The organism is Martelella limonii (genome assembly GCF_013344475.1).
Classification (GTDB): domain Bacteria; phylum Pseudomonadota; class Alphaproteobacteria; order Rhizobiales; family Rhizobiaceae; genus Martelella; species Martelella limonii.
The window spans coordinates 230,687-285,151 of the sequence record NZ_JABUOU010000001.1 but is presented as its reverse complement, the minus strand read 5'-3'; the positions used below and the strand labels follow the sequence as shown (position 1 = coordinate 285,151).

General features: G+C 62.1%; 62 protein-coding genes and 1 tRNA gene (1 of these 63 running past the window's edge). 47 read left to right on the top strand and 16 right to left on the bottom strand.

Annotation, left to right across the window (positions count from 1 at the left end):
- Positions 1 to 131: 131 nt before the first annotated feature.
- From HPQ62_RS01345 to HPQ62_RS01125, 45 genes are all read left to right on the top strand, one after another.
- Positions 132 to 419, top strand: coding sequence for a helix-turn-helix domain-containing protein (locus HPQ62_RS01345; protein WP_174800711.1), 288 nt, complete (start codon positions 132 to 134; stop codon positions 417 to 419).
- A 212-nt stretch (positions 420 to 631) separates the two neighbouring features.
- Positions 632 to 985 carry a hypothetical protein gene (locus HPQ62_RS01340; RefSeq protein WP_174800710.1) on the top strand — a complete coding sequence of 118 codons (354 nt, stop codon included), beginning with the start codon at positions 632 to 634 and terminating at the stop codon, positions 983 to 985.
- Positions 985 to 1,794 carry a ParB/RepB/Spo0J family partition protein gene (locus HPQ62_RS01335; RefSeq protein ID WP_174800709.1) on the top strand — a complete coding sequence of 270 codons (810 nt, stop codon included), beginning with the start codon at positions 985 to 987 and terminating at the stop codon, positions 1,792 to 1,794. The genes HPQ62_RS01340 and HPQ62_RS01335 overlap by 1 nt, the downstream gene beginning before the upstream one ends.
- Positions 1,791 to 2,249, top strand: coding sequence for a hypothetical protein (locus HPQ62_RS01330; RefSeq protein ID WP_174800708.1), 459 nt, complete (start codon positions 1,791 to 1,793; stop codon positions 2,247 to 2,249). Before HPQ62_RS01335 ends, HPQ62_RS01330 begins: the two co-directional genes overlap by 4 nt.
- Positions 2,246 to 4,204 carry a transposase domain-containing protein gene (locus HPQ62_RS01325; protein ID WP_174800707.1) on the top strand — a complete coding sequence of 653 codons (1,959 nt, stop codon included), beginning with the start codon at positions 2,246 to 2,248 and terminating at the stop codon, positions 4,202 to 4,204. The genes HPQ62_RS01330 and HPQ62_RS01325 overlap by 4 nt, the downstream gene beginning before the upstream one ends.
- A gap of 94 nt (positions 4,205 to 4,298) precedes the next feature.
- The gene (locus HPQ62_RS01320) at positions 4,299 to 5,327 is read left to right on the top strand and encodes an AAA family ATPase (protein WP_174800706.1); all 1,029 of its coding nucleotides are present in this window, start codon (positions 4,299 to 4,301) and stop codon (positions 5,325 to 5,327) included.
- Positions 5,327 to 5,629, top strand: coding sequence for a hypothetical protein (locus HPQ62_RS01315; protein WP_174800705.1), 303 nt, complete (start codon positions 5,327 to 5,329; stop codon positions 5,627 to 5,629). The genes HPQ62_RS01320 and HPQ62_RS01315 overlap by 1 nt, the downstream gene beginning before the upstream one ends.
- Entirely contained in the window at positions 5,626 to 5,859 is a 234-nt protein-coding gene (locus HPQ62_RS01310; RefSeq protein WP_174800704.1) for a hypothetical protein, read from the top strand. Before HPQ62_RS01315 ends, HPQ62_RS01310 begins: the two co-directional genes overlap by 4 nt.
- 173 nt (positions 5,860 to 6,032) lie before the next feature.
- Entirely contained in the window at positions 6,033 to 6,623 is a 591-nt protein-coding gene (locus HPQ62_RS01305; protein ID WP_206678046.1) for a DUF3164 family protein, read from the top strand.
- A 1-nt stretch (position 6,624) separates the two neighbouring features.
- Entirely contained in the window at positions 6,625 to 7,248 is a 624-nt protein-coding gene (locus HPQ62_RS01300) for a regulatory protein GemA (protein ID WP_174800703.1), read from the top strand.
- Positions 7,245 to 7,517 carry a hypothetical protein gene (locus HPQ62_RS01295; protein ID WP_174800702.1) on the top strand — a complete coding sequence of 91 codons (273 nt, stop codon included), beginning with the start codon at positions 7,245 to 7,247 and terminating at the stop codon, positions 7,515 to 7,517. The genes HPQ62_RS01300 and HPQ62_RS01295 overlap by 4 nt, the downstream gene beginning before the upstream one ends.
- Complete coding sequence (locus tag HPQ62_RS01290; RefSeq protein ID WP_174800701.1) at positions 7,510 to 7,869, top strand: hypothetical protein; 360 nt, start codon at positions 7,510 to 7,512, stop codon at positions 7,867 to 7,869. The genes HPQ62_RS01295 and HPQ62_RS01290 overlap by 8 nt, the downstream gene beginning before the upstream one ends.
- Before the next feature lie 99 nt (positions 7,870 to 7,968).
- Positions 7,969 to 8,670: a peptidoglycan recognition protein family protein gene (locus HPQ62_RS01285; RefSeq protein ID WP_174800700.1), complete on the top strand. Its 702-nt coding sequence runs from the start codon at positions 7,969 to 7,971 to the stop codon at positions 8,668 to 8,670.
- 11 nt (positions 8,671 to 8,681) lie between these two features.
- A complete protein-coding gene (locus HPQ62_RS01280) occupies positions 8,682 to 8,927 on the top strand; it encodes an NAD(P)+ transhydrogenase beta chain (RefSeq protein WP_174800699.1) in 246 nt (81 codons plus the stop codon).
- Entirely contained in the window at positions 8,927 to 9,301 is a 375-nt protein-coding gene (locus HPQ62_RS01275; protein ID WP_174800698.1) for a hypothetical protein, read from the top strand. Before HPQ62_RS01280 ends, HPQ62_RS01275 begins: the two co-directional genes overlap by 1 nt.
- Entirely contained in the window at positions 9,249 to 9,551 is a 303-nt protein-coding gene (locus HPQ62_RS01270) for a hypothetical protein (protein WP_174800697.1), read from the top strand. Before HPQ62_RS01275 ends, HPQ62_RS01270 begins: the two co-directional genes overlap by 53 nt.
- Positions 9,541 to 9,759: a TraR/DksA C4-type zinc finger protein gene (locus HPQ62_RS01265; RefSeq protein WP_174800696.1), complete on the top strand. Its 219-nt coding sequence runs from the start codon at positions 9,541 to 9,543 to the stop codon at positions 9,757 to 9,759. The genes HPQ62_RS01270 and HPQ62_RS01265 overlap by 11 nt, the downstream gene beginning before the upstream one ends.
- Positions 9,756 to 10,085 carry a DUF2730 family protein gene (locus HPQ62_RS01260; RefSeq protein WP_174800695.1) on the top strand — a complete coding sequence of 110 codons (330 nt, stop codon included), beginning with the start codon at positions 9,756 to 9,758 and terminating at the stop codon, positions 10,083 to 10,085. The genes HPQ62_RS01265 and HPQ62_RS01260 overlap by 4 nt, the downstream gene beginning before the upstream one ends.
- Before the next feature lies 1 nt (position 10,086).
- Positions 10,087 to 10,386, top strand: a complete 300-nt coding sequence (locus HPQ62_RS01255) for a VpaChn25_0724 family phage protein (RefSeq protein WP_174800694.1) — start codon at positions 10,087 to 10,089, stop codon at positions 10,384 to 10,386.
- 3 nt (positions 10,387 to 10,389) lie between these two features.
- On the top strand, positions 10,390 to 10,974 hold the full coding sequence (locus HPQ62_RS01250) for a DUF3486 family protein (RefSeq protein ID WP_174800693.1): 585 nt from the start codon (positions 10,390 to 10,392) through the stop codon (positions 10,972 to 10,974).
- Entirely contained in the window at positions 10,971 to 12,590 is a 1,620-nt protein-coding gene (locus HPQ62_RS01245; RefSeq protein WP_174800692.1) for a hypothetical protein, read from the top strand. The genes HPQ62_RS01250 and HPQ62_RS01245 overlap by 4 nt, the downstream gene beginning before the upstream one ends.
- Before the next feature lies 1 nt (position 12,591).
- Positions 12,592 to 14,070, top strand: coding sequence for a DUF935 domain-containing protein (locus tag HPQ62_RS01240; RefSeq protein ID WP_174800691.1), 1,479 nt, complete (start codon positions 12,592 to 12,594; stop codon positions 14,068 to 14,070).
- Positions 14,063 to 15,301, top strand: coding sequence for a PBECR2 nuclease fold domain-containing protein (locus tag HPQ62_RS01235; RefSeq protein ID WP_174800690.1), 1,239 nt, complete (start codon positions 14,063 to 14,065; stop codon positions 15,299 to 15,301). Before HPQ62_RS01240 ends, HPQ62_RS01235 begins: the two co-directional genes overlap by 8 nt.
- Before the next feature lie 211 nt (positions 15,302 to 15,512).
- Positions 15,513 to 16,016 (top strand): phage virion morphogenesis protein, encoded by a 504-nt coding sequence (locus HPQ62_RS01230; RefSeq protein WP_174800689.1) that lies wholly within the window; start codon positions 15,513 to 15,515, stop codon positions 16,014 to 16,016.
- Between the two features lie 236 nt (positions 16,017 to 16,252).
- Positions 16,253 to 17,359, top strand: coding sequence for a peptidase (locus tag HPQ62_RS01225; protein WP_174800688.1), 1,107 nt, complete (start codon positions 16,253 to 16,255; stop codon positions 17,357 to 17,359).
- A 10-nt stretch (positions 17,360 to 17,369) separates the two neighbouring features.
- Positions 17,370 to 17,750 carry a hypothetical protein gene (locus HPQ62_RS01220; protein WP_174800687.1) on the top strand — a complete coding sequence of 127 codons (381 nt, stop codon included), beginning with the start codon at positions 17,370 to 17,372 and terminating at the stop codon, positions 17,748 to 17,750.
- A 24-nt stretch (positions 17,751 to 17,774) separates the two neighbouring features.
- Positions 17,775 to 18,707, top strand: coding sequence for a major capsid protein (locus HPQ62_RS01215; protein WP_174800686.1), 933 nt, complete (start codon positions 17,775 to 17,777; stop codon positions 18,705 to 18,707).
- 66 nt (positions 18,708 to 18,773) lie between these two features.
- Positions 18,774 to 19,259, top strand: a complete 486-nt coding sequence (locus HPQ62_RS01210; protein WP_174800685.1) for a hypothetical protein — start codon at positions 18,774 to 18,776, stop codon at positions 19,257 to 19,259.
- Between the two features lie 2 nt (positions 19,260 to 19,261).
- Entirely contained in the window at positions 19,262 to 19,687 is a 426-nt protein-coding gene (locus tag HPQ62_RS01205; RefSeq protein ID WP_174800684.1) for a gp436 family protein, read from the top strand.
- Positions 19,684 to 20,109 (top strand): phage tail terminator protein, encoded by a 426-nt coding sequence (locus HPQ62_RS01200; protein WP_174800683.1) that lies wholly within the window; start codon positions 19,684 to 19,686, stop codon positions 20,107 to 20,109. The genes HPQ62_RS01205 and HPQ62_RS01200 overlap by 4 nt, the downstream gene beginning before the upstream one ends.
- Positions 20,106 to 20,249, top strand: a complete 144-nt coding sequence (locus HPQ62_RS01195) for a hypothetical protein (protein WP_174800682.1) — start codon at positions 20,106 to 20,108, stop codon at positions 20,247 to 20,249. Before HPQ62_RS01200 ends, HPQ62_RS01195 begins: the two co-directional genes overlap by 4 nt.
- A 2-nt stretch (positions 20,250 to 20,251) precedes the next feature.
- A complete protein-coding gene (locus tag HPQ62_RS01190; RefSeq protein WP_174800681.1) occupies positions 20,252 to 21,181 on the top strand; it encodes a phage tail tube protein in 930 nt (309 codons plus the stop codon).
- Positions 21,182 to 21,241: 60 nt separating this feature from the next.
- Positions 21,242 to 21,616 (top strand): hypothetical protein, encoded by a 375-nt coding sequence (locus tag HPQ62_RS01185; protein ID WP_174800680.1) that lies wholly within the window; start codon positions 21,242 to 21,244, stop codon positions 21,614 to 21,616.
- Positions 21,617 to 21,669: 53 nt separating this feature from the next.
- Positions 21,670 to 21,981, top strand: coding sequence for a DUF1799 domain-containing protein (locus tag HPQ62_RS01180; RefSeq protein ID WP_206678026.1), 312 nt, complete (start codon positions 21,670 to 21,672; stop codon positions 21,979 to 21,981).
- On the top strand, positions 21,981 to 26,705 hold the full coding sequence (locus HPQ62_RS01175) for a phage tail length tape measure family protein (protein ID WP_174800679.1): 4,725 nt from the start codon (positions 21,981 to 21,983) through the stop codon (positions 26,703 to 26,705). Before HPQ62_RS01180 ends, HPQ62_RS01175 begins: the two co-directional genes overlap by 1 nt.
- Positions 26,705 to 27,343, top strand: coding sequence for a hypothetical protein (locus HPQ62_RS01170; RefSeq protein WP_174800678.1), 639 nt, complete (start codon positions 26,705 to 26,707; stop codon positions 27,341 to 27,343). The genes HPQ62_RS01175 and HPQ62_RS01170 overlap by 1 nt, the downstream gene beginning before the upstream one ends.
- Positions 27,340 to 27,969, top strand: coding sequence for a hypothetical protein (locus HPQ62_RS01165; RefSeq protein WP_174800677.1), 630 nt, complete (start codon positions 27,340 to 27,342; stop codon positions 27,967 to 27,969). Before HPQ62_RS01170 ends, HPQ62_RS01165 begins: the two co-directional genes overlap by 4 nt.
- Before the next feature lie 2 nt (positions 27,970 to 27,971).
- Entirely contained in the window at positions 27,972 to 28,397 is a 426-nt protein-coding gene (locus tag HPQ62_RS01160) for a DUF6950 family protein (protein WP_174800676.1), read from the top strand.
- A complete protein-coding gene (locus tag HPQ62_RS01155) occupies positions 28,397 to 31,027 on the top strand; it encodes a phage tail protein (protein ID WP_174800675.1) in 2,631 nt (876 codons plus the stop codon). The genes HPQ62_RS01160 and HPQ62_RS01155 overlap by 1 nt, the downstream gene beginning before the upstream one ends.
- The gene (locus tag HPQ62_RS01150; RefSeq protein ID WP_174800674.1) at positions 31,024 to 32,523 is read left to right on the top strand and encodes a hypothetical protein; all 1,500 of its coding nucleotides are present in this window, start codon (positions 31,024 to 31,026) and stop codon (positions 32,521 to 32,523) included. The genes HPQ62_RS01155 and HPQ62_RS01150 overlap by 4 nt, the downstream gene beginning before the upstream one ends.
- Positions 32,520 to 33,725 (top strand): hypothetical protein, encoded by a 1,206-nt coding sequence (locus HPQ62_RS01145; protein WP_174800673.1) that lies wholly within the window; start codon positions 32,520 to 32,522, stop codon positions 33,723 to 33,725. The genes HPQ62_RS01150 and HPQ62_RS01145 overlap by 4 nt, the downstream gene beginning before the upstream one ends.
- 153 nt (positions 33,726 to 33,878) lie before the next feature.
- Complete coding sequence (locus HPQ62_RS01140) at positions 33,879 to 34,700, top strand: DNA adenine methylase (protein WP_174800672.1); 822 nt, start codon at positions 33,879 to 33,881, stop codon at positions 34,698 to 34,700.
- 107 nt (positions 34,701 to 34,807) lie between these two features.
- Positions 34,808 to 35,026 (top strand): hypothetical protein, encoded by a 219-nt coding sequence (locus HPQ62_RS01135; RefSeq protein ID WP_018066983.1) that lies wholly within the window; start codon positions 34,808 to 34,810, stop codon positions 35,024 to 35,026.
- A gap of 503 nt (positions 35,027 to 35,529) precedes the next feature.
- A complete protein-coding gene (locus HPQ62_RS01130; RefSeq protein WP_174800671.1) occupies positions 35,530 to 35,727 on the top strand; it encodes a hypothetical protein in 198 nt (65 codons plus the stop codon).
- Between the two features lie 232 nt (positions 35,728 to 35,959).
- Entirely contained in the window at positions 35,960 to 36,139 is a 180-nt protein-coding gene (locus HPQ62_RS01125; protein ID WP_174800670.1) for a hypothetical protein, read from the top strand.
- A gap of 227 nt (positions 36,140 to 36,366) precedes the next feature.
- On the opposite strand, the gene HPQ62_RS01120 is transcribed toward HPQ62_RS01125, so the two are convergent.
- From HPQ62_RS01120 to proS, 5 genes are all read right to left on the bottom strand, one after another.
- A tRNA-Leu gene (locus HPQ62_RS01120) sits at positions 36,367 to 36,451 on the bottom strand.
- A gap of 252 nt (positions 36,452 to 36,703) precedes the next feature.
- Positions 36,704 to 36,967, bottom strand: a complete 264-nt coding sequence (locus HPQ62_RS01115) for a hypothetical protein (protein ID WP_174800669.1) — start codon at positions 36,965 to 36,967, stop codon at positions 36,704 to 36,706.
- A gap of 609 nt (positions 36,968 to 37,576) precedes the next feature.
- Positions 37,577 to 38,263 carry an ABC transporter ATP-binding protein gene (locus HPQ62_RS01110; RefSeq protein WP_174800668.1) on the bottom strand — a complete coding sequence of 229 codons (687 nt, stop codon included), beginning with the start codon at positions 38,261 to 38,263 and terminating at the stop codon, positions 37,577 to 37,579.
- Between the two features lie 9 nt (positions 38,264 to 38,272).
- The gene (locus HPQ62_RS01105) at positions 38,273 to 39,568 is read right to left on the bottom strand and encodes a lipoprotein-releasing ABC transporter permease subunit (protein WP_174800667.1); all 1,296 of its coding nucleotides are present in this window, start codon (positions 39,566 to 39,568) and stop codon (positions 38,273 to 38,275) included.
- A gap of 13 nt (positions 39,569 to 39,581) precedes the next feature.
- Positions 39,582 to 40,910, bottom strand: coding sequence for a proline--tRNA ligase (gene proS / locus HPQ62_RS01100; protein ID WP_174800666.1), 1,329 nt, complete (start codon positions 40,908 to 40,910; stop codon positions 39,582 to 39,584).
- Positions 40,911 to 41,463: 553 nt separating this feature from the next.
- On the opposite strand from proS, the gene HPQ62_RS01095 reads away from it, so the two are divergent.
- Positions 41,464 to 42,063 carry a hypothetical protein gene (locus HPQ62_RS01095; RefSeq protein WP_174800665.1) on the top strand — a complete coding sequence of 200 codons (600 nt, stop codon included), beginning with the start codon at positions 41,464 to 41,466 and terminating at the stop codon, positions 42,061 to 42,063.
- A gap of 36 nt (positions 42,064 to 42,099) precedes the next feature.
- On the opposite strand, the gene HPQ62_RS01090 is transcribed toward HPQ62_RS01095, so the two are convergent.
- From HPQ62_RS01090 to HPQ62_RS01045, 10 genes are all read right to left on the bottom strand, one after another.
- A complete protein-coding gene (locus tag HPQ62_RS01090) occupies positions 42,100 to 42,366 on the bottom strand; it encodes a DUF1467 family protein (RefSeq protein ID WP_174800664.1) in 267 nt (88 codons plus the stop codon).
- A 431-nt stretch (positions 42,367 to 42,797) separates the two neighbouring features.
- Positions 42,798 to 43,943, bottom strand: a complete 1,146-nt coding sequence (locus HPQ62_RS01085; RefSeq protein WP_174800663.1) for an iron-containing alcohol dehydrogenase — start codon at positions 43,941 to 43,943, stop codon at positions 42,798 to 42,800.
- On the bottom strand, positions 43,940 to 45,325 hold the full coding sequence (locus HPQ62_RS01080; RefSeq protein ID WP_174800662.1) for an aldehyde dehydrogenase family protein: 1,386 nt from the start codon (positions 45,323 to 45,325) through the stop codon (positions 43,940 to 43,942). Before HPQ62_RS01080 ends, HPQ62_RS01085 begins: the two co-directional genes overlap by 4 nt.
- 14 nt (positions 45,326 to 45,339) lie before the next feature.
- Complete coding sequence (locus HPQ62_RS01075; RefSeq protein WP_174800661.1) at positions 45,340 to 45,750, bottom strand: type II toxin-antitoxin system VapC family toxin; 411 nt, start codon at positions 45,748 to 45,750, stop codon at positions 45,340 to 45,342.
- Positions 45,740 to 46,141, bottom strand: a complete 402-nt coding sequence (locus HPQ62_RS01070) for a helix-turn-helix domain-containing protein (RefSeq protein WP_174800660.1) — start codon at positions 46,139 to 46,141, stop codon at positions 45,740 to 45,742. The genes HPQ62_RS01075 and HPQ62_RS01070 overlap by 11 nt, the downstream gene beginning before the upstream one ends.
- Positions 46,142 to 46,193: 52 nt before the next feature.
- Positions 46,194 to 47,567 carry a glutamine synthetase family protein gene (locus tag HPQ62_RS01065; protein ID WP_174801397.1) on the bottom strand — a complete coding sequence of 458 codons (1,374 nt, stop codon included), beginning with the start codon at positions 47,565 to 47,567 and terminating at the stop codon, positions 46,194 to 46,196.
- A gap of 243 nt (positions 47,568 to 47,810) precedes the next feature.
- Entirely contained in the window at positions 47,811 to 48,857 is a 1,047-nt protein-coding gene (locus tag HPQ62_RS01060; protein WP_174800659.1) for a TRAP transporter substrate-binding protein, read from the bottom strand.
- 93 nt (positions 48,858 to 48,950) lie between these two features.
- Positions 48,951 to 50,279, bottom strand: a complete 1,329-nt coding sequence (locus HPQ62_RS01055; RefSeq protein ID WP_174800658.1) for a TRAP transporter large permease — start codon at positions 50,277 to 50,279, stop codon at positions 48,951 to 48,953.
- Positions 50,276 to 50,785, bottom strand: coding sequence for a TRAP transporter small permease subunit (locus tag HPQ62_RS01050; protein ID WP_174800657.1), 510 nt, complete (start codon positions 50,783 to 50,785; stop codon positions 50,276 to 50,278). The genes HPQ62_RS01055 and HPQ62_RS01050 overlap by 4 nt, the downstream gene beginning before the upstream one ends.
- The gene (locus tag HPQ62_RS01045; RefSeq protein ID WP_174801396.1) at positions 50,785 to 51,543 is read right to left on the bottom strand and encodes an N-formylglutamate amidohydrolase; all 759 of its coding nucleotides are present in this window, start codon (positions 51,541 to 51,543) and stop codon (positions 50,785 to 50,787) included. The genes HPQ62_RS01050 and HPQ62_RS01045 overlap by 1 nt, the downstream gene beginning before the upstream one ends.
- 167 nt (positions 51,544 to 51,710) lie before the next feature.
- Here HPQ62_RS01045 and HPQ62_RS01040 point away from each other — a divergent pair, with 167 nt between their 5' ends.
- Positions 51,711 to 52,583, top strand: a complete 873-nt coding sequence (locus tag HPQ62_RS01040; protein ID WP_174800656.1) for a MurR/RpiR family transcriptional regulator — start codon at positions 51,711 to 51,713, stop codon at positions 52,581 to 52,583.
- Positions 52,584 to 53,496: 913 nt separating this feature from the next.
- Here the strand turns inward: HPQ62_RS01040 and HPQ62_RS01035 are convergent.
- Positions 53,497 to 54,465, bottom strand: partial view of a ribonuclease J gene (locus HPQ62_RS01035; RefSeq protein WP_174800655.1) — the 3' portion only. Its footprint extends 705 nt past the window's final position; the window shows 969 of its 1,674 coding nt (coding positions 706–1,674); its start codon lies beyond the right edge, outside the window; the stop codon is at positions 53,497 to 53,499.

The following is a 54,465-nucleotide window of genomic DNA, read 5'->3' as shown; positions in this document are numbered from 1 at the left end:
AAAACACACTTTGGGGTTTACAAATCCCATTTTGTGTTTATTAATTTCTGTAGCGCACTCGCTGACGGCAAATGCGCGTTGTTTGACCAAAAATAAGGGCTGCGCGAACAGCCCCCTGACCGGAGAGACAGATGCCGGATAAACCCAGAACGTGGGATCAGTTCGCGATCAAGGCGGAGCTTCATCGTCGCGGCATGACGCTGACGAAGCTCGCTGAGATCAACAAACTCAACCCCGGAACCTTCCGCGCCGTATGGAAGCGGCCGAATGAGAAAGTGGAGCGTGCCATCGCCCGCTTTCTCAAGGTTCCCGTCGAACTGCTTTTCCCCGGCCGCTATCCCAAACGGTCGAACACCATTCTGTCGCGCGAATACGCGGCAGAGTCCACAGGCGAGAAGACCACGAAGGACGCCGCCTGATGAACGTGGAGCGGGAGGGTCAGACGGTTCTGGCCAGTTCTCCGGTATTTGGGAGAGGCCCGTCTCTATCGAGACCTCGAGCCCCCGGCCGACGCGCGCTGTCCTTCCGCTCCACGAGTCACATTTTTTCCGTTTTCCGCCGCAACCACAAGTCTAATCGTCTCGGCGAATTAGACATCAAGCATTGCGGCCTCGACATGCCGGAGCGACGCATGACCTTCAATCCTTACAGCGCCCAGGAACGCGAACACGCGCTCTACCATGCCTGCGTGATGGCGGTGCGGGAAGGGTTTCCCTATCTGACGATCGGCGAGATCATCGACCCTCCCCACGAGATGTTTGATGCGGCGCTGGCGCGCCAGATTGCGCTGCACATGCTGATCCGCAAGTTCAACGTGCCGAAACGGCGCGTGGCGCGAATGCAGGAAAGATCCCGCGAGTCCGTCTATCGGGCGCTGCGTATCATCGACGAGCGCTGCGGAAATCCGGTGTTTCTGGCCTACTACGCCGCCATGGCAGAACGCGCCGACGCGGCGCTGACCTCCATCTACGAGGAGGCAGCGTGATGGCTGTTTCCAAGACGATCCCGATTGCCAAAATCCATGTACCTGAGCGGCTCCGCGCGGTTGAGGAAGACCATGCGCTGGCTATTTCGGCCTCCATTGTCGAGCACGGGCTTTTGAACCCGGTGACCGTTCGTGCGACACCCGCCGCGAAGGGCGGTGCTTATACGCTGGTGGCCGGAGCGCACCGCCTGCGCGCCATGGAGCTGCTCGACGAGACGGAGATCGATGCGGTCGTCGTCGATGCCGATCAGCAGGAAGCAGTGCTTCTGGAGATCACTGAGAACCTTTTCCGCAATGAGCTTTCGGTGATTGATAGAGCCGTTTTCGTTCAGACGTATCGCGATGTCTGGGAAGACAAGTATGGAAAGATCGTATCGGGACCAAAGGCAATTAGGGGCAACTTGCCCCTAATTATCGGTGACGAAGCCAAAGCCGGCTTTTCGAAGCATGTCGCCGACAGAATGGGTGTCTCCCCCGACGCGATTAAACGACTGAACCGCATAGCTCAGCGTCTGCATTCCGATCTACGCGCCGCCCTGCGCGGCACGCCGGTGGCCGATAATCAGGCGGCGCTCCTGAAGCTTGCCAAGATGGAGCCGCAGGAGCAGCGGCGCGCGGCCATTGCCCTTCGCGCCGAGAACGGCGACCTGAAGAAGGCGCTCGGCCATGTGAAGGCCGTCCGGCCCTCGGAAAAGCCAGAAGCGAAGCGCGACGGCATGCTGAAGGCCCTGTTGGAGATATGGTCGAACGCCGATGATGCCACGCGCAAGGCGTTTCTGGCTGAAATCGGTCTGGAGGATGCGGCATGAAGCCCGATCCCGATCAGCTCGATTTCTTTGCCGCACCGCTTTTTCCGGTGCGCGAGGCCGCACAATCCATCGACCTGGAGCGTTTCCGGGCACGGGTGAAGCGTGCCATGGCGCGGGCGATCCGCGAATGCCCTTACGACCGGCCCACGATCGCGGCGCGGATGGCGCTTTATCTCGGCCTTTCGACCATCTCCAAGGCGACGCTCGATGCCTACACGGCGGAAAGCAAGAACGGCCACGATATCAGCCTCGCGCGCTTCAAGGCGTTCGTTCGAGCAACCGGCGCGGTTTGGCTTTGGGACGAGATCGTTTCCGATGACGGCCTTTTGCTGCTGGAGGGCGACGAGGCGCGCCTTGGAGAGATCGCTCGGCTTGAACAGGAGCGCCGCAGGCTGACTGCCGAGCTGAAGACGCTGACGGCGCGGCCGGTGAACATTCGGCGGGGGCGGTCATGAAGGAGTGGTTTACCTCTGCAGAACTCGCCGACGCAAAGCTTCCGGACATGCCGGGTACGCGGCGCGGCATCGAGCAATTTGGCGAACGCCAGGGCTGGCGTGCGAGCGGCCATGTCCGCAAGCGCGCCGGGCGCGGCGGCGGGTTTGAATACCATATCTCGCTCCTGCCCAATGCCGCGCAGGCAAGGCTGCATGTCGGCCATCTGGAAGCCGAGAACAAGCGGGACCGGGAAACCGCCACCGCCAGAAAAGCGCTCTGGGCGAAATATGAAGCCCTTTCGAAGGCCCATAAGCTAGCCTGTGAAAGGCGTTTGAAGGCGCTTTTGAAGGTCCGTGAAATGATCGAGGCGGGCGTGACCGCGCGGACAGCCTTCGAGGTTGTCTCGAAAATGGAAGGCGTCAGTCAGCGCGTGCTCTATTACTGGCAGTCGCTTGCCGACAAGGCCCCGCGCGCCGACTGGCTCGCCGCACTCGCACCCTCATTTTCATCCGCGACACGGGCGGCTGAATGCAATGAGGAAGCATGGCAGTTTCTTGTTTCCGACTATCTTCGCCCGGAGCGCCCGGCGTTTTCGGCCTGCTATCGGAGGATGATCAAGGTTGCCAAACGCGAAGGATGGACGCCCGTTCCCGGCGAACGTTCGCTGCGTCGCCGGCTGGAGGCGGAAGTCCCGCGCGCCGAACAGGTAATCGCCCGCGACGGCAAGGAAAAGGCGAAGGCGCTCTACCCGGCGCAGCGCCGCAGCCGGGCGGGTCTCCACGCGATGCAGGTCGTGAACATGGACGGCCACAAGGTCGATGTCTTCATATCCGTCCCCTGGGCGAAAGAGCCGACCCGCATGTATCTGATCGCCATTCAGGACGTCTATTCCGGCAAGATCGTCGCGTGGCGGCTTTCGGAAGCGGAGACCTGGACGGCGGTGCGTCTCGTTATCGGCGACATGGTCGAGCAATTCGGCATTCCCGATGACATGGTGCTGGACAACGGGCGCGCCTTTGCCAGCAAGTGGATTTCAGGCCAGACGCCGACGCGCTTCCGCAACAAGGTTCGCGAGGAAGATCCGCGCGGGCTGGTGACGACGCTCGGGATCAATCTGCACTGGTCCCTGCCCTATTCCGGCCAATCGAAGCCAATCGAGCGCGCCTGGCGTGATCTGGCCGAGGCGATCGGCAAGCATCCCTTCTGCTCGGGCGCCTATACCGGCAACAAGCCAGATGCCAAGCCCGAGAACTATCGCGAGCGCGCGATCCCGCTCGATCAGTTCAAAGCTCATGTGGCCGCCCAGATCGCCGAACACAACGCCCAGACAGGACGCCGGGCGGAGACCTGCCGGGGCCGCAGCTTCGACGAGACGTTCGAGGAAAGCCTAGCCAGCCCGACAAGCATCGTTCGCTGGCCGACCACAGCGCAGCGCTCGCTCTGGCTGCTCGCCTCCGAGGGCATCAAGGCCGCCAAGGGCAATGGCATGATCCATTTCCAGAAGAACCGCTACTGGTCGGCGGAGCTCACCCAATTTGCGGGCAAGAAGGTCACGATCCGGTTCGATCCGGACAACCTGCACCAGTCCGTAAGGATCTACGATCTGGAGGACAGGCTGATCTGCGAAGCAGACTGCATCGACGATGCGGGCTTCCTCAACCTTGGCGAAGCCAGGGAGCACAACAAGACCCGCCGCGAATTCGCGCGCGCCCAGAAGGCAGAACTCGCAGCCAAACAGAAACTCACCGCGCGCGAGCTCGGCGAGATCATCTATCGCGGCGAAAAGCCTGCAGCCCCCTCACCTGTCGAGCCTCAGCGCCCGGTCATCACGCGCATTGCAACCGTGCCGCAGATGAAGCCGCGGCAGCAGGAAGATGAGATCGACTTCGAAGAGAGTTTCTCCCGCGCCATGTCCATGATCCGGGGCGATGGCGGGGTGATCAAGTTCCCGAAAGGGAAGGCGTCGGACGCCTAGTCATGTCCGGCGGACAACCGAAATGTAGTGCGTACGGTTCCAAAAAAACGGGCGGGGTCACCCCCGCCCAACAGTTAAAGCAAAGGAACCATAAATGAACATCTATTCCGGCACAAGCCAAACCAAGACCCTCTGGGAACGCCCCGTCGCGGGACCGGAGCTTTCCGCAAACCGCAGCCAGGACGACATCGACCAGTGGTGGTCGTTGATCGACCGCACGATCGAGGTGGCCAACGCCAACGGTTGGACAAAGGCCGAGGTGGCGCGCCGCTGCGGCATGGCCGACGGCACATTCTCGCAATGGGTCTCCGGCAAATATAACGGCCGTCTGGACAAGCAGAACCAGACGGTGCGCCAATGGCTCGACGATGTCGAGGATCAGGCGGCATTCGCGGCAAAAGTCCCGCAATCGCCGACCTTCCTCAAAACCCGCACCGCGAATGAGGTGCTGGAAACGCTCAATTGGGCGCAGGTCACCTCCGACTTCGTGATCATCACGCTCGCCGCAGGCATGGGCAAGACCGTGGCCTGCAGGCATTACTGCGCCACCCGGCCCCATGCCTATCTCGCGACGGTGAGCCCTCACACCAAGAATGTGCATGCGATGCTGATCGAGCTTGCGGCGGAGCTCAATGTGCAGGAGCACAATCCGGCCAAGCTGACGCGGGCAATCGGCAAGAAGCTGGAGCGGATCGGCGGCGGCACGCTGCTGATCATCGACGAAGCGCAGAACCTCGTCGATGATGCGATCAACCAGCTCCGGCACTTCGTCGATATCTATGGCTGCGGCGTGGCGCTCGTCGGAAATGACGAGGTCTATGGCCGCTTCGCCAGCAAGTCCGACGGGCGTTCCTATGCCCAGCTTCGCCGCCGCATCGGCAAACGGCTCAACCGCCGCCAGCCGCTCCGGCAGGACCTTGAAGCCTTTATCGACGCCTGGGGCGTGACCGATCCGGTTGCGGTCAAGACGCTGATCGGCATGGGGCTGAAGGGCGGCGCGCTCGGCCAGATCGACAAGACGCTGAAGCTTGCGGCCATGCTTGCCATGGCGAATGACGAGCCGATCAGCGTCCGCCATGTCGAAACCGCCTGGAAGAACCGCGACGTGGAGGACATCGCCTGATGCGCCACCTCGACACGACGCTCAGCGATACGCTGGCGCATTACGCCCTCCAGTTCGAGGATTGCTCGCACACCGGCTGCTCACTGTCGGCGGAGGAAACCATCAAATTCGTCAGGCAGCTGAAGGGCATGCGCAGGCTTGCCCGCGCAATGGAAGAAGAGGTCGCGATCCACCGGATCACCGAGGCAAGCAATGCGCAGAGAAGCGTGCTTGAGCAGGAAGCAGGCCGCAAGCTCGCGCAGATCATCACCGATCCGGAGGGCAAGGTCGTCCGGCCCGATTTCACGGGAGGGCGGCGATGAATGTGCAGGCATCCGACTATCTCGGCGGCGTGCGCGACGAGATGCGGCTGTTCATCCGCGCCCAGAAGCGCCCGACGGTCAACGAGCTTGAGGGCATGCTCACCCGGCTCAACACCGGCATCGCACTCACCGAGGAGCTGGAGGCGGAATACCGCCTCCTCTCAGACACGCGGCTCCCGCCGCTGAAACTGACCCTTACCGAAGAAACACGCAAAGGCGACGCAAAATGAACGCGATGGAAGCATGCATTCTCGAAGACCAGGAGCGGCAGGTCCGCGTGGCCGAGATCGGCGGCGAACGCTATCTCGAAGATGTGCGCGGCCGGTTCGTGCCGGAGGCGCTTTACCGGGCGCAGGTCCGCGAGATCGGCACCGGCGTCACACTCGTGAACGGCCGGGACTTCATGGCCGACGCCAGCGCGCGCCTCGTCCCGCTCGATCTCGTCAAGCCACAGCACAAGCTGGAGGATGAGGTGGTGCGCAAGGTCATAGCCTTCGCCTTCGACCTTTCCGCCCAGATCGGCCGGTTCCTCGAACACACCATGATCGACCTCGACGGTTTCGACGAGCTGCTCGCGCAGGAATACGAGGTCACCAAGGGCGGCAAGAAGGGGAACCGGACCTATCAGTCCTATGACGGGCTCTTGAAGGTTCAGGTGCAAGTCGCCGAGCGGATCGATTTCGGCCCTGAGCTGCAGATCGCCAAGGGTCTGATCGACGAATGCCTCAACGAGTGGTCGGCGGAAAGCCGTCCGGAGATCCAGGCGATTGTCACCCGCGCCTTCAACACCGACAAGGAAGGCCAGATCAACCGCGCCGAAATCTTCGGCCTGCTCCGCCACAATATCGAGGACGCACGCTGGCAGCGCGCCATGAGCGCAATCCGCGACGCTATGCGGGTGACGGGCTCGAAGCAGTATGTCCGCTTCTATCACCGGCGCTCGGTCGAGGACCGGTGGCAGGCGATCACGATCGATCTGGCGAGGGCGGGCTGAGATGAGCGCTCATCGAACCATTCACGCAATCTGCGGCAAGCTTGGTCTCGATGATGAGGCTCGCCGGGCCGTCTATCAGCGGATCACTGGCAAGCCTTCGCTCACCTTGATGACCGACCCCGAAAAGGAAGCGGTCGCCGAAGAGTTTCGGCGGCTTGGCGGTGACCGGCGCCCGGACGGCAGAAAGAAGCTCGCCGGTCCGTTTGCGCCGAAACTCCAGGCGCTCTGGATCGGCGCGTGGAACCTCGGGATTGTCGGGAACCGCGACGACAAGGCGTTGCTCGCCTTCGTCAAGCGCCAGACCGGGATCGATCACACGCGGTTCCTCTACTATGCCGATGATGCCGCCAAGGCTATCGAGGCGCTGAAGGCATGGATGGCGCGCGAGGCAGGCGTCGACTGGCGCGTTCACCGCTTGATGCCGCTCTGGCGTCAGGCGGAGGGCTACAAGATCGCCGTTGCGCAATTGGCTTTGCTGCAGCAGGACCAGAACGATTTCTGGACCGTGGTGCCGATGCTGTGCGGCGGAAATCCGGGCGATCGGGATCTGACACGCGCCGAGTGGATCAGGGTAATGAATACCCTTGGCGAACGGGTCCGCACAATGGAGGCGGAGGCGAAATGAGCAAGCGTCAATCTATGCCGGAAACCGGCTTCCTCATTCCGATCGTCACCGACCGCGCGGTGCTGCGCTTTGTCGAGCGGTTCCACGGCATCGATGTCGAGACCATGCGGCTGATGATCCAGAACCGCTGCGTGGATGGCGTCCGCTTCGGCGCATCCGCCGTGATCTCCGACGGCGCAAAATTCATCCTGCGCGGCGACACCGTGGTGTCGTGCTATCCGAAGCACTGGCCTTCGCGGGATTTCCGCGAGGGAGGCACGGATGGGTGATCCGATCCCGGCAAACCTTGAACCTTATGTAGAGGTGCTTGGCGAGGAGCTCGCCATCACCTTCTTTCTGAATTTCGGGGGCGCGCCCGCCTACCTTTCGGAGAACCCACGATCGGGCTCGGACCTTTCCAAGGTCATTGGCCCGGAAAAGGTCAAGGCTCTTGCCGAAGCGCTCGGCGTGGGGCAACTATATCGCGTGCCAATCAACAAGACATGGATCGCGCAGCGCCTCAAAGCGCGCGGCTGGTCGGTTCTCGCGATCGCGCGTGAACTGCATGTTTCGGACGTCACGGTCCGGTCCTATCTGAGGACCGAAGACCGCCGTCAGCTGTCCCTCTTCGAGAAAAACTAGCCGGGTTCGCAAGCGTTTGCGACCTGTAATCGGCGCCTGAAAGTTCAGACTACTCGCAACACTGTGTGACCTGTTTTCACGAAGATTGCGAAGTTTCCGATGCGCCCCATCAACGAAATCATCATTCATTGCACCGATACGCCTGCAGGCCGGCCGGTTACTGTCGCCGAGATCAACCAGTGGCATCTTGCGCGCGGCTGGTCGGGCATCGGCTATCACCGCGTCGTCCATCTCAACGGTGCGCGCGAGGCCGGACGGCCGATCGAGCGGATCGGCGCCCATGTCGCCGGCCACAACACCGGCACCGTCGGCATCGTCTATGTCGGCGGCAGGTCTGCCGACATGACGCACACCGCCGACACCCGCACGCCTGAACAGAAACACGCGCTCGTCGCGGAAATTATCGCCCTTCGCGAACGCTTCGAGATCGGTGGGATCAGCGGCCATCGCGACTATGACAAGGGCAAGGCCTGCCCGTGCTTCGATGCGCATGTCGAATATGCCCACCTCCTGAAGGGCGCGAGCGATTTTGTGCCGCTTAAGGACGTCATGCTTGCTCGCGGCGATCACGGGCCGGCGGTCCTCGCCTGGGTCCAGGACCTTGCAAAGTGTCGTCAGATGACAAGGCATCCGTGGCCGGTCCAGCCGACCGATGCCTTCGATCACACGGTCGAACTGGTGACGATCTGGTTTCAGAAGGAGCGCGGCATCGTCGCCGACGGCATTGTAGGCCCGCAGACGCGTGACGAGATGGAGCGCGCGCTTTCCGGCAAGCCGCCCATGATGGCGCTTGCGGCATGAGGCGCGGGACCATGCAGAAGCCACACTACCGGACATCCAAGCGCTACATGCTGGTCTCGCAGATCGCGGCATGGATCGTGATCTTCACGGTCGTGATTGCGGGCTGCCTCAACTCCGCAGGCGCGCTTTCGCTCTCCTCGACGGTGATCCCGATCATGGCCGGTCTGGTTGCCGCCATGCTCGGCATTCACCGGGTTACCGGCTCGAAGGATATGCAGACACTTGCGAAGCAGGAGACCGAAGGGAGGCGCGACTAGTGCTTGCCTGGCTCTCCTCTCGCCTTTCGAAACCGGCGGCAATCCTGCTCCTCGTCGCAGCGCTTCTGGCAGTCGCCGGCGTCTCGGCGCTTTCCGCGATCGGCAAGGCTTCGGACCTGATCGAGGAACGCGTCGCCTCCGCGCGCGCCGAGCGCGATGCCTTTTGGCGTTCCGAGGTGGCGGAAGCCAATGCCGCGCTTTCGGGCGCCGTTGCCGAGCTCGCCCGCCAGGCGATGCGCGCCGATGGCGAAATCCGGGCAGCGGAAGCTGCAGCCCATGATCAGCTCAAACAGATGGAGGAAGACAATGCGGCATTGCCTGATGGCGATGGTTGCGGGCTTGGCGCTCGCCGCCTGCAGCTCCTCCCCCGATGAATCGCAACCTGCGCTCAAGCTGGTGCAGACGCCAGTCGAGGTGCCTGAAAGCGCGCGGCTTTCCTGCACGTCCATGCTTTCCGGCCTGCCGGATGATGGCGGACTTTCCGAACGGCAGGTCGTCGACAAATGGGGAAACGACCGCATGGCGGTGAAGATTTGCGACCGGCGCCGGGCCGGCGCAGTCGCGGCGATCGATGCGGCAAATGCCACCCTGAAGAATGTGGACGAGAGACAGTATGAACCGTGAAGACAGGCTGGAGGCGGTTACCGAAGACCATGACGCCGCGCGCCAGCGCAGGATCGAGAGCGCCCGCCAGGCGCTGAATGCCGCAGGCACCAAGGACTGCTCCGATTGCGGCAGGGCTATCCCGGAGGCGCGCCGGATGGCAGCGCCCTTCGCCAGGCGTTGTGCGGCCTGCCAGTCGGAACGCGAACGGGAGTTTTATTGCCGATGATCGTTGACCCGCTCCTGCCGTGGCTCACAGCCATCAACAGTCTGATCGCGCTCGGCTCCTTCATCTACGCCTGGCTGACGGCGCGGGCGAAAGACAACAGCGAGAAGCTCACCGCAATCGAGAAGATCGCCATTGAGCATGAGCGCCGCATTCAGGCGATCGAGGGCGAGCTCAGGCATCTGCCGGACAAGGACAGCGTGGTCGAGCTCAAGATTTCCATGGCGAAGGTGGAAGGCGCGATTGCCGCTCTTACCGAAAGGCTCGGCACATTCGGCGCAACGGTGACGCGCATTGACGACTACCTCAGAAGCAACGGGGACCACTGACATGGTTTCGTTTGAAGAATATTCCGCCCGCGATGCGCGCCTGATCATCCTGCGCGGCTTGGCGATCGAGACCGACGGCACGCTGAACGAGACGCTGCTGACCATGCTTTTGCGCACCTTCGGCCATAACCGCAGCCGTGATTACGTGCGCACCCAGATCCGCAAGATGGAAGAGCTCGGCGCGGTGACGGTGACGGAGGCCGGCAGCGTGCTGATCCCGTCGATTACCAGGGCCGGCCTCGACCATGTCGAACGCCGTTCGATCATCGAGGGCATCGCCCGCCCCTCCCCGGAGGTCTGAGCCATGGCAAAGCGCGGACGCGGAAGGCTTTCGAACATCGACCTTCTGCCCAAAGAGTGTGATGATATCGTCGCCTGGGCGGCGCAGGAGCTTGGAAAACGCAAGCGCACCCAGACCGAGATTTACCCGGAGTTTCGCGACAAGCTGCTCGCGATCCAGGGCGAATATGGCGTCGCCTTCGACATTCCCTCGTTTACCGCCTTCAATCGCTATTCGGTCAACCTTGCGCGGATGACGAAGCGGATCGAGGAGACGCGCGAAATCGCCGCCACGATCGCCCAGCGCATCGACGCCGAAGCCTCCGACGAGCTGACGTTGATTACCGCCGAAGCGATCAAGACGCTGATCTATGAGCTCTTACAGGCGACCGAAGACGGCGGGCTTGATCCCAAAGGTGCGATGCAGCTTGCCAACGCGCTTCGATCGGCCGTCCAGGCGCAAAGCGTTTCATCCGCGCGTCGTCAGAAGGTCGAGGCGGACTTCGCCGACAAGGCGAAGAAGGCGGTCCAGACGGTGGCGAAGGCGCGCGGGCTATCCGATGATGCCGCAGGCGAAATCCTCGACAAACTTCTGGGCGTCAGCACATGAGCGGCCCGATCTCCGAAAAGGACTGGGCGCTCGCCCGGCGGCAATCGACCGATGCGGTGCTCGAAAGGATCGAGCGCCGCAAGGCTTTGCTGCCCTATCAGGCGCGCACGGTCTCGCTGCTTGAAGGCGCATGCCCGGTGCTCTTCGTCGAGAAGTCGCGGCGCATTGGCCTCACCTGGGCCTGCGCGGCCTATGCCGTTCTCCGCGCCGCCCGGTCCCGCGAGGCCGGCGGCATGGACTTCATGTACATCTCATACAGCCAGGAGATGACGCGGGAATTCATCGACGCGGCGGCCATGTGGGCGCGGGCCTTCTCCTCGGCCGCAATGGAGATGGAGGAATTCCTCTTCGACGACAGCGACAAGGAGGGCGAGCGAGCGATCCAGGCCTTCCGCATCAAGTTCGCTTCCGGCTTCGAGATCGTCGGGCTGTCTTCGGCGCCACGCACGCTGCGCGGCAAGCAGGGCGTGGTGATGATCGACGAGGCGGCCTTCGTCGACAGTCTAGAGCAGCTCCTCAAGGCGGCGCTTGCCTTCCTAATGTGGGGCGGCCAGGTGATCGTCTGCTCGACCCATGACGGCTTCGAGAACCATTTCAACGAGCAGGTTCAGGATATCCTTGCCGGCAAGTCCAGCTATCAGCATCTTCGGATCGATTTCGACGATGCGCTGCGCGACGGGCTTTACGAGCGCATTTGCCTCGTCACCGGCAAGGCATGGTCGCCGGAGGCCGAAGCCGCCTGGCGCGCCTCGATCATCAAGTTCTACGGCAGCGGCGCGGACGAGGAACTGTTTTGCATTCCCTCGCTGTCTTCGGGCGCCTATCTGTCGCGGGCGCTGATCGTCTCGCGAATGAAGGACGATATCCCGGTCATCCGCTGGCATCCGCCACAGGGTTTCGTGGACTGGCCGAAGGAGCTCCGCGAGGCCGAGGTCGAGGCCTTTTGCAACGAAGAGCTCCTGCCGCATCTTGCGAAACTCGACAGGCACTACCGCTCCTGCTTCGGGCAGGACTTCGGGCGCACCGCCGACCTTTCCGTCATCCATCCGCTGCAGGTCCGGCCCGACCTGTCGCTCGCCACGCCCTTCATCCTCGAATTGCGCGATGTGCCCTACACCTCGCAGTTCCAGATCGTCTGTTTCATCAAGGCGCATCTGCCGCGCTTCTTCCACGCCGCGTTCGACGCCACCGGTAACGGTGCGGCGCTGGCGGAGCTGGCGCGACAGGAGTTCGGCGCGGTCTACGTCTCGGAGATCAAGCTCTCGGAGGTCTGGTACATGGTCAACATGCCCAAGCTGAAAGCCGCCTTCGATGACGGGCTGATCGAGCTACCGAAGGATGACGACATCCTCAACGACTACCGGGCGCTGAAGATGCAGCGCGGCATCGCCAAGGTGCCGGTCGATTTCCACAATATGGGCGCCGACGGTTTCGAGCGGCATGGCGACGCGGCGCCAGCCGGCGCGCTCGCGGTCTTCGCCAGCGAGCAGGACAGTGGCGAGATAGGCGCTGGCACGACGGGCGAGCGGCCAAGTGCCGAGCCCGTGAATGAGTTCGGCAAGGGCTTCAATCTCGCCGAGCGCTTCACCGATCTCCTCCGCTTCACGAGGTTCTGACATGGCTAAACCCGAACGCTTCGAGATCGCCACCGCCGCCAGCGATCCGTTCATTCCGTCGTTTCAGGGCGTGCTGCAGCCGATGGACGAGGTGCTGGCCGCGCGCGGCGGCGCAAGCGCACTGAAGCTTTATGACGAAATCAGGCGTGACCCGCATGCCCATGCGGTGCTCGCCAAGCTCAAGCTTGAAGTCGTCTCGCGCGAATGGGCGGTGTTCCCGGCATCGGAGACTTCCAAGGACAAGGAGATCGCAGACGCCGTCGAGGCGCAGTTGAAGGCAATCAACTTCGACCGCCTGACGCGCGGACTGCTTGGCGCGATCCTGAAGGGCTTTGCCGTAGCCGAGATCATCTGGATCAAGGAGAACAGCCTTTGGAAGGCCGAGGCCGTGAAGGTCAAGAAGCAGCGGCGGTTCCGCTTCACGGTGGAGGGCGAGCTCAGGATGCTGACGCGCTCCAGCACCATGGACGGCGAGCCGGTGCCCGATGGCAAGTTCATCGTCCATCGCCACTCGATCGACGATGACGACGACGATCCTTACGGCGTCGGCATCGGCTCGGTGCTGTTCTGGCCGGCATGGTTCAAGCGTCAGGTGCTGGCGCACTGGCTGCGCGGCACCGAAAAGCACGCAACGCCAACCACGCTCGCGCAATATAGCGGCGGCTTCGACCAGGCGAAACAGGACCAGCTCCTCAACGCGCTCCGCCGGATGGCGGGCGATACCGGGCTTGCGGTTCCGGACACTGTGAATGTCAGCCTGCTTGAGGCAAAGAGCGCCGGCGGCGGGGATGTCTTCGAAGCCCTGTCGCGTTACCTGGACGAGTTGATGAGCGAGGCAGTGCTCGGCGAGACGCTTTCAACCAATTCCGGCGAGCGCGGCGCGCGATCGCTCGGCGAGATCCACAACGAGGTCCGCATCGCGATCGCCAAGGCCGCAGCCGATCTCGTCTGCGAGACGGTGCGCGATACGCTGGTGCGCTGGTTTGTCGAGTTCAACTGGCCGGGTGCTGCCATCCCCGAAGTCTGGCGGGATTTCTCGGAGGCCGAGGACCTCAACGAAAAGGTCGAGCGCGACAAGAAAATCTATGAGATGGGCTATGAGCCTGAGGACGAGGAGTATTTCAACGAGACCTATGGCGGCGCATGGGTGAAGCGGAAGGCGCCGGAGCCGGCGGTCACTTCTCCCGGAAAGCAACTGCCGAAAGCTGAAGAAGGGACCGATTTCGCCGAGCATTCGCACCCGCCCGATGCTGCAAGCGAGATCGCCGATCAGATGGAGGCGCTTGGCGATCCGGTGATCGCGGCGATGATCGCGGAGATCCGCAACCAGGCAAACGCGGCAACCGACTTCGACGATCTGTCGCTGCGACTTGCCCGGCTTTCGGCCGAGATGGATATCGACGGTTTCGCGGAGCTGATGGAACAGGGCATGACGCTTGCCCGGCTCGAAGGCCACGACAGCGTGGGCTCCGATGGCTGATCAAATCCCGTTCAAGGAAGCGATCGACTTTCTCACGGGCAAGGTGAACCTGCCGACGCGCCGCCATGACGACCTGAAGCACGCCGCTCATGTCCGGGCGTTCTCCGTTGCTGGTGTGACGCGCGACGACATGCTGGCCGATTTCAGGGCGGCAATCGAGAAGGCGCGCTCTGCAGGTACCGGCCTCAAGGAATTCCGCAAGGACTTCGATGCGATCGTCGACCGGACGGGCTGGCGCTATAACTCGCACGGCAAGACCGAAGAGGAACGCCGCGCCTGGCGCGCCCGGATCATCTACACGACCAATATGCGCACGTCCTACATGGCCGGGCGCTACAAGCAGCTCAACGATCCCGATGTCCTGAAATACCGGCCCTACTGGAAATACGTCCATTCTGGCGCGCTCCATCCCCGCAAGCTCCATCTCTCCTGGAACGGGCTTGTGCTGGCGGCAACCGATCCCGCCTGGCGGATCATGTTCCCTCCCAATGGCTGGGGCTGCGGCTGCGACATCGAGGCGCTGTCTGCACGGCAGTTGAAGGCGCTCGGCAAGGATGGTCCCGATGAAGCGCCGGACCTTCGCGCCTATGAGGACACGGACCCGCGCACCGGCGAACCCGAAACCCGCTATCCGGGGATCGATCGCGGCTGGGCCTATAATGTCGGCGAGGAATGGCTGAACGGCGTCGTGCCACCGGAGCTGCACAAGCCGCTCGAACCTTATGACAAGGATATAGCGCCGGCCACTGACCTTCCGGCCTTGCCTGAGCCGGCTAAGGCGCGCGCCGAAGACCTGATGGCAACCGGGCTTAAGGCTGAGGCCTATGTCGAAGCCTTTTTGAAGGCGTTTCAAATCGACGACGAAGGAGGCTATTTTCGCGACAAGAGCGGCGGCGTCATCACCATCGGACGTACGATGTTTGAACAGCGCAACGCCCAGGGCGAAGTCCTCGGTTTGAAGGCCAACAAGCGCGGTCGAGGCGCTTATACGCTCCTCCTTGCTGAGGCCATCAAGGAACCGGACGAAATCTGGGTGGATTGGGCAGCGGTAAGAAGCGGCATCGTGCTGCGCCGGGCTTATCTGAAGCGGGTAATACTTCCGGATGGCCGATCTCTTCTGGCGCGCTTCGAATGGACATCGAAAGGCTGGACGGCCGTGACTGGCTTCGACACGACCGACGCCTATCTCTCGCAATTCAGGAAAGGGGCGATGCTCTATCGCAGGAAATAGAGGGCGGCCACTCCGGCCCGGCCGCCCTGGCGGCGCGCTTTACGGATCGTGGCCGGAACAGCCAGACGCGCTCGCGAATGGAAATGCAGTCAAAGCCAAGGAAACTTCAAACGCGCCGTTACGGGCGGCGCGTTCGGCGTCCGGCCTACGGAGGGCTCCCGAAAGCCTCGTCCGGACATGAGTATCATACCGCAGGAGGCACAGTTTTCAAATGGCTGCAGCGACACTGACGATCCGCGACGAGGATATCGACGCCGGGCTTACGCGGCTTTACGAGGCGGCCGAGACGATCACGCCGGCGCTGAAGAATATCGGCGAGCATGAAGCCGGCGTCTCGCGCCGGCGCTTTGTTGATGAGGAGGACCCGGACGGCAAGGCGTGGAAGCCGCTCAATCCGCTCTACCGAAAGACCAAGAAAGGCTCGGGCATCCTCAGAGGCGAAAGCCGGTCGCTGTCGCAGATCATCTGGCAACTGGTCGATGATCATTCGGTCGAGGTCGGATCGAACGAGATCTATGCCCGCATCCACAACGAGGGCGGCGTGATACGAGCGAAGAATGCGCCGGCGCTCGTCTTCTCGATGGGCGGCAAGACGATCAAGGTCAAATCGGTCACCATGCCGAAACGTCAGTTTCTCGGCCTCAACGAAAAGGACCGCGCCGAGATCCTCGCCATCATCGAAGACCATTTCGAGCCGTTTGCCAGCGTCGATTAGAAACCCTCATATTTGCCTCAGGACGCGCGAGGTCACCCCTGCCCGCTTAGTCATCCGTAAAAATCGCTGAAGCGCGTCCAGCGGCTTTGAAAGTACTTCGAATTTGATCCGGCAAATGATTGTCACAGGCGATTTGCCGGTTTAAGACTGAAAGCGGCCCTTGAACCCCGATCCGGGCTCTCTCGCAAGGCGCTTGTGAATGTTTCGCCTGACGGCCCGCTGGCATTGTCGGCGGCATGAAAACATTCGAAATCTTCCGCACCGGCACCCATACCACATCGAAGGGCGAAACGCTCTCCTTCGGTGACGCCGATCTCGGCGCGATCGCTTCCGGCTATGATCCGGACGCCCATCTCGCCCCGATCGTCGTCGGGCATCCGAAACAGGATGCGCCGGCCTATGGCTGGATCAAAAGCCTGAAGGTTGACGGCGACCGGCTGGTGGCCGAACCCGACCAGCTCAACCCCGATTTCGCGGAGCTCGTGCGCACCGGCGCTTTCAAGAAGGTTTCAGCCGCGTTTTATGCGCCTTCAAGCGCGGGCAATCCGACTCCCGGCCGCTATCACCTGCGCCATGTCGGCTTCCTCGGCGCCCAGCCGCCGGCCGTCAAAGGCCTGAAGCCGGTCGAGTTCGACGATGGCGACGCGGTGGTGATCGAGTTCGCCGACAGCGACCTCGTATTCCGCAATGCCTGGGCGCTCGAAAACCTCTCCAAGCTGTTTCGCGGCCTGCGCGACTATTTCATCGAAACGACCGATGCCGAGACGGCCGACAAGTTCCTGCCCGACTGGACGATCGACGATCTCGCCCGCGCTGCAGCCGATATGCGCGCCGAAGAGCGAGCGCGGAGCGAACAGCCTGCCTTTTCTGAAACCACCACCGAGGACGTACCCATGGACAAGACAGCAGAGGAGCGCCAGGCCGCGCTCGATGCGCGCGAGGCCGAGCTTTCCAATCGCGAGACTGCCTTTGCGGAAACCCAGCGCAAGCGCCGGGCCGAAGACGATGCCGCCTTCGTGAGCGGCGTCGTGCAGGAAGGACGGCTGCCGATCGGCTTGCAGGCGGCGGCCACCGCGCTCTTCTCCGAGCTCGGCGAAGACGACCTCACCTTTTCCGACGGTGACGAGACGGTCGAGACCTCGCCGCGCGCTGCCTTCCGCGACCTTCTCGCAAAGCTTCCGAAGCCGCTGATGACCGGCGAGTTTGCCACCGGCGACGGCCCAGACTTCTCGGACCCGGTCTATGTCGCAAGCGCCATCGAAACCGAAATGGCCAGGGCGGCGGAAAAGGGAGAGGTCCTTTCCCCGGCTCAGGCCGCCATGCGCCTTACGGCGCGCAAGTGAGGATTTTCCAATGACCCGCATCGTCAAGAGCTTCATTGCGGCAGGCGCCATCGGCCACCGCCGCCTTGCAAAATTCACCGCCAATGATGGCGAGGTGGCGCTTGCCACATCGCCCGACGATCCGATTGCGGGCGTCATCGACTTTCCTTCCGGTGCCACCGCCGGCCAGCGCATCGATGTCGTTCTGTTCGGCCCGGCCGAGGTCGTCTGCGGCGGCGACATCCTGCCCGGCGATCCGATCACCGCCGATGCCAACGGCGCGGCGATCAAGGCAGCGCCCGGCGCGGGCGAGAATGTCGCGCTTGGCGGCTTCCTGCTTTCCGGCGCGGAAAGCGGCGATTTCGCCCGCGCCATCGTTCAACGCGGCACGCTGACTGGCGTCGCGGCCTAACCCAAACCTTACCAGGAGCAATCAATGTCCGGTCAGCCCTTCCCCGTCGATCCCGTTCTTGTCGGGATCGTCCAGGCCTACAAGAACGGCGCACTTATCGCCGACCAGGTGCTTCCCCGCCTCAACCCCATTCTGCCGCGCGAGCAGTTCAAGTGGTGGTACTTCGACTTCGGGCAGTTCATCACGCTGCATGACACCAAGGTCGGTCGCAAATCCTCGCCGAACGAGGTCGAATTCGAGGCCGACGAAAAGGAAGACCGCACCGAGGATTATGGTCTCGACGATGTCGTGCCGGTCGCCGACAGCGCCAATGCGCCGGCAGGCTACGATCCGCGTGCCTTTGCAGCCCAGCGCCTGATCGACCTCGTGCTGCTCGACCGCGAGGTCCGGGTCGCAAACAGGGTCTTCAATCCCGCCCTCTACGGCGACGACAACAAGGAAACGCTTGGCCCCACCGACAAATGGTCGAGCCCGGACGCCAAGCCCATCATTGCCTTCGCTGAAGCTGCCGACAGCATGGTCATGCGCCCGAACAACGCGGTGATGGGGCGTGGCGCGTGGACCGCGCTTCGCACCAACCAGAGCGTCCTCAGAGCGCTGACGCCCTCCGGCGCTGCCGACGGTTACGCCAACAAGCGCGCGGTTGCCGACCTTCTCGAGCTCGACGACATCATCATCGGCGAAGGCTGGGTCAACATCGCCAAGCCCGGCCAGCAGGTTCAGCGCCGGCGCTGCTGGGGCAATCACTGCACGCTGTTCCACAAGGCAGGCCTTGCCGACAGCGTTTCGGCAACGCCCACCTTCGGCTGGACGGCACAGTTCGGCACCCGCGTCTCCGGCTCGATCGCCGAACCGAAGATCGGCCTGCGCGGCTCCGACCGTGTCCGCTCCGGCGAGAGCGTGAAGGAAGTCATCTCCGCGCCGGACCTTGGCTACTTCTTCGAAGACGTCGCCTGAGGGCAGAACCCGCACGCCCGGCGAAGAACGCCGGACGACAGCAATCCGAACAATCAGGAGGCCATGATGGCAGGACGGAAAAAGGCAGAGAAGCCTGAGGAAGACGTAGCGGCGGCAATCAACGCCGCTTCGGGTTCGAGTGATGATGCGAGCAATTACGGGGGCGATGCTTCGACCGACCCGCAAAGTGTCGGGAGCGAGGGTTCGAAGACGGACACCGCAACGCCTGCCGTTGCGCAGGATGCGCAGGCATCGGTAACGGACGGTGATAAGAAGGCGACCGAGAAGCCGGAAGAAACAACGCCGCCTGCGGGCAAGCCCAGCACAGGTTTGAGCACCGCCCAGGCAGACGCGTTCCTCGAAACCGTGCTTGGCACAACGCCCAGGCCGAACCTGCGCCGTTTCGTGGTGCTGAAGCCGGTTCGCTTCAAAGGCAAGCGCATCCCGCGCGCCGGCCGGGTGACAATCACCCGCGCCGGCCATGACGAGCTTGCTGGCCTCGGCGCGGTTTCGCCCGCCTGGGATCACGGCGTGCCGGTCAAGGCGGAGTAAGCATGGCCTACGCGACCCTTGACGATCTGATCGAACGCGCCGGCGAGGACGAGATCCTGATGGTGGCCGATCGCGACGGCGATGGGGTCGCCGATCCTGAGGTGGTCGCCAAGGCGCTCGCCGATGCGGAGAGCGCGATCAACGGCTACCTCGCCGTGCGCTACCGCCTGCCGCTTGCCTCGGTTCCCGCCCAGGTGAACGGCTGGGCGGTCTCGATCGCCCGCTATCACCTTCACCGCGATGGCGCGCCCGATCATGTGGTGCGCGACTGGAAGGCGGCGAACGCCGATCTCGAAAAGGTCTCGTCGGGCCGTATCCGCTTGCCGCTTCCGTCCGGAGACGATCCCGCGACCTCGCCGTCCGGCGATGTCGGGATCACCGGTCCGGAGCCGGTATTCTCGAAGGACCGTCTGGGAGGCTGGCTGTGATCGCCGAGATCGTTGCCCGGCTGAAGGAAGCGGCGCCCGATCTCGCCGGCGTGCTGCCGGCCGAGGATATCGAGATCTTGAGCAAGGCAACCGCACCGAAGAGTGGCACGGCCTTCGTGCTTCCCTTTCGCGAGCGCGCCGAGCCGAACCAGCGCGCGACCGGCGGGCACCTGCAGATAGTGGCGGTCCAGTTCCTGGTCGCTTTCGTGATCCGCCAATACGACACGCGCGGCGGCAAGCGGGCGCTCGCCTTCGACGATCTTAAACACGCAATCGAGCAGGCGCTTGCCGGCTGGATGCCGCCTTCCGCCGAGGAGCCGCTGGAGCTTGTCGGCGGACAGGCAACGGCACTCGGCAATGGCGCGAGCATCTATGTCCAGACCTGGCAGACAAGCCGGTTTCTTGAAGGGAGAACCCCGTGAAACGACCGACCCGAGGCGGATGCTACGTCCGCGATCCGAAGACCGGAAAACTGACCCCGGCCGAAGCGCCTGAAGCCACCACCGAACCGGAAGCCGCTCTTGAGGCTCCGGCCCAGACGACGAAGAACAAGGGAGCCTGACAATGGCCGTTCGCCGCTACAAGAAAATGGCTGCGCTGGTGAAGATCGAGGCCACCTATGGCGCCGACGCAGCACCAGCCGCTGCCAATGCCATGGTGTTTTCGAACGTCACCTTCACGCCGCTTGAAGGCCAGGAGGTCAGCCGCGACCTGATCCTGCCCTATCTCGGCAACCAGGGCATGATCATCACCGGGCAATACGCAACGCTGCAGTTCGACATCGAGATCGCCGGATCTGGCGCTGCCGGCACCGCCCCGAAATACGACACGATCCTGCGCGCCTGCGGGCTTGCCCAGACCGTGACCGCCGGAACCTCGGTCGAATACGAGATCATCGAGGACGGCGAAGAGTCCGCCTCGATCTATTTCATCTCGGACAAGGTCAAGCACGTCCTGCTTGGGGCGCGCGGAACCCTGCAGATGAACTTCACGCCGTCGCAGATCCCGCACTTCACCGTCACCCTGACAGGTCTGATCGGCACGATCGCGGACATCGGCGCTATGCCGGCCGCTTCGCAGGCCGGCTGGATCACGCCGCTTGCGGTCTCCAAGGCCAATACCACCATGTCGCTGCACGGCTGGTCCTCAGTCGCCGAAAGCCTTGCGATCGATCTCGGCAACACGGTCACGCCGCGCTTCCTGATCGGCGCCGAGCTGGTGGCGATCTCTGATCGGTCATCGACCGGCACGGCAGTGGTCGAGGCGAAGGGCCTTGCCGAGATCAACTGGTTCGACGCCGCCAAGAACCGCACGCGCGGCGCGCTGTCGCTCGTCCACGGCAAGACCGCCGGCAACATCGTCGAGATCGCGGCACCCGCCGTGGAGATCGGCAAGATCACGCAGGGCCAGACCAACAACATCGTCAACTATTCGCTGCCGCTCGGCCTCTGCCCGGTCGCAGGCCTCGACGAGCTGAAGATCACCATCCGCTAAAGCCGCTTCAAAGGGTCTTCAAAGGCCCTTTGAAGCCTCCGTGAAACGAGGAAACGCACCATGAAATTCGTCCTGCTCGACTGCAATCGCTACTGGTGGCCGGTCAAGGTCCGCATGCCCGACACCGAAAATCCAGGCAAGTTCGTCACTTATGAACTCGAAATCCAGTTCGAGGCTGAAAGCCAGGACAGGGCAATGGAGCGGCTTGAGGCGGCAGCGAAGCTGACGTCGCCGCGCGAGCGCATGGAGCATGAACGCAAGCACCTCTTCGAGGTCTGCAAGGACTGGCGCGGCGTCGAGGATGAGGACGGCCACACATGGACCTTCTCGCCGGACAATTTCCGGCGCGCGATCAATCAGAGCTGGTTCCGACAGGCAATCTATACGGCCTACGCCGAAAGCCTGAACGGCGAAGAAGCCCGCCTGGGAAACTGAAGGCTGCTGCCCGCGCCTGGGCTCTGGCGCGGGTCGGCAAATCGGACACCCGCATGCCTGTCACGGTCGATGACGAAACGGCGGCGGATTTTCAGGAAATGGGCGTTACCGTCGAGGTCGCGCGCGACGCAGTCAAGGCCGAGGCAATCGAGATCATGGCATCAAATCGCGACAGCATGCTGGGCTTTCTGGCCGTCGAGACGCAGTGGCGTGTCGCAGCCGGCATGGCCGGCCTGATCTGGCTCGGCCTCGATTACAGCGCCGTTGACGTCACGATGCGTCGCCAGGCGCTGCCCGACGCGGTGTTCGCCGATCTGCAGACAATGGAAGCCGCAGCGCTTGCCGTCCTCAATGGAGACGCATGATGGCAAAGCCGATGAAAGCCTCCATACTTCTGACCGCCGACGCGTCCTCGGCGAAGCGCGAACTGCGCGAGACGCGCGACGACTTCTCGGTGACCGGAAAGGCTGCCGTCGCCTTCGGCGGTGATGCGGCACGCGGCTTTACCATCATGTCGGGCGCTGCCGGCGACGCGTCGTCGGCCCTGCAGAATGTGATCGCGGCTTCCACCGGCCTCGGCCGCGCGAGCGCCGGCCTGACCGCCGCCAATACCTCGCTTGCCGCCTTCGGCATGAAGCTCGACGATATCCGGGCAAGCTACAGCCCGCTCTTTGCAGCCGAGCGCACCCATACCGTCGAGATCGAGCGGATCGATGAGGCCTACCGGCGCGGCGCGATCTCAATCGACGAATGGGTGGCCGCCACGGCACGCGAAGAGACGGCGAACCGCAACGCGGTGAACGCGATCCGCCAGCGTCAGGCGGCATATGATCACTTCGTCGATACCAGCTTCAGGGAGCAGACCGACGCGCTACTCGGCGTGACTGGCGAACGCGCCCGATCGTCAGACGACATCGCTGCCTATGCTGCAAAGCTTGATGCGCTTCAGGCCCAGTTCGATCCGCTCTTTGCCGCACAGCAGCGCTACCTGCAGGCGATCGAAAGGATCGACGAGGCAGAACGCGCCGGCGTCATCACCGCAAGCCGGGCGATTGATATCAGGCTCAAGGAGCGCAATGCACTCGACGCCGTTTCCGCTGCTGCCGACCGATCGGCCCTTGCACGGAAGAGAGCCACCGAAGCCCTCGTCGGCAGCGTCACGATCGTTCCCGATCGCGGCGCCGATATCGCGGCCTTCGGCGCCGAGCTCGATCGGCAGCGCGCGAAGTACAATCCGCTGTTTGCCGCCATCACCCGCTACCGGCAGGAGATTGCGGAGATCCGCGAGGCGCAGCTTCTTGGCGCGATCTCGACCGACGAAATGACCGCGGCGATCAGCCGCCAGCGCCAGGCAACGCTTTCGACGATCGACGCGATCAAGGGGCGAAACCCGCTCGGCCGCGAAGGCCTCAACGACAATGGCGCGCGCTTTCGCAGGCAGAACCTCACCTATCAGCTCTTCGATATCGGTCAAACGGCAGCCATGGGCATGAACCCGGCTATGATCTTTGCCCAGCAGGGACCGCAGATCGTCCAGCTCTATGCCGGTCAGGGCGGCGTCAACATGGCGCTGAAGGATTTCGGGTCGATCCTTGGCGGACTGACGCGGCTGATCAATCCGGTCACGCTTGGCATTGGCGGGCTGACCGCTGCGGTCGGGATCGGCGCTGTGGCCTACGGCTCCTATCTGTCCTCAACCAAGGCGGTCGAGACGGCTGCAAGCGGGCTCGGGCGGGCGGTCGCAGGCACGGCGTCGGAGATGGAAGCCTCGGCGCGCGCCGGAGCCGCTGCCGCCGGCATCTCGGTCGGCGCTGCCCGCTCCATGGAGGCCGCGTTTTTGAGGACCGGCACGGTCGGCTCGGAGAACTTCGAGGGGCTGATCGGGATCAGCCGCGACTTTGCAGCGACGATCGGCGCATCGGCGTCAGAGGCGGGCGACGCGCTTGCGGAGATGTTTTCAGATCCAGCCAAGGCGGCTGACACGCTGTCACGCCAGTATAATCTGATCGATGCGGCCACGGCGCGCCAGGTGCGCAACCTTGCCGCCCAGAACCGGCTGGTCGAAGCGCAGGCGCTGATCCTCGACAGCCTGCCGGGCAAGCTCGCCAATGCCGAACAGTCCACGACCGCGCTTGGCCGGGCCTTCGCTGCGATGCGCACGGACGTCAGCAATGCCTTCGGCTTTGTCGGCGGCGTGATTTCACGCGGGATCGACGGGCTCCCTCCGGAAGCCGAGCTCGAACGGCTGAAGCAGCAGCAGCGCGATCTTTATGCAGAGCTTGCAAAACCGGGAACGGGGCTGCTCGGCGACAACATCCAGAAGATGCTCGACCGCCCTGTCTACGCCGAGATCGCGGAAGTCGAGGAACGGATTGGTCAGCTCCAGTCGCTTCTGAATGCCCAGGAGGAGAAGTCGAGCGAGGCGCAGGCGCGCCAGCGGGTCACCGCCGCCTCGACGGTCGCCGACGCGTCGCCGGCGCTTTCGACGATCAACCAGATCGAAGCCTATCGCAATCAAATCGCGGCACTTCGCAGCGGCATTGGCAGCCTGACGGCTGCCGATATCGATGCCGGCGAAGGCGACCGGCTCAACAAGGCGCTGGAAGCCAAGGAGCGCGCGCTCGACGGGCTTCTCACCAAGCAGCAACGGCTCGGCGAACTCGACCAGCTCGATATCCGCATCGCCAATGAGAAGAACCCGCTTCTGCGCGCCGAGATCGAAGCGCGCCGCAAGCGGATCGAGCTGCAGGGTCAGGAAATCAGCCAGGCCGAGACGGAAGCAGAGGTCGCTCGCACCTATGCCCGCGTCATTGAGAGCACGATCGCCGGCGGCCAAGCCCAGATCAGCCAGATCAACACCGAGACCGAGATCCGTGCCGGGCTCAATGCCGAGGTCGCGGCCGGCACTGTTTCAGCGTCAGAGGCAAACCGTATCCTTCAGGAGGAACTCCAGCTCCGCCCGTTGATCGCCGCTGCGGCCGAAGCCGAGGGCGCTGAAAAGCAGAGGCTCGAGGCGATCGTCAACGGACTGCGGGAGGCCTATGCCGCGGCGGCGGCCGAGGCGCGCAAGGCGGCCAACGCGCAGGCGCTGCTTTCGGGCGACCAGGAGCTTGCCCGGCTTGACCGCCAGATCGGCCTGATCGGCGCAAGCGAAGCGGTACGCCGGCGTGAACTCGCCGTGCTGCAGGAACAGCAGAAGCTGCAGCAGGAAGGCTATGGTCCGGACGATGCGGAATATGCCGCGCGTATCGAGCAGGCGCGCAAGATCGCCGATGCCGAGACCGCTTTAAGCCAGGCGGAAGGCAATCGCGACGCAATCCGCACGCGGCAGGAGCGCATCGCAGGCCTCAAGGCAGAACTTGAGCTGACCGGCGCGACATCGGCGGAGCGTAGGCGCGCGATCGCCGTGCTTGAAGAACAGCAGCAGCTCACCCGCGAAGGGATCGCGCTTGATAGTGAAGTCGCACAGTCGAGGCTGGCGTTGGCAGCCGCAGAAGCAGAGATCGCAAGCGCCGTCGAACGCGCCGAGGCAAGCCGAGACCGCGCGCTCAGCCGCGCCGAAAGTCTTGAACAGCTCCGCGCCGAAGTGGCGCTACTCGGTGCAAGCGAAAGCGTCCGGAGGCGAGAACTTGCAGTGCTCGAAGAGATGCAGGCCATGCGGCGCGAAGGCGTCGTACTTGGCAGCGAAGAGGCGCGCCAGCGCGTTGAAAACGTCCGCATTCTCGCCGACGAGACCAGCGCGCTGGAACGCATGCGCGATGTTTGGGGCGAAGTCCGCTCGGTCGGCGAGAGCGCACTAGATGCGGTTCTCAGCTTTGACGATCTGAGGAAAGGCGATTTCGGCTCGATCCTCGGCAATGTGACATCTTCTCTCGGTCAAAGCCTGATGGATCTGACGCTCAACAACCCGGCGAAAAATGCGCTGCTCGGCACCAATTACGGCACGCTTGCCGACATCATGAACCGGCCCGCAGGCGGACTCATGTCGGCTTTTTCCGGTCAGAACATCGGCGCGATGAATGTCCAGGCGGCGACCGTGATCGTCAATGGCGGGAGCGCCTCCGGCATGGCCGGGCTTGGCGGATTGTTCGCAGGCGCCTCCAATGACAACAAGCCGATGTCCCTCTACCGCGATGCGATCGCGGCAATCGAGAGCGGCGGGCGATATGGCGCGCTCGGTCCGGTCACCGCGTCGGGCGATCGCGCCTATGGACGCTATCAGGTGATGGGCGCCAATGTCGGGCCATGGACCGAGCAGACCCTCGGATACGCCATGTCGCCATCGGCCTTTCTGTCCAGCCCGAAAGCGCAGGACGCCGTGTTCGATAAGATCTTCGGCGGCTACCTGTCGCGTTATGGCAATGCCAATGATGCGGCGAGCACATGGTTCACCGGCCGGCCGCTTGCAACAGGTGGTTCGGCGGCCGACATTCTGGGAACGACGGGCACAAGCTATGTCCAGAAGTTCAACACCGCGCTTTCGCAGCTGACGGATACGACCGGACTTGCCACCGATGGACTCGGCACGCTTGGAAACGGCCTCAATCAATTCGGCGGTCTGCTCTCTTCATACCAGCCTTCGGGCGGAACGGGCGGCGGCCTGTTCTCCTCACTCACCTCGCTATTCGGCGGCGGTCAGAAATCACAGCTGCAGATCGCCCAGAGCAACGTCGCTGCCGGTATCTGGGCCGGGCTTTACGATGGTGGCGGCTATACCGGTCCGGGCGGCGTTCATGAACCAGCCGGCGTCGTCCACAAGGGCGAGGTCGTCTGGTCACAGCTAGACATTGCCCGCGCCGGCGGCGTCCAGGTCGTCGAGGCCATGCGGCTTGGTAGGCGCGGCTATGCATCGGGTGGCGTTGTCGAAAGCCTTCCGTTTTCCATGCCCGCACGCAACGACAACGCCGGACCGTCAGCGCGCCCTTCGATCGCAATCAGCATCTCGCTCGAAGGTGCTCAGGGTGACCGCGCGATCGAGGACAAGGCCCGCCAGTCCGCTTATGCAGGCATGAAGCAGGCGCTTGAGGAATATGATGCGCACTTCAACGACAAGGTTGCAGCAGCCGTCGACCGGCCGAGGTGGCGCTGATGATCCACTCGCTTGCCGCCATTTTCGACCGGTTGCCGATCGCGGGCTTCGCGATCGACATCAAGCGCAATGATGAATTGTCCGGTCAGGGCTCTGGCGCGGTGATCGGCGCCGAACTCGCGCCGCCACTCTGGTCCGCGATCATCACGCTGGGTGACGGGCGCAACAACGAACTGAAACAGGCAGCCGCCTTGATCCGCTCGCTTGGCGGCGTGCGCGATGCCTTCATGGTCGCAGATCCGACATCGCTCTGGCCGCAGGCAGATTTCAGGGGCGCCGCGCTTGCCGGCAAAACCATCAAGCTCAGAACGATCGGCGCCAATCACGCAGTTGCGCTGCTCTACGGCTTTCCGGCCGGCTACACCATGACACTCGGCGACAAGATCCAGTTCACCGGTGGCGGCCGGATTTCCTATCACGAGGTTCGCACTTCCGTTTCGGCCACCGCCGGCGGCGCGCTCGATCTTCCGGTCTATCCGATGCTGCCCTTCTCGCTCACCACCAACGCCGTCGTCACCCTGATCCGCCCTGCCTTTCCGGCAATCGTCGTTCCAGCCGGCCACAAGCCAGGCGAGGCCTCGTCGGCGATCACGCGCGGCGCGCGGATCGAGATCATCGAGAAAAGGAAGGCGTCATGATCTATGCCAGCAGCGCGATCATATCGGCCCTCGAAAACGCGGCCGACGACGGGCTTTCAGAGCGCAAGCTCGTCTATGTTCACGCGCGCGATCGGCAGACCGGTGTCGTCACCGGCCTCGGGGTCTGGTCGGGCGACGAGGACCTTGCGATCACCGTCGTCTCCGGACTGACCGGCAATGACGAGACCCGCGGCTATTACGGCGGCGGCACGCTGATCGATGTCGGCAACATCGTCTGCGCCACCGATATGACGATCCGCCCTTTGACGATCCGCCTTTCGCAGATCGCCGATATTGCCCAGGCGCTGCTCAGGACGCTCGATATCCGACTTGCCCGCGTCGAAGTCCATACGCTCTACCTCGATCCCGCCACCGGGGCGATGATCGGCTCACTGCTCGATTTCGTCGGCGAGGTCGACAAGGCGCCGCTGACAACGCCGGCAGCCGGCGAAGATGGCGCGATCGCGCTTACCTGCGTGCCCGACCTGATGTCGATGCTGACCAGGATCAATCCGCGCAAGAGCTCCTACGAGGATCAGAAGGCCCATGCGGCAGGCGACGAGTGGTCGCTCTACGCCTCGACCGCTGGCGACTGGACAATCTGGTGGGGACAGAAGGGAGAATGACGATGCTCGATCTTCAGCGCTATGCCGACTGGCGGCCGAGGCTGTTCGCATTCGCCTCCGGTCTCAAGACAATGGAGTTCAATTGGGGCGAGAATGACTGCTTCACAGCCCTTGTTGCCGGCGCCATCAAGGCGATGACCGGAACCGATCCGGCAACGCCGCTCCGCAGCCGCTATCACAATGAGGCGAGCGCCCGCGCACTGCTTACCGATCTCGGCCACGAGACCCTCGCCGACCTGATGCGCTCCATGCTGCCCGAGGGCCCGATCGCCATGGCCCGGATTGGCGACATCGCCTTCATTGCGGAAGACAACCCGCTCGGAGGCGGGCTTGGCGTGGTGATCGGCGCGCGCGTCCTGGTACTGCGACAAACCGGTACGGGCACGATGCCTCTTCTTGCCGCTCAGACATCCTTCAAGGTGGGCTGATGCGCGTTCGAACCCTTCTTACCCTCATTACCTTTCTGACGCTTTCTGCGACCGAAGCGCATGCCGCTCCAATTTTCGGCGCAGTGGTCGGCATCTTTCAGGCTGTCGGCGCCTTTGCGGCGTCGAGCTGGATCGGCGGCGTGCTCGTCAATGTCGCCTTCGGTGCAGTCACAAACCTTATCCAGCGCGCCTTTGCGGGAAAGAACAAGGCGGGCCAGCAGAGCTTCGGCGTGAAGCTCTCGATCGAAACCGGCGACGACAAGCCGCTTTCGCTCGTCGCCGGCCGCTATGCGACCGCCGGCAAGCTCAAATATTGGGGTACATGGGGCAATGATGGCGAAACGCCAAACGCCTATCTCACCAAGGTGATCGAGATCGGCGCGCTGCCGTCGCGCGCCGGTAGCCAGGCGCTCGCAAAGCTCTGGATCGACAACGAAGCCTGCACGATCCTCTACGCTCAGCCCGCACCCGACGGACGCGGCTTTCCGGTTCAGGAGTTTCGCAAGGACGGCAAGGATTATGCCTGGGTGCGTTATCTCGACGGCAGCCAGACTGAGGCCGACGCCTTCCTGATCGCGAAATTCGCCGGCGCCGAAAAGCCCTACCGGCCGACCATGATCGGGCGCGACAAGCAGGCCGTGATCGTGACCTTTCGCAAGAATGACGATCTCTATTCCGGCAACCCGGCCGTACTCGTCGAGCCGCCTCCGCTTCCCCTCTACGACCTTCGCCGCGACAGCACTGCCGGCGGTTCCGGACCGCAGCGTTTCGACAATCCCGCCACGTGGGAGCCGACACTTAATCCGGTCGTGATCGCCTATAACATCGCGCGCGGCATGAAGGCCGATGGCAAATGGCTTTATGGCGGACAAGGCGTCGAGGCACTCCGGCTTCCGGCCTCCGAATGGATGGCGGCCGCCAATGAGTGCGACCTTTCCTTCCGTGGTCAGCCGCAATACCGCGCAGGGCTGGAGATCGACGTCAACGCCGAGCCGCTGGACGTGCTTGAACAGTTCCGCCTTGCCTGCAACGGCGTGTTCGTCGAAGGCGGCGGCGTGCTCAAGCTTGCCGTCGGAGCGCCGGGCGCTGCCGTCTATGCCTTCACCGACGCCGATGTCATTGTCACCAAGCCGCAAGAGCTCGATCCCTGGCCGTCGCTTTCCGATACGCACAACACGATCTCCGCCTCCTATCCAGAACCGGGCGACAAATGGGCACGCAAGGACGCGCCGGAGTTTGCGCTTGAGGACGCCGTGCGCGCCGATGGCCGCAGCCTTGCCGAGGCCGTCACCTTCATCGCCGTGCCGTGGTCGGAACAGGTCCAGCATCTGCAGAAGACGATGATCGAGGACGGAAGGCGGATGCGCATCCACACGCTGGTGCTGCCGCCGGCCTCGCGCCTGCTCGAAGCCGGCGACGTCATTGCCTGGACGAGCCAGCGCAACAATTACGGCGACAAGGCTTTCCAGATCGTGACGCTGACACGGCTTGCGGGCTCTTTGAGCCAGGTCACGATCAAGGAGATCGATCCCGGCGACTATGATCCGCCGGCGATCGTGATCCCGCCGACGACGGGACTGCTCGGGCGCGGCGCAGCGCCGGTGCAGGTCATGAAGGGCTGGCAGGTCACACCTGCCACCATGGATGACGGCAATGGCATCGGACGGCTTGCGGCGATCCGGGTGTCCTGCGGCGCAGGCATTGACGGCGTGACGGCTGTGGTCGTTCAGGTGCGGGTGCGCGACACCGGACAGGTGCTCTTCTCCGGCCACATGACCGCCTATGAGGAACCCTTTGCATGGCTGATCGGACCGCTGCCATCGCGGACATGGGTAGAGGCGCGCGGCCGCTTCGTATCCGACATGGTGCGCAATCAGGAATGGTCGGATTGGCTTGCGGTCGAAACGCCCGACGTCGCCCTCGATCTGCTCGTCCGTCTCGACACTGTGGGCGAGGACGTGCGCAATCGGTTCGAGGAGCTGCAGGCGGAATTCAATCTTTACGGTCAGCGACTTTCGGAGCTTGCTGTTGCAGTCTCGCTCGAAGGTTCGGTCGGCCTTTTGGACCGGCAGGAATTGCGCCAGCAGTCAGGCGATGCGCTGGCCTTGATCAGAGAGGAACAGCTTGTCCGCGCGACCGGGGACGAAGCCCTGGCGCAAACGATTAATCTTGTCGGCGCGGAGATCGGCAACATCTCCGCGGCTATTGTCAGTGAAAGCGAGGCGCGCGTGACGGCGGACGCCGCGCTCGCACAAGAGACCAGCATGGTCAATGCGCTGCTGAATGACAGCTTCGCGGCAGGCCAGGTGCGGTTTGCGGCAACGGCGGCGCCGGCGGGCGTGAATGCGCGCTTTTCGGTTCTCTTGAAGGCAGGCGCAAACGGCGGCTTCCACGAGAGCGGCTTCTATCTTGAGATCTACACCGAAGGCGGCGTTCAGCGCTCGCGCTTTGCCATCAATGCCGATCAGTTCGTGGTGCTCAACAATGGCCAGCGACCGCTGCTGTTTGAAGGCGGACAACTAAAGCTCAACGTCGCCAATATCGGGACCATCAACGCCGGAACGATGGCAAGCCTCAACGGCAAGATGACAATTGACCTCAATGCCGGGAGGATCATCGTCCGCTCATGAGCCAGACCTTTATCGGGATCGACTATGAAGGCGTTCCGTCGGTTAAGATTTCGATCGACAGCCATGACCCGGCGACGACGCCGGACACCGTCTATGGCGCTTTTCTTTACAATTCGAAGTTCGATCCGATCCGCTACTGGGGTGCGGTGACGATCAGCGATGCGGGCAATGCGCCGCTCTCGCAATATTTCCCGGCTGGCACGAACAAGAACAATTACCAGCTTCTGATCTCGAAACCTTCGACGACGAGCTACTGGTTCCGCAATTCCTATTTCGCTGGCCTGCACTACAGCCAGCCGGTGTTCCAGCAGAAGCGGAAGACCTTTTCCGGACGCTATTCCGGCAAGGTGGTGCAGCAACCCTTCGGCTTTGAGAGCCGCAGCGGCTACTTTGCCTCGTCCGGCGCATGGTCGGATCCATGGTATGCGAACTACAACAATTTTGCTTTCAACGATGTCGGCTATGTCGGCTATGGCACCACGGCTCAGCCGAACTATGCGAGCAATGGCAGCCCGGAAAGCAACATGGTGCTGGAGGTCTGGGACCTGCCTGGCAATGCCGATCCCATTCTCGATCCGCCGCGCGCCCCCGTCAGCGGGCAGACGTCGATCTTCATCGATTCTACGACCTGCCGGGTGGCAAAGCCCGGCTATGACGTCTGGGCGGCAACTGAGACACAGCTTGCCTTCGACAGCGCCATTCTGCCAATCAAGGTGGTGGCGGCCAATGACGTCGCAGTGCCCACCGGCATCAGTTGGATAAATGTCGGAGCCATTCCCGATGATTGCCTGATCGACGTTCATTTCTATGCCGGCGGCGAGATCTACTATCCGATCTCCCCGCTGATCGGCGGCAATGCCTCGCTTGGGGCGGAGTACTGGCTCGCCAACGGGCAGCTGATCTTCGACAACCCCTATGGCGCCTGCCGGGCGCGGTTCATGATCTATTCGAAGAATGGCGCGGGGCCGACCTATGGCGCCAATGATGTGCTGCGCCATCTCCATGATGGCGTGCGCAATGTGACGCAGTTTCTGAGGCCGGGATGCGGGCCGAACCCGAGCTTTGCCGATATCATCCTCGACAGCCGCTGGCCGGCGGTGCGGATCATCAGAGAAGGCTATATCCCGATCACGGCCGATGGCGCCCAGCAATGGCCGGTCGCCTTCGATGCCGGCGGCGCATGGCCCTTCGTCAAGTACATGACCGAGCATGGCGCCCACAGTTCGAGCGAGCACAGCTATTCATCTGCGGTGCGCGAGCCTTACTCGAAGATCCTCTACACCAACGGCATCGGTTCCTTCGGGGGCACGGCGGGCGATACCAGCTATTGCCGCCTGACGGGTTCTGAAGCCCGCTTCTTCACCTTTCGCGGCGCGCCGGTGCGCAACTACTACGCCGATGCCCAGGCCTACAGCGCCAACCGGCTGTCGCAGACCTATGACGAAAGCCCGATCGTGGGCATCCGCTACTACATTTTCGGGATACCGCAGCCATGAACTACACTACAGGCACCATCACGCTCACCAATGGCTCGAAGTCCGTTACCGGAACCGGAACAGGTTGGACTACGGCTCTGATCGTCGGAGGCGTGATATTCCCCCAAGCGGCCGGAAATCCGCTGCCGATCGCATCGGTTGACAGCCAGACCAAGATCACGGCGGCAACGGCATGGGTGGGCGCCAGTGGCACATACCCTTATGCCCTGCAGCGGCAGGATGACGCCACTCAGATGATCGCCAATGCAGAGGCGCTGGCAACCTATATCCAGCGGCTCGACAACGCCTCGCTTTCGGCACTTGCAGGCCTTACACCGCAAGCCGACCGACTGGCTTATTACAATGGCTCGGGAACGGCGGCTCTGACAGTTCTGTCCGCCTTTGCCCGCAGCCTGCTCGACGACCAGAACAGCTCAACGGCCTTGTCGACACTTGGCGTGACGAACTTCGCCAAGACCTTGCTGGACGATGCCGATGCCGCCACAGCGCGCGCAACGATCGGCGCACAGGCAAATCTGGGGTACACTCCGGTCGACCGGTCTGATCCGCTAATGACGCAAACAGTGAACGTCAAAGGCTCTGAAACAATACCCGGCTATGTTCTCACAAGAGCTGTCGTATTGCGTCAGAGCGATAGCTCCGGCGCACTCAGTGCAATTTGGCGGGCGCAGGAACGGCAGGGCTATTATTACTCAATGTTCTGGGACCTCAATTTTGGCAATGATGGTCGCAGGCTGGAGTTTCGCTCCGACGGATCGCTTTGGGTGCCAGGCGCAATCAACGGCGCCTCGAAGAACTTCGTCATCGATCACCCGCTCGATCCCTCCAACCGCGATCTGACATTCGCCTCCACCGAAAGCCCGCATTACGGCGTCGAGGCTTGGGGCGTTGCACGTCTTAAGGGCGGTCGCGTCACGGTCGACATCGATGCGGCCAGCAATCTAACCGCCGGAACTTGGGCGGCGCTGACGCAGAACACGATCGTCACCGCGCTGCAGAACCAGGAGGGATTTGCTCGCTTGCGGCCAGGTCCAATCGAGGACGGGACATTCGAGATCGTTGCCGAAGATGAGGCATGTTGCGATCTCGTGAGTTGGCACGTGGTTGCCGATCGCAATGACCCGGTCATCAGAAGCCTTTCGAACGCAGATCCGGAGACTGGCCTGCTGGAGCCGGAAAGCGAAAAGTCAGCCGCTCCTTGAGCTGCTGAAACTGGCAGGTGGCCATGGCCTCACGGCCATGGCGCGGCGGGGTCAAGTTTGGCGACCGAACCCGCCGGGCAGCAACATACGATAACCGCCACACCCGCACCCCGAAGGGCATGCGCTTTGTGGCTGAGTCGTGAGATATTTGAAATGGTAAATCAGCGCCCGGTCTCTCCGGCCGTTCCCGCCGCCGGTTATATCGGCGGCAAGCGCATCCTTTCGAAGACGGTGATCGCCAGGATCAACGCGATCGAGCACAGCGGCTACGCCGAGCCTTTCGTCGGGATGGGCGGCGTGTTTCTGCGCCGCGATCGCCAGCCGAAGACGGAGGTGATCAACGATATCAGCGGCGATGTCGCCAATTTCTTCCGCATCCTGCAGCGGCACTTTCCGCAGTTCATGGATACGCTCCGCTTTCAGATCTCCGGGAGGCGGGAGTTCGAGCGGCTGATGAAGACCGACCCCGCGACGCTGACCGATCTCGAACGCGCCGCCCGCTTCCTCTACCTTCAGCGCCTCGCCTTCGGCGGCAAGGTGGCGGGCCGCACCTTCGGCGTCAGCAAGACCACCGGCGCGCGCTTCAACCTGGTCAAGCTCGCCTCGACGCTGGAGGACATCCACGAGCGCCTTTCCGGCGTCGTCATCGAATGCCTGCCCTGGCAGGACTTCATCCGCCGCTATGACCGACCGGGCATGCTGTTCTATCTCGACCCGCCCTATTGGGGGAACGAGGCCGACTATGGCGCCGGCGTCTTCGGCCGGGCGGATTTTGAGGCGATGGCGGAGGCTTTAACCGGCCTTCAAGGCACCTTCATCCTGTCCTTAAACGCCGTTCAAGGCGTCTTCGAAACCTTCTCACGGTTCAATATCGAGGAAGTGGATTGCACCTATTCGATCGGGGACGGAAATGGGAAGGCGGTGAAGGAAGTCATTGTCACGCCAGCAAAGACTTTGCGCGTGGCGGCCGAGTGAGGCGGTTGCGCGCAAAACGGATTCACGTGCGGCCGAAGGGAGCACTGCCATTGCTCGTCTTCGGCCGCCACGAGAGCGATGGTCGGTCATCAACAAAGGAGACCGACATGAGTGATAACAAGATCGCCATCACCCAGATCATCAAGGCCATGCAGCGCGACGCCGAGGACATCATGAACCAGATCGACCTCGCGGCCGAGGACATCGGCCAGGGCCGCCGCAACAGCGCCATCGGCGCCCTCGCCCCGGTCGACGCCACGATCGAGCGCCTCGCCTCGCTGCTAGCCGCGGCACGGGCTATCCATCGGGTGGTGCCGCTGGATTGAATGCGCGAAGCCCGCCCCGTATGGGGCGGGCACATCCGCGTGGAGGTCCTACCGGGGGCGCATTGATCGGGTGCAAGTTGGTAAACGTATCCACTCCCCAAGACGGCCACACTGCATGCATCTGGCATTGAGGCGTTCAGAGAGCTTTTCGGGAGGGAGATGGTCAAGATTTACCGGCACGCCGATGCGCTTGCAGGGCCAGCACGTGGCAAAGAAGCTATGATGCTGGCGGTCAACGCCGATGGTCGAGCAGTCGATGTAGTCCTTTCGCGACATGGCGAACTCCTGGTTCACCCCTGGAATTGTTTCTGCCTTGCCGCAGCGATCTGATGTATGATTCAGACCGAAAACGTCAACCACTTTTGGACTTGTGCTTCCGGCCAACCCAGAGTGCGCGTGACAACGAAGCGTCTCCTCGATTTCTACAATGGGAGCGCAAGATACCAATTGCGCAGCCCATTTTGCTTGCCATAACTAAGCTTGCCTACATGGGGGAATTAAAAATGGACGATGAAGGCCGATACCGGGAAATCGAACAGTTGCTGACGAAGGCACAGACGCTTGCGGAGGATGCATCGAACGAAGCCAACCTACTGTACGTGCTCATCGATAGCGCCCGCACAGAAGTCGAGATGCTGCAGCGTGGGAGAAAACGGGTCCGCAAATATAATCCCGTTCCTCCAAATGCAGCGAATGACTAATTCTACCTTAAAAGTAAGGGTTCTGTAGACCCCGAATTTCATGTAATATTCAGTCGTGAAGCCAGATTAGAAAAAAGTCAAAAATAAAAAAAACGGGTCAGGGGCATGCTCAATCCTTTCAGGGAGGTTAGCTTGAAACAGACCAATAAGATCGTTCTCGCCTGGGATTTTCCGGATCGTTTGTTTTTTACGGAGAACCCAAACTTCTGCAGCATCAGGCAGGAGACCGATCATGGCGATTAATCCGGTGAGAATTATTGACGACCGCGAGGTGATCCTCAAGGAGCCCGACGATCAATGGCTAGCAAGCGCAATCGATTCCGTTCTGCACGTTTCCATTTATCTCGGACATTCTGAAGTGGCGTTACGACTTTACGGAGCCTATGAGCTTCTAAAAAACGACGACGAATGAAGTCGTAACAAATTGCGAGAGCCGCCCCGGAAAAACCTGGGCGGCTCTTTTTTGAGATCGGGTTGGAAATCGCTTAGGGCGAGAGAAAGTATGCGATCCAAGGCTAATGGAAAATTAGATTGCTGCAAAACCAGCTGTCAAAATTGCAAAACCGCGCGTCACGCTACAGTCAAAATTGCAAAACCGCGCGTCACGCTACAACCGCGCGTCACGCTACAACGATCCAATGGTGCGCGTGGAGGGACTCGAACCCCCACACCTTGCGGCGGCAGGACCTAAACCTGCTGCGTCTACCAATTCCGCCACACGCGCACGAGGCAGGTGCCGCCAGAAGATGCGGACCTGCGCCAGCGTCTTAGGCCAAGCGCCGCCCTGATGCAAGCGGCCGTCGCAGGTCCACATCATCAAACCGCGACGGCGATAAAAGCAAAGTACGACCGCGCTAGCCGCAATCAAAAAACACAACCATTGAGAGCAAATGGCGACCAAGACAGGGCAGAGCCCCGGACTTCACCTGAAGACGCTTTCATGCATCAGAGGAATGCCCCGGACAGCATTGACGGCTCAAGCGTCCTTTTCGTCATCATAGCGCGCCTTGACGTCCTCGATGATCATCATCAGCGCCTCGCGCTTCGACTGGCATTCCTTCTCACGCCCGTAACGGTCAATGAAATCAGAATGTTCCGTTGTGATCACCGTGGAAAGACTGGTCAAGCCACGGTCCTTGAAGCTGCGCCTGAAATTGCGCATGTAGCGGTTCCAGGCCGCACGCTCGTCCTCCGACCTGCTCATCTTGTGATCGCTGCTGTCCATATCATGTCGGTTCATGTCCACCTTCTCCTGTATCCTAAAATGTCCAACCTCTCCGAGCACTCAGATTTTTTACAATTATAGCTATAGAATAATAACAGTAAACATACCTTTCAGAACAAATATTTACATGAAAAACATGTAAACAAGAAACTGAAATGATCATTACTCGTAAATAAAAATAGTTTTATACATCTCTTAGAACGCGATGAAAGCAGCATGTATTCAGGACACGTAAATCAATCGAAAATATATTAACGAAAGCAAGCTGCGATCGGCTTGCGCCGAACAACTGCATAAAACGTCGCTCGCCGGAGCCTCGCCTTATGGTTGTATTCTGTTTATAGGATAATATTCCTATAATGCAAGCAAAATTACGCGTGCCCTCTGAATATGATGGCGACATCTCGGACCGGAAGATGAAAAGCGATACAAGGCAAGGGCTTGGCGGCCATGCGGGGCACGGCCGGGCAAGGAAATTTTTCCTAGGCCGCAGCCCTTTTCAAAGGCGGGCTCAAGCCTTCCCAAGGCGGCAAGCGTTCATCCGTGCGCATCATCACACACAATGGCCTTGAAGCCACCGATTGCGGCTTACGAAGATCGGTCAGGATTTCAGGGCCTTGGCGCTCAAGCCTCGCGGGGCACAACCTGGCCGTCCCTGAGCGTGACCTGGCGGTCCATGCGGGCGGCGAGCTCGAGATTGTGGGTGGCGATCAGCGCGGAAAGACCCGACTGGCGCACCAGCGCCTCCAGCGCCTCGAACACATAGGAAGCGGTCTGTGGATCGAGATTGCCGGTGGGCTCGTCGGCGAGCAACAGCCGCGGGGCGTTGGCAACGGCGCGCGCAATCGCAACACGCTGCTGCTCGCCGCCCGAAAGTTCCGCCGGGCGATGCTCGGCCCGGTGGGCGATGCGCAGATAGTCCAGCATGTCGTCGGCCCGGCTGCCTGCTTCATCGCGCGGCAATCCGGCTATCAGCTGGGGCAGCATGATGTTTTCACGCGCCGAGAACTCCGGCAGCAGATGATGGAACTGGTAGACGAAACCGATATCATTGCGCCTCAGAGCCGTGCGCTCGTCATCGGACAGAGCGCTTGCCTCGCGTCCGCCGAGAATCACCTCGCCGGAGGTCGGCTTTTCAAGCAGGCCCGCGATCTGCAGCAGCGTGGACTTGCCGGTGCCGGAGGGTGCGACAAGCGCCACCATCTCACCGGGCATGAGGGTGAGCGACGCACCTTTTAGAACCTGCAGAACCGAATCGCCCTGCCCGTATTCCTGGGCGACTGCGCGCAACTGAAGTGCCGGGTTGGTCAAGCAAGGCTCCTATTCGTAGCGCAGCGCCTGCACGGGATCGAGCTTGGAGGCCCGCCAGGCAGGAAAGATGGTGGCGATGAAGGACAGCGTCAGCGCCATGATGATGACGGTCATCGTTTCGCCAAAGCTCATTTCGGCCGGCAGCGTGCTCAGGAAATAGAGCTGAGGATCGAACAGCACCGTGCCGGTGAGCCAGGAGAAGAACTGCCGGATCGACTCGATGTTCAGGCAGACGATGACGCCGAGCAGCACGCCCGCAAGCGTGCCGACCACGCCGATCGCCGCCCCGGTCATGAAGAAGATGCGCATGATCGCGCCCGAGGTTGCGCCCATGGTCCTCAGGATCGCGATATCCTGGCCCTTGTCCTTTACCAGCATGATCAGGCCGGAAATGATGTTGAGGGCGGCCACGATCACGATCAGCGTCAGGATCATGAACATCACATTGCGCTCAACCTCGAGGGCGGAAAAGAACGTACGGTTGTTCTGGCGCCAGTCGGTGATCACGATGTCCTGGCCGGCAGCCTCCCGGATTTTCGGGATCACGGCATCGACATCGTCCGGATGATCGACGAACACCTCGATGCTCTGCACCATGTCACCGGCGTTGAAATAGGCCTGCGCCTCGGCAAGCGGCATGAAGATGATCGAGGCATCATATTCCGACATGCCGATCTCGAAGATGCCGGAGATCGGATAGGCCTTCACGCGGGGATTGACGCCGAACGGCGTCACGTCGCCCTCGGGCGAGATCATGGTGATCTTGTCGCCCACGAACAGGCCGAGCGAGGTTGCCATGCGCGAGCCGATCAGGACGCCGTCGCCAGAGGCATAGCCGACCATGTCGCCTTCCTTGATATGATCGGAAATCGCCTTGAGCTTCAGCATGTCGTCGGGCCGGACGCCGCGCACCAGCGCGCCGCTGCCGGCACCGTGCGCGCCGGAGACCAGCGCCTGGCCTTCGACCAGCGGAAAGGCAAGGCGCACGCCCTCCACGCCCTCGAGGTTCTGCGTGAGCTTGGCATAGTCCTTGAAGGGCTCGCCGGCGGGCAGCACCACGATATGGCCGTTGATGCCGAGAATCCGGTTCACCAGTTCGCTGCGGAAGCCGTTCATCACGGCCATCACGATGATCAGCGTGGCAACGCCGAGCATGATGCCGACAAAGGAAAAGCCGGCGATGACGGAGATGAACGCCTCCTTGCGGCGCGAGCGCAGATAGCGCCACGCCACCATGCGCTCGAACACCGAAAACGGCTTGGCTGCGGTAAGGGTCGTCGCTTCGTTCTCTGCGGCCGCAGCCATCAATCCGTTCTCCTCAGCGCCCGTTGGTGAGCTTGGCGATCGCGGCTTCCACCGTCATGGTGTCGCGCGCGCCGGACTTGCGGTCCTTCAGTTCGACCTCGCCATTGGCAACGCCGCGCGGGCCGACGACGATCTGCTGCGGCACGCCGATCAGATCGGCGGTGGCGAACTTGCCGCCTGCGCGCTCGTCGGTGTCGTCGTAGAGCACGTCGAGACCGGCACTCTGCAGCGCCGCGTAGAACCGGTCCGAAACGCCGTCGCAAGACGCGTCGCCCGCCTTCATGTTGATGACCACCGCATCGAACGGCGCCACCGAATCCGGCCAGATGATGCCGTTGTCGTCATGGGAGGCTTCGATGATGGCGGGAACAAGGCGCGTCGGGCCAATGCCGTAGGAACCCATATGCACGGGATGCTCCTTGCCGTCCGGTCCCTGCACCTTGGCGCCCATCGGCTCGGAATATTTGGTGCCGAAATAGAAGATGTGGCCGACCTCGATGCCGCGCGCGGACAGGCGCTCGCCTTCCGGCAGCGCATCGAAGGCTGCCGCGTCATGCATCTCGTCCGTTGCCGCATAGACAGACGTCCACTGGTCGAAAATGCCCTTCAGCGCATCGACGCTGTCGAAATCGAGATCGGCGGGCGGAATGTCGAACTTCACGAAGTCGCGGTGGCAGAACACTTCCGATTCGCCGGTCTCGGCCAGAATGATGAATTCGTGGCTGAGATTGCCGCCGATCGGACCGGTGTCGGCGCGCATCGGGATCGCGCGCAGACCGAGGCGGTCGAACGTGCGCAGATAGGCGGCAAACATCTTGCGGTAGGAGTGCTCGGCGGCCTCCAGCGTGAGGTCAAAGGAATAGGCATCCTTCATCATGAACTCGCGCGAGCGCATCGTGCCGAAGCGCGGGCGGATCTCGTCGCGGAACTTCCACTGGATATGGTAGAGGTTCAGCGGCAATTGCTTGTAGGACTTGACCGAGGAGCGGAAGATTTCGGTGATCATCTCCTCGTTCGTGGGGCCGAACAGCATCGCCCGTTCCTGGCGGTCGGTGATGCGCAGCATCTCCTTCCCGTAAGCCTCATAGCGGCCGCTTTCGATCCAGAGATCGGCAGACTGCATGGTCGGCATCAGCAATTCGACGGCGCCGGAGCGATCCTGCTCTTCGCGGATGATGCGATTGACCTTGTCGAGAACGCGCTTTCCGAGCGGCAGCCAGGAATAGATGCCCTGCGAATGCTGGCGCACCATGCCGGCGCGCAGCATCAGCCGATGGGAAATAATCTCCGCCTCCTTGGGATTTTCCTTCAGGATCGGAAGAAAATAGCGGGAAAGGCGCATCAGAAACTGCTTTCTCGTTGATCCCGCCCGGCGGGAATCATGGGCCACTAGAGGTTTGTTCGCGCCCCTTTTAACGGCTTCCGGTCAATAATCAAAGCGGGGATCACGGGTTGAAAACAGCTGATTTGGAAGACGCTTCCTCCAGTTTGACGACTGTCAACCGCTTGCAACGTTACAGAATGCACAAAAGTGCTTGTCAAACGTAAAAACTTTCCGGACTGTCGCAAAAATGCAAAATAAGAGATGACAAAGCCCAAACCTTGGGCTAGGTTGAGCCCATAAAACAGGCACGGAGCTTAAATTCTTGCCTTTTCTTCGCGGTCAAGTCTTGGGAGGATCGATCCAGGCGCGCTTGTCGCAGCCCCGGTAACGGAACGGATCACGCGATACTTGAAAAACAGGGCCTTCGGCCTTGTTTTTTTTTGCCTTGATCCGGGTCGACGACACCTTAACGCTCTGTTGACCACTGCGTCGGGAAGTTGCGAAGCCAGATTGACCCCAACCATAGCCTGCCGGAAAAGAGGGCATCGACCATCTTTTCGAGGCATGTCCATTGAGCCGCTTCCGCATTGCCGCCCTTTCCGCAGCATTCCTGCCCTTCGCCACTCCCGCCACAGCAGGCGATGCCTTCTATTTCGACATCTCCGGCGGTCCCGCCGCATTGATGATCCACATGAATGACGATGCGATGGACGACCTCATGGCCAATACCTATTGGGGTATTGATGGCCGGTTTGGCATCTGCAGCCAGGGCATGTTCAACATCTGCGGCGGCCTGACCGGCTATACCAGCCTTGGCAGCACATCGGAAAGCCTGTCGGCGCGCTACGGCGCCGGCACGGCCGAAACCCAGTTCTCCTCGATCGGGGGCTATATTCAGGGCAAGGCCAATCTCGGCATCATCACGCTCTCGCCCTATGCCGGTTACCGCCAGTTCTTCGGAGAGGTAGAGACCAGCTCGTCGCGCTTCGGCTATCAGAGCGAGGACATCGATAGCGGCGCGCTTTACGGCGGGCTCGAAACCAGCATCAAGTTCGTTCCGACGGGGCTCGAGCTCGGCGCGCGTTTCGAATATGGCGGCTCGACCGCAGATTCGCCGTCCGGCGATTTCGACTACGGGCTCGGCAGCGCATTCCTGCGGTTCAAGTTCTGATCGCTGCCGGAGCAAGGCTGCGCCGCGCCGACGACATCATTTCGGTCCGATCAGCGCGGCGAAGTCACCAAGCGTGAATCCGATCTCGATCACCACGAGCCACCAGAGCGCAAAGACGATTGCCGAGACCAGCGACGTCCAGAAGACGACGCGCAACGGCCTGAATTTGTGCGGAGCGCTTTCCGTTGTCCCCGGCACGACATCATTCGCCTCGTCCTGGGTGCGCAGGCCGAATGGCAGGACGGCAAACAGCGTTACCCACCAGATCACGAAGTAGACGGCGAAAGCGGAAAACAGCGACACGCAGCAATTCCTTGTATCAGGCCCCTGCCCGGCGCATCGCCCATGCAGGCCACGCCCGCATTGCCGCGCACCCAAACCGGCCGGGGCAGCCTCGCGCTTCCGGTAAGCGCCTATCCGCTCTAGCCCGTTTCGCCACACGCGCGCAACACCGCAAACGAAAAGGGCGCCGCCGTGGCGCCGCCCTCAAGCTGTTGACAAACCTGTCTCTGTGTCATCCTCGTGCTCGACACGAGGATCCAGGCAGCCTTGCAGGAGCGCGCGTGGAGCTTAAGAAATTCAATAGCGTGAGGCGCCTGGATGCTCGGATCAAGTCCGAGCATGACACCTGTGGATGATCTAGGCGCGCGCGAAAAACGCGAAAGCTCTGGCTTTGTCAGCGGCCTGAGGGCGCCGCCGTGGCGCCGCCCTTCTTCGATGTCATCCAAACCGCTTCAGAAGCAGTCTTCAAGCAGCGCCTTCGTGTTTTCGAGCGTCATCTCGACGGGATTGCCGCCGGTGCTGGGGTCTTCCATCGCCATGGCCGCCAGTTCATCGATGCGGTCAGGCTTGATGCCCATGGCACTCAGCGTGTCCGGTACATCAAGTGCTTTCCTGAACTCCATAATGAAGTTGTAGAAGCCCTCATAACCGCCTGAAATCTGAAGATAATCGGCAGAAAGCTTGAGCCGGCCTTCGATCTTTTCGCGGTTGAAGCGCAGCACAGGCGGCATGACAACGGCATTGGTCATGCCGTGATGGGTGTTGTAGACGGCGCCGATCGGATGCGAGATCGCATGGATTGCGCCGAGCCCCTTCTGGAAGGCGACAGCGCCCATGGCGGCGGCGCTCATCATCTCGGCGCGGGCGTCGATGTCGTTGCCGTCGGCATAGACGCGCGGCAAATTGTCCTTGACGAGCCGCATGCCCTCCAGCGCGATACCCTGCGACATCGGGTGGTAGTGGGGCGAGCAATAGGCCTCCAGGCAGTGCGCCAGCGCATCGAGACCGGTGCCCGCCGTGATCACCTTCGGCATGCCGACGGTAAGCTCGGGATCGCAGATTACAATGCCCGGCAAGAGCTTCGGATGGAAGATGATCTTCTTCACATGGGTTTCGGAATTCGTCAGCACCCCTGCCCGCCCCACTTCCGATCCCGTGCCGGCCGTTGTCGGCACGGCGATGATCGGCGCGATCTTCGATGCATCGACGCGCGTCCACCAGTCGCCGATATCCTCGAAATCCCAGACCGGACGGGTCTGGCCCGGCATCATCGCCACCAGCTTGCCGAGGTCGAGGCCGGATCCGCCGCCAAAGGCGATCACGCCGTCATGGCCGCCATCGATATAGGCTTTCACACCTGCAGCGAGGTTGATTTCGTTCGGGTTCGGATCGACATCGGAAAACAGCCCGGCCTCAAGCCCGCCATCGGCGAGGATCGCCATAGCGTTCTGCGTGATCGGAAGGCCAGCTAGCCCCTTGTCGGTGACCAGCAGAGGTCGTTTTATGCCGAGGCTGTTGCAGGCTTCAACGAGTTCGACGATCCGGCCGGCGCCGAACTTGACGGCGGTCGGGTAGCTCCAATTGGCTCTCGGGCTCATTTCGTGACTTTCTTCAGATGATAGGATTTCGGCCGGGTGAGATTGTGGAAGCCAATGACCGAGAGCGACCCGCCGCGCCCGGTATTCTTGCATCCGGTCCAGCAAAGTGCGGGATCGAGATAGTCCGCCCGGTTCATGAACACGGTGCCGGTTTCAATCTGAGCGCCAAGGGCTGCGGCACGGTTCACATCCTGGGTCCAGAGCGACGCGGTGAGGCCATACTGGCAGTCATTCATCAGCTTCAGCGCTTCCTCGTCGGATGACACCTTCATGATGCCGACGACCGGGCCGAAGCTTTCCTCGCGCATCACGCTCATCGAGTGTTCGACATCGACGAGCACCTGGGGCGCGAGATAGGCGCCGCCATCATCTGCAGGAAACAGCGACGGGTCGATCAGCGCCTTTGCACCGGCTGCAACCGCCTCTTCGATCTGCTGGCGCACGACGGCGGCGAAGCGCTTGTGCGCCATCGGCCCGAGCGTGGTTTCCTGGTCGAGCGGATTGCCGAGCTTGTAGGCGGAAACGAAGGCGACCGCCTTTTCCACGAAGGCGTCGTACAGGCTGTCGATCACGTAGATGCGCTCGATGCCGCAGCAGCACTGGCCGGTATTGTACATCGCCGCGTCCATCAGCGTGTTGACCGCGGCGTCAAGATCGGCGTCGTCCATCACATAGCCGGGATCCTTGCCGCCGAGCTCCAGCCCAAGCGGCGTGAAGGTGCCGGCAGCGGCGCGCTCCATCTGCCGTCCGCCTTCAACGGAACCCGTAAAGTTTATGAAATCAAAGCAGTTTGCGGCAATCAGATCGCTGGTCGTGGCGTGATCCAGGAACATGTTCTGGAACAGGTCCTCCGGAATGCCGGCGGAGACGAACGCCTTGACGATCCGCTCGCCGACCAGAAGCGTCTGGCTCGCATGCTTGATGATCACCGCATTGCCGGCGATCAGCGCCGGCACGATGGTGTTGATCGAGGTGAGATAGGGATAGTTCCAAGGCGCGACCACGAAGACGATGCCATGCGGTTCGCGGGCGATATAGCGGCGGAAGCTTCCGCTGTCTTCCGCTTCGACCGGCGCCAGGGCCTCCTCGGCTATCTTCGCCATGTACTCGGTGCGCTCGTTGACGCCGCCGAACTCGCCGCCGTATCGCACAGGCCTGCCCATCATCCAGGCAAGCTCCGGCACGACCTCGCCGCTCATGGCGTTGAGCGCTTCGACGCCCTTTTTCACCAGCGCGATCCGCTCGGAAAGCGGCCGCGCCGCCCATTCCTTCTGCGCCGCCCGCGCCCTTTCAACGGCAGCCTTTGCCGCATCCGCCGAAAGCGCTTTGCGCTCGGCATAAACCGATCCGTCGACCGGCGAGATACATTGGATCATTGTCATGGCTTTCGCCCTTTCTAGCATGCAAGTGTCTTGACGTGACCGGCCGCCCCGTAGGCGAGGATGGCGCGGTCGCCGGTTATCATGGTCAGCCCGTGCGCACGGGCCGTGGCTATCAGAATCCGGTCTGCCGGATCGTTGTGAACCGGCTGCGGCAGAAATGAAGCGGCAATCAGGATCTCAACCGTCGGCTCAAGAAGCTTCGCTCCGCTCGTCTCCAGAAACTGTTCAAACCATTGCTGGGCCGTGACCGTCGCCGGTATCCGCCCCTTGCTGATCAGCAGGCCCAACTCCCACGCCGACATTGACGAGACATGGAAATGCGGCCTTTCGGCCTCGATCAGTTCCCGCATCTCTCCGGAAAACTGTTTCCCTTCCGCAATCCAGATCATCGCACAGGTATCGAGAAGGAAACCTTCAGTCGTCATAGACGCGGCCCCAATCGGGATCGGCAGGCGCGGTCAGATCGACACCCTCGGCAATCGTGAGCATGCCCTTCATGCACCCGAAGATCGGATGGGTGCGCCGCGGCTTTTCGTCTTTGTCAGCACGCGGGGCCTCGCCCTTGCTGGGACCGGCCTCGTAGGGCGATGCCTTCTCCTCGGCAAAGCCCGCAACGCCACGGCGATGCGCCGCCACTTCAGCGAGAGGCCGACCGAGAAACGCGGCAATCCCGTCCTGCTCGTCAGCGCTCATCTTGCGCAGCCCCCTCAGCATGCGCGAGACCGCCGCCTTGTCGATACCCAGCGCCACACCAAGGTCGCCGATGGTGCGGCCTTGGCGCTCAAGCTGCTGATAGAACCATTCGCTGTCGATCATGAATGCCTCCTCGCGTCATTGCGAAAATAACATCGCATTGCGATTTTCGCAATCAGGCGCGTTCGAACCCGCGTGCCACCTCCCAATCCGTGACCCGGCGGTCATATTCTTCCTGTTCCCATTCCGCCGCGCGGCAGTAATGGTCGATGACATCGTCGCCGAACGCGCCGCGGAGCAGTTCGGAGCCGTGCATCGCCTCGCGTGCGGCACGCAGCGTCTTCGGAACTTCGCGAACACCGGCAGCACTGCCATAGGCATCGCCGACATAGGGGTCTTCGAGCGTCATCTCCTTGTCGATGCCGTCGAGGCCGGCAGCCAGCTGGGCGGCAAAGGCGAGATAGGGATTGAGATCGGCGCCGCCGACGCGGCACTCGATACGGATGCCCTTCGTCTGGTCACCGCACAGACGGAAGCCCGCGGTGCGGTTATCCTTCGACCAGACCGCCTTCGTTGGCGCAAAGGTGCCAGCCATGAAGCGCTTGTAGGAATTGATATAGGGCGCCAGGAAGTACGTGATCTCGGCAGAATGGGCGAGCAGCCCCGCCACATAATGCTCCATCATCTTCGACATGCCGTAGCGGCCGTCCGGATCGAAGAACAGCGGCGTCTTGCCGTCCTTGCTCCACAGCGACTGGTGGACATGGGAGGAGTTGCCGGCGGCCTCGTAATGCCACTTTGCCATGAAGGTGACCGCCTTGCCTTTCTGCCAGGCGATTTCCTTGCAGGCATTCTTGGCAATGACGTGTCGGTCGGCCATGGTCAGCGCATCGGCGTAACGGACGTTCAGTTCCACCTGCCCCGCATCGGCCTCGCCCTTGGTGTTTTCGACCGGAATGCCCGCGCCTTGCAAGCCGTTGCGGATCGCCCGCATCACATCCTCCTCCTTGGTGGTCTGGAGAATGTGGTAGTCCTCATTGTAGGCGCTGGAGCGGGTCAGACCGCGATAGCCGGATTGCTGCGCGCTCTCGAATGTCTGGTTGAACAGGAAGAATTCGAGCTCGGTCGCCATGAAGGCGCGCCAGCCACGCTCCTCAAGCCGGGCGATTTGCTTCTTGAGGATCGCGCGCGGCGAATGGGCAACCTCTGCATGGGTGTTGTGGTCCGAGACGTCGCAGAGCACCAGCGCAGTCCCTTCGAGCCACGGAACACGGCGCAGGGTGGAAAGGTCGGGCGTCAACGTATAATCGCCGTATCCGGATGCCCAACTCGTCGAGGCGTACCCCTCGACGGTGTGCATTTCCATATCAGTGGCCTGCACATAGTTGCAGCTATGGGTTTCCTTGTGGGCGCTGTCGACGAAATAGGAACCCGTGAAACGCTTGCCCATCAGGCGGCCCTGCATGTCGATCTGGCAGGCAAGCACGGTATCGATGCTGCCGTCCGCGACGTCTTTTTTCAGTTGGTTGAATGTGTATTCCGCAGTCATCGGGCTCATCCTGTGGTTCATGCGATCGTCCGGAGCAGGAACACTCCGGACGATCGGTGTCAATGGTGTGGCGGCCGGCGCCTTGTTTCCGGCGGCCTCTCCTCCTGTTCGGGTCATGCTCGGGCTTGACCCGAGCATCCAGGCGACGCGGAGAACGCTGCCTGGACCCTCGGGTCAAGCCCGAGGGTGACTCAGAGAGAGAGCTGAGGGGCGTTGCGAACGGAAACCCGGCAGCCTCGTCAATCAGCCGTTGCGGTAGGGCGGGCCGGCGGCGTTCATGTCGGCCTGATACTGTTTCAGGATCTTCACGACTTCCGCCGTCCGGTCGGTCTCGGCTGCGATCTCGTCCCAGAAGGCATCGGCGGCATCCTCCACCGTCTTCCATTCCGCATCGGGGATGGTGGTAAGCTTGAGCTTGTCGCCATGGGCGCGAAGCCGGGCCTCGCCGCCCCAGTACCAGTGCAGGCGGTGAAGGTGAGAGGAATCCGTGCACATGCGGAACAGCACCTTGAGATGCTCCGGCACTTCCGCCCATTTGTCGGAATTGACGAAGAACGACCCGCACCAGCCGCCCGAGATGTTGTTGGTCAGGAAGTAGTTGGTCACATCCGCCCAGCCGACAGTGTAATCCTCGGTGATGCCCGACCATGCAAGGCCGTCGAGCTCGCCGGTCTGCATGGCAACCTGCACGTCTTCCCAGGGCAGCGTAACCGGCACGACGCCGAACTGCGACAGGAACTTGCCCGCCGTCGGGAAGGTGAAGATGCGCAGGCCTTCAAGATCGGACAGGCTCTGGACCGGATTGACGGTGGCGAAGTTGCAGGGGTCCCAGGCACCAGCGGAAATCCACTGCACGCCAACCTCCGAATAGGCCTTCTCCCAGATATCGGCGAGGCCGTATTCGTAAAACAGCGTCGGCACGTCGAGGCTGAATTTCGAGGCGAAGGGGAAGTAGCCGCCGAACACCTTGATATCGAGCGGAGAGTTCATGGAATCGTCGTCCGACTGGACGGCATCGATCGTTCCGGCCTGCATGGCGCGGAACAGTTCGCCCGTCGGCACCAGCTGGTCGGCGGTGAAGAGCTGGATCTCCATCTCGCCATTGGCCGCCTTGTTGAAATTGTCGATGCAGTCCTTGACCACATGTTCGGCAAGCGCCGGACCGGCATAGGTCTGGAGCCGCCAGGTGATCTTGCTTTGGGCGCGGACAATGGCGGGTGAGGCAAGCGCGGAAGCGCCGGCTGCTGTCGCAAGGCCGGCATTCCTGAGAAAACTACGTCTGCTGTTCATGTCTGTTTCCCTCTGTTTTGGCGGAATGAAGCGTGATGCCGCATCCCGCATTTCCCCTTGCTATGGGGCAGTTGTCGCGCGCCTCCCGCTCCCTCAGCGCGCATAGACCATGTTCGGCAGCCACAGGGCAATCTGCGGGAATGCCGTGACGATCGCCAGACCGATGATCATGATGATCACGAATGGCCAGACGGAGCGGTAGATATCGACAAGTGATATTTCGGGCGGGGCCATGGCCCGCATCAAGAAGAGATTGTAGCCGAAGGGCGGCGTCATGTAGGCGATCTGGCAGGTAATCGTATAGAGCACACCGTACCAGACGAGATCGAAACCCAGATGCCCGACCAGCGGCACGTAAAGCGGCGCGACAATCACCAGCATCGCCGTGTCGTCCAGGAACGTGCCCATGATGATGTAGGAAATCTGCATCAGGATCAGGATTTCCCAGGGACCGAGCTCCCACTTTTCAAGCAGCAGATGCTCCAGCGCCCGGACCGCACCAAGCCCGTCAAACACCGCGCCGAAGCAAAGGGCTGCGACGATGATCCACATGAACATGCAGGATATGCCGAGCGTCTGCTCCATCGTCCGGTTGAGGAGCTTCCAGGTCAGGCGGCGCTTGACGAGGGCTGCGACCATGGCCGAAAGCGCGCCGATGGCAGCACTTTCCGTCAGGCTGGTCACGCCCATCAGGAACAGGCCCATCATCAGGAAGAAGATCAGGAACGGAATGATGCCGGCGCGCAAAAGCTTCAGCTTTTCGCCGAGCGGCATGTCGCGTTCTTCCTTCGGCAGCGCCGGCCCGAGCGCCGGGTTCATGCGGCAGCGGATGATGATGTAGATCACGAACAGGGCGGCGAGCAGCAGACCGGGCAGAACGCCCGCGACCCAGAGCTTGCCCACCGGCTGGCGTGCGATCATGCCGTAGAGCACCAGCACCACGCTTGGCGGCACCAGAATGCCGAGCGAGGAACCGGCCTGGATGACGCCGGAGACCATGATCTTGTCATAGCCGCGCCGTAGCAGTTCCGGCAGAGCGATCGTGGCGCCGATCGCCATACCGGCAACGGAAAGCCCATTCATGGCCGAAATCACCACCATCAGCCCGATCGTGCCGACAGCAAGCCCGCCGGGAAGACCGCCCATCCAGACGTGAAACGCCTTGTAGAGGTCCTCTGCGATGCCGGATTCCGACAGCATGTAGCCCATGAAGATGAACAGCGGCAGCGTCAGCATCGGATACCACTTCATCAGCTTCATGCTGGCCGAGAAGCCGAGTTCCGTGCCGCCGGTGCCCCAGAGGGCTGCCGCCGCCACCACGCCGACAAAGCCGATCGCGGCGAACACGCGCTGGCCGGTCAGCATGGTCATCATCATCGAGAAGAACAGGAGGAGCGCGATCATTTCATAGGAGAGGTTCATGCGATTTCTCTCCCCAGCGCCTTCGCCAGATCCTTGAAGAAGATCGATGTCGTCTGCAGGAACATCAGGAAGATGCCGGCGACCATGACGATCTTGATCGGCGCCATATAGGGCGACCAGCTCGAATAGGAGGTCTCGCCGTATTTGAGCGCGTATTGGGTGGACGAAACGCCACCGATCAGCAGGAAGATCAGATAGGTAAACAGCATGATCACGGTGACGGCATCCACCGCCGCCTTCTGGCGCGGCGTCCAGCGGCCATAGATCAGGTCCATGCGCACATGGCTGTCCATCTGCAGCGAATAGGGACCGCCCAGAATGTAATAGGCGGTCATCACGAACTGCGCCATTTCCAGCGTCCAGAGCGACGGATTGAACATCGTCTTCGACACCGACGACCACAGCAGGATGCCCATCATCACGAAGATCAGCCACATGGCGATGCGGCCGACGATCCGGTTGAAGCCATCCACATAACGCACATAGGTCTTGATTGCTTGCGGCATCAGGCGGCCTCCCCCAGGCATGCTTCCAGAAGGCCGGCAATATAGCCAGCCGCCTGAACCTGGCCCGCCGGATCGGCGATGAGATCATTCCGGATCTCGACCATGACGTTGAGGATACCGCGCTTCAGCCCATGGCGGCACAGCGTGTGGGTGACGCCATCGACCGGCGCATAGGGCTCGTTGCGGCGCACGTCGTAGCCGCCTGCGGGCCTTGCCAGCATGCAATCGGCAAGACGCGTATCGGTGTCATGCAATATGCCGATTTCGACGTCGCGCCGAACGCCGCGATAGACCGGGGTGAAAGAGTGGATGGTAACGATCACTGGCATCCGTCCCGCATGACGCCGCGCGCTCAACAGATCGTCGATCGCAGCATGAAACGGCTCATAGAGCGCTTTCGCCCGCTCCGCCCGCGCGGCCGGATCAAGCCCTCGATTGGCCGGTATCTGGTAGATCTCGCTGATTTCGGGGATCGCATCCGCTGCTTCCGGCGGACGGTTGCAATCATAGGCAAGCCGGGTGAAGCGCTGATGGATGAGCGTCGCGTCAAGGGCCGAACTCAAAAGCTGCGACACAGCCAGAGCACCCGGATCCCAGGCGATGTGGCTGACCAGCGCATCTGCATCGAGCCCCATATCGCCCAGGGTTTCGGGCACATGACGGCTTGCATGTTCGCAGATCAGCACGATTTCGCTTGTCGCATCCGCGCGTTCGATGGCCACCGGCGCACCGTCGCGGGCGCTCAAAAGCCCCGACATTTCCAGCATCCGTTCCCCTGGATTTTTGTTTATTCTCTTTTTTGTAAATAGTTCTTCAGAAAACAATCGATGTCAATTGCAGCCTGAAAACTTCTTTTCACTTTTCGATTGACGGGACCGAAGCGGCGTTTCTAAATGGTCTGAGCAAAAGCAGGCCGGAGAGTGGATTGCACGACGATACCCGCACAGTCGCAGAGATCATCGCGTCACGCTATGAAGGCCTGACCCGCTCGGAAAAACGGCTTGCCGATACGATCCGGGAGAATTATCCGGTCTCCGGCCTCGGCAGCATCACAACGCTTGCCGAAAACGCCGATGTTTCGACGCCAACGGTTGCCCGCATGGTGCAGAAGCTCGGCTTCACCGGCTATGGCGCGTTTCAGGCGCGCCTTCATCAGGAATTGGAGGCGACGCTTTCAAACCCGATCGCCAAGCATGACCGCCTCGCCCGCAACGTGCCCGAGACCCATATTCTGAACCGGTTCGGCGAGGCCGCGATCGACAACATGCGGCGCACGCTGACCCAGCTCGATCAGGCGACATTCGGGGGCGCTGCCGAGCTTCTTTCCGATGTGAACCGCGCGGTCTATTTCGTGGGCGGCCGCATCACCGGTGCGCTTGCCAGCTATTTCTTCACACACATGCAGGTGATCCGCCCGAAGACGACGCTGATGTCGTCCAATTCCTCTTCATGGCCGCAGCACATGCTGAACATGGCGGAAGGCGATGTGCTGGTGATCTTCGACATCCGCCGCTACGAGCAGGACATGGCCACCCTTGCGCGCGTCGCCAAGGAAAACGGACTGGAAATCATCCTGTTCACCGATCAGTGGGCCTCCCCCGTCGCCAAGTTCGCCCGCCACACCTTCCGCGTTCATATCGAGGCGCCATCAGCCTGGGACTCGTCGATCGTGACGCTATTCGTGGTCGAGGCGCTGATCGAGGCCGTCCAGTCCAAGAGCTGGGACCAGACCCGCGAGCGCATCAGCATGCTGGAAGGCCTGTTCGAACAGAGCCGGCTGTTCCGAAAACCGGGGTGAGAGGGCGTGTCACTTAGAACCGGCGAGGCAGGAGCCGGAGCCAGAAGACGACGCGGAGTGGGAGGGAAGTCAGCGCCGCACAGCAGTCCCCTTGCCCGATAACAACACCCCCGTCCCTCCCTCGGGTCACCACCGCCCCTCCGTCGGGTCACCCTCGGGCTTGACCCGAGGGTCCAGGCAGCGCTCTCGGCGGTACTCTCGGAGTGACAGTAACACTCCCCACCCGAGCGCCGACACAATGCGCCAGCATCAACGGCGAAGGCAGCATGGATCCTCGGGTCAAGCCCGAGGATGACGCGGAGTGGGAGGGAAGGCAGCGCCACACAGCAGTCCCCTTGCCCGAGAACACCCCGCCCCTCCGTCGGGTCACCCCCGCCCCGCCCTCGGGTCACCCTCGGGCTTGACCCGAGGGTCCAGGCAACGTTCTCGGCGGTACTCTCGAAGTGACAGTAACACTCCCCTCCCGAGTGCCCACACAATGCGTCAACATCAACGGCGAAGGCAGCATGGATCCTCGGGTCAAGCCCGAGGATGACGCGGAGTGGGAGGGAAGGCAGCGCCACACAGCAGTCCCCTTGACCGATAACAACACCCCGGTCCCTCCGTCGGGTCACCCCCGGTCCCTCCCTCGGGTCACCCCCGGTCCCTCCCTCGGGTCACCCCCGTGCCTCCCTCGGGTCACCCTCGGGCTTGACCCGAGGGTCCAGGCAACGTTCTCGGCGGTACTCTCGAAGTGACAGTAACACTCCCTTCCAGAGTGCCAACACAATGCGCCAGCATCAACGGCGAAGGCAGCATGGATCCTCGGGTCAAGCCCGAAGACGACGCGGAGTGGGAGGGAGGGCAGCGCCGAACAGCCGATGCCGCCGCGCAAAAGCACAGCGACAACATTTCCTGCGGCGAACAGAGGCCCTTAACCGACCTTGTTCACAAACACGGTCACCACCGGCTTCTTGCCCCAGCACTCGTTGGCGGCGGCGCGGACGGAGCGGCGGATGGCTTCCTTGACCATGGCGAGGTCCTTGCGGCGCGAGCGCGGAATGCTTTCGACGGCGCCGAGAACGGCGTCGAACAGCACGTCTTCCATCTTCTCGTCGTCGTCGTCAAAGCCCGGCAGGCCGATAGGCACCACATCGGGATCACCTGAAAAGTCGAACTTCGAATTCAGGATGACACTGACAGAGACATGGCCAACAAAGGAAAGCTTGCGGCGATCGCCGATGCCCATTTCGTCCAACCCGCCGATCAGCTTTCCGTCCTTGTAGACCCGCCCCGCCTCGACATGGCCGATGACTTCGGCCGGGCCCGGCGCAAGCCTGACGAGGTCGCCATTGCGCACCCGCGGCACCTGAGCGATGCCGCTCTGCTCCGCCAGTTCCTTCTGCGCCATCAGATGCTGGGCCTCGCCATGCACCGGCACCAGGATTTCCGGACGGATCCACTCATACATCTGCTTCAGTTCGTTGCGGCGCGGATGGCCGGAAACATGAACCAGCGCCTCACCGTCGGTGAGGATGTGGACGCCCTGCTCCACCAGCCCATTCTTGATTTCCTGGATCGCCTTCTCGTTTCCGGGAATGGCGCGCGAGGAAAACACCACCAGATCGCCGGCTGCGAGCGCCACATTGCGCATCTCGTCACGGGAAAGCTTGGCAAGGGCTGCACGCGGCTCGCCCTGCGAACCGGTGAGGATCGCAACAACCTTGTCGCGCGGGATATAGCCGAACTCATCCTCGTCCACGAACGGCTTGACGCCTTCCATCAGGCCCAGATCGCGGGCGACCGACACCGCGCGCTTCAGCGAGGAACCGAGCAGCAGCACATCGCGGCCGGCCTCCTCCGCTGCCTTGGCGATCGAGCGGATACGGCCGATATTGGAGGA

What these genes read in the sequence shown, in the direction of transcription:
- proS (WP_174800666.1), bottom strand. Translation starts at nt 40,910, where the DNA reads ATGCGCCTTTCCCGCTATTTTCTTCCGATCCTGAAGGAAAATCCCAAG.
- HPQ62_RS01125 (WP_174800670.1), top strand. Translation starts at nt 35,960, where the DNA reads ATGGCGATTAATCCGGTGAGAATTATTGACGACCGCGAGGTGATCCTC.
- HPQ62_RS01160 (WP_174800676.1), top strand. Translation starts at nt 27,972, where the DNA reads ATGCTCGATCTTCAGCGCTATGCCGACTGGCGGCCGAGGCTGTTCGCA.
- HPQ62_RS01210 (WP_174800685.1), top strand. Translation starts at nt 18,774, where the DNA reads ATGGCAGGACGGAAAAAGGCAGAGAAGCCTGAGGAAGACGTAGCGGCG.
- HPQ62_RS01045 (WP_174801396.1), bottom strand. Translation starts at nt 51,543, where the DNA reads ATGTCGGGGCTTTTGAGCGCCCGCGACGGTGCGCCGGTGGCCATCGAA.
- HPQ62_RS01235 (WP_174800690.1), top strand. Translation starts at nt 14,063, where the DNA reads ATGGCTGATCAAATCCCGTTCAAGGAAGCGATCGACTTTCTCACGGGC.
- HPQ62_RS01170 (WP_174800678.1), top strand. Translation starts at nt 26,705, where the DNA reads ATGATCCACTCGCTTGCCGCCATTTTCGACCGGTTGCCGATCGCGGGC.
- HPQ62_RS01085 (WP_174800663.1), bottom strand. Translation starts at nt 43,943, where the DNA reads ATGAGCCCGAGAGCCAATTGGAGCTACCCGACCGCCGTCAAGTTCGGC.
- HPQ62_RS01240 (WP_174800691.1), top strand. Translation starts at nt 12,592, where the DNA reads ATGGCTAAACCCGAACGCTTCGAGATCGCCACCGCCGCCAGCGATCCG.
- HPQ62_RS01230 (WP_174800689.1), top strand. Translation starts at nt 15,513, where the DNA reads ATGGCTGCAGCGACACTGACGATCCGCGACGAGGATATCGACGCCGGG.
- HPQ62_RS01145 (WP_174800673.1), top strand. Translation starts at nt 32,520, where the DNA reads ATGAACTACACTACAGGCACCATCACGCTCACCAATGGCTCGAAGTCC.
- HPQ62_RS01260 (WP_174800695.1), top strand. Translation starts at nt 9,756, where the DNA reads ATGATCGTTGACCCGCTCCTGCCGTGGCTCACAGCCATCAACAGTCTG.
- HPQ62_RS01245 (WP_174800692.1), top strand. Translation starts at nt 10,971, where the DNA reads ATGAGCGGCCCGATCTCCGAAAAGGACTGGGCGCTCGCCCGGCGGCAA.
- HPQ62_RS01080 (WP_174800662.1), bottom strand. Translation starts at nt 45,325, where the DNA reads ATGACAATGATCCAATGTATCTCGCCGGTCGACGGATCGGTTTATGCC.
- HPQ62_RS01055 (WP_174800658.1), bottom strand. Translation starts at nt 50,279, where the DNA reads ATGAACCTCTCCTATGAAATGATCGCGCTCCTCCTGTTCTTCTCGATG.
- HPQ62_RS01345 (WP_174800711.1), top strand. Translation starts at nt 132, where the DNA reads ATGCCGGATAAACCCAGAACGTGGGATCAGTTCGCGATCAAGGCGGAG.
- HPQ62_RS01175 (WP_174800679.1), top strand. Translation starts at nt 21,981, where the DNA reads ATGGCAAAGCCGATGAAAGCCTCCATACTTCTGACCGCCGACGCGTCC.
- HPQ62_RS01180 (WP_206678026.1), top strand. Translation starts at nt 21,670, where the DNA reads ATGCCTGTCACGGTCGATGACGAAACGGCGGCGGATTTTCAGGAAATG.
- HPQ62_RS01105 (WP_174800667.1), bottom strand. Translation starts at nt 39,568, where the DNA reads ATGGCTGCGGCCGCAGAGAACGAAGCGACGACCCTTACCGCAGCCAAG.
- HPQ62_RS01255 (WP_174800694.1), top strand. Translation starts at nt 10,087, where the DNA reads ATGGTTTCGTTTGAAGAATATTCCGCCCGCGATGCGCGCCTGATCATC.
- HPQ62_RS01150 (WP_174800674.1), top strand. Translation starts at nt 31,024, where the DNA reads ATGAGCCAGACCTTTATCGGGATCGACTATGAAGGCGTTCCGTCGGTT.
- HPQ62_RS01305 (WP_206678046.1), top strand. Translation starts at nt 6,033, where the DNA reads ATGGCCGACGCCAGCGCGCGCCTCGTCCCGCTCGATCTCGTCAAGCCA.
- HPQ62_RS01065 (WP_174801397.1), bottom strand. Translation starts at nt 47,567, where the DNA reads ATGACTGCGGAATACACATTCAACCAACTGAAAAAAGACGTCGCGGAC.
- HPQ62_RS01060 (WP_174800659.1), bottom strand. Translation starts at nt 48,857, where the DNA reads ATGAACAGCAGACGTAGTTTTCTCAGGAATGCCGGCCTTGCGACAGCA.
- HPQ62_RS01300 (WP_174800703.1), top strand. Translation starts at nt 6,625, where the DNA reads ATGAGCGCTCATCGAACCATTCACGCAATCTGCGGCAAGCTTGGTCTC.
- HPQ62_RS01250 (WP_174800693.1), top strand. Translation starts at nt 10,390, where the DNA reads ATGGCAAAGCGCGGACGCGGAAGGCTTTCGAACATCGACCTTCTGCCC.
- HPQ62_RS01280 (WP_174800699.1), top strand. Translation starts at nt 8,682, where the DNA reads ATGCAGAAGCCACACTACCGGACATCCAAGCGCTACATGCTGGTCTCG.
- HPQ62_RS01215 (WP_174800686.1), top strand. Translation starts at nt 17,775, where the DNA reads ATGTCCGGTCAGCCCTTCCCCGTCGATCCCGTTCTTGTCGGGATCGTC.
- HPQ62_RS01320 (WP_174800706.1), top strand. Translation starts at nt 4,299, where the DNA reads ATGAACATCTATTCCGGCACAAGCCAAACCAAGACCCTCTGGGAACGC.
- HPQ62_RS01050 (WP_174800657.1), bottom strand. Translation starts at nt 50,785, where the DNA reads ATGCCGCAAGCAATCAAGACCTATGTGCGTTATGTGGATGGCTTCAAC.
- HPQ62_RS01225 (WP_174800688.1), top strand. Translation starts at nt 16,253, where the DNA reads ATGAAAACATTCGAAATCTTCCGCACCGGCACCCATACCACATCGAAG.
- HPQ62_RS01075 (WP_174800661.1), bottom strand. Translation starts at nt 45,750, where the DNA reads ATGACGACTGAAGGTTTCCTTCTCGATACCTGTGCGATGATCTGGATT.
- HPQ62_RS01285 (WP_174800700.1), top strand. Translation starts at nt 7,969, where the DNA reads ATGCGCCCCATCAACGAAATCATCATTCATTGCACCGATACGCCTGCA.
- HPQ62_RS01310 (WP_174800704.1), top strand. Translation starts at nt 5,626, where the DNA reads ATGAATGTGCAGGCATCCGACTATCTCGGCGGCGTGCGCGACGAGATG.
- HPQ62_RS01290 (WP_174800701.1), top strand. Translation starts at nt 7,510, where the DNA reads ATGGGTGATCCGATCCCGGCAAACCTTGAACCTTATGTAGAGGTGCTT.
- HPQ62_RS01340 (WP_174800710.1), top strand. Translation starts at nt 632, where the DNA reads ATGACCTTCAATCCTTACAGCGCCCAGGAACGCGAACACGCGCTCTAC.
- HPQ62_RS01190 (WP_174800681.1), top strand. Translation starts at nt 20,252, where the DNA reads ATGGCCGTTCGCCGCTACAAGAAAATGGCTGCGCTGGTGAAGATCGAG.
- HPQ62_RS01070 (WP_174800660.1), bottom strand. Translation starts at nt 46,141, where the DNA reads ATGATCGACAGCGAATGGTTCTATCAGCAGCTTGAGCGCCAAGGCCGC.
- HPQ62_RS01330 (WP_174800708.1), top strand. Translation starts at nt 1,791, where the DNA reads ATGAAGCCCGATCCCGATCAGCTCGATTTCTTTGCCGCACCGCTTTTT.
- HPQ62_RS01315 (WP_174800705.1), top strand. Translation starts at nt 5,327, where the DNA reads ATGCGCCACCTCGACACGACGCTCAGCGATACGCTGGCGCATTACGCC.
- HPQ62_RS01165 (WP_174800677.1), top strand. Translation starts at nt 27,340, where the DNA reads ATGATCTATGCCAGCAGCGCGATCATATCGGCCCTCGAAAACGCGGCC.
- HPQ62_RS01155 (WP_174800675.1), top strand. Translation starts at nt 28,397, where the DNA reads ATGCGCGTTCGAACCCTTCTTACCCTCATTACCTTTCTGACGCTTTCT.
- HPQ62_RS01220 (WP_174800687.1), top strand. Translation starts at nt 17,370, where the DNA reads ATGACCCGCATCGTCAAGAGCTTCATTGCGGCAGGCGCCATCGGCCAC.
- HPQ62_RS01205 (WP_174800684.1), top strand. Translation starts at nt 19,262, where the DNA reads ATGGCCTACGCGACCCTTGACGATCTGATCGAACGCGCCGGCGAGGAC.
- HPQ62_RS01115 (WP_174800669.1), bottom strand. Translation starts at nt 36,967, where the DNA reads ATGAACCGACATGATATGGACAGCAGCGATCACAAGATGAGCAGGTCG.
- HPQ62_RS01335 (WP_174800709.1), top strand. Translation starts at nt 985, where the DNA reads ATGGCTGTTTCCAAGACGATCCCGATTGCCAAAATCCATGTACCTGAG.
- HPQ62_RS01265 (WP_174800696.1), top strand. Translation starts at nt 9,541, where the DNA reads ATGAACCGTGAAGACAGGCTGGAGGCGGTTACCGAAGACCATGACGCC.
- HPQ62_RS01135 (WP_018066983.1), top strand. Translation starts at nt 34,808, where the DNA reads ATGAGTGATAACAAGATCGCCATCACCCAGATCATCAAGGCCATGCAG.
- HPQ62_RS01185 (WP_174800680.1), top strand. Translation starts at nt 21,242, where the DNA reads ATGAAATTCGTCCTGCTCGACTGCAATCGCTACTGGTGGCCGGTCAAG.
- HPQ62_RS01130 (WP_174800671.1), top strand. Translation starts at nt 35,530, where the DNA reads ATGGACGATGAAGGCCGATACCGGGAAATCGAACAGTTGCTGACGAAG.
- HPQ62_RS01325 (WP_174800707.1), top strand. Translation starts at nt 2,246, where the DNA reads ATGAAGGAGTGGTTTACCTCTGCAGAACTCGCCGACGCAAAGCTTCCG.
- HPQ62_RS01295 (WP_174800702.1), top strand. Translation starts at nt 7,245, where the DNA reads ATGAGCAAGCGTCAATCTATGCCGGAAACCGGCTTCCTCATTCCGATC.
- HPQ62_RS01270 (WP_174800697.1), top strand. Translation starts at nt 9,249, where the DNA reads ATGGCGATGGTTGCGGGCTTGGCGCTCGCCGCCTGCAGCTCCTCCCCC.
- HPQ62_RS01140 (WP_174800672.1), top strand. Translation starts at nt 33,879, where the DNA reads ATGGTAAATCAGCGCCCGGTCTCTCCGGCCGTTCCCGCCGCCGGTTAT.